Source organism: Flavobacterium sp. F52, assembly GCF_000278705.1.
In the GTDB taxonomy this organism is placed as follows: Bacteria; Bacteroidota; Bacteroidia; order Flavobacteriales; family Flavobacteriaceae; genus Flavobacterium; species Flavobacterium anhuiense.
Window position 1 is genome coordinate 172,629 of record NZ_AKZQ01000025.1, and the last position, 57,671, is coordinate 230,299.

52 protein-coding genes and 1 tRNA gene (2 of these 53 cut by a window edge) are annotated in these 57,671 nt (G+C 32.9%); 12 read left to right on the forward strand and 41 right to left on the reverse strand.

The window, feature by feature from the left end; all coding sequences use genetic code 11:
- Positions 1-345: the 3' portion of an aldo/keto reductase gene (locus tag FF52_RS10385; RefSeq protein WP_157498573.1), read on the forward strand. The gene continues 915 nt to the left of window position 1, outside the view; only the last 345 of its 1,260 coding nucleotides appear in the window; its start codon lies off the left edge, out of view; the stop codon is at positions 343-345.
- A gap of 195 nt (positions 346-540) precedes the next feature.
- On the opposite strand, the gene FF52_RS10390 is transcribed toward FF52_RS10385, so the two are convergent.
- From FF52_RS10390 to FF52_RS10440, 11 genes are all read right to left on the reverse strand, one after another.
- Positions 541-1,113 carry a hypothetical protein gene (locus tag FF52_RS10390; protein ID WP_008465242.1) on the reverse strand — a complete coding sequence of 191 codons (573 nt, stop codon included), beginning with the start codon at positions 1,111-1,113 and terminating at the stop codon, positions 541-543.
- An 18-nt stretch (positions 1,114-1,131) separates the two neighbouring features.
- Positions 1,132-2,151 (reverse strand): relaxase/mobilization nuclease domain-containing protein, encoded by a 1,020-nt coding sequence (locus FF52_RS10395; protein WP_008465243.1) that lies wholly within the window; start codon positions 2,149-2,151, stop codon positions 1,132-1,134.
- Complete coding sequence (locus FF52_RS10400; protein WP_008465244.1) at positions 2,148-2,528, reverse strand: plasmid mobilization protein; 381 nt, start codon at positions 2,526-2,528, stop codon at positions 2,148-2,150. The genes FF52_RS10395 and FF52_RS10400 overlap by 4 nt, the downstream gene beginning before the upstream one ends.
- A 123-nt stretch (positions 2,529-2,651) precedes the next feature.
- Entirely contained in the window at positions 2,652-3,584 is a 933-nt protein-coding gene (locus tag FF52_RS10405; RefSeq protein WP_008465245.1) for a toprim domain-containing protein, read from the reverse strand.
- A 267-nt stretch (positions 3,585-3,851) separates the two neighbouring features.
- The gene (locus FF52_RS10410) at positions 3,852-5,084 is read right to left on the reverse strand and encodes a primase-helicase family protein (protein WP_008465247.1); all 1,233 of its coding nucleotides are present in this window, start codon (positions 5,082-5,084) and stop codon (positions 3,852-3,854) included.
- A gap of 93 nt (positions 5,085-5,177) precedes the next feature.
- Positions 5,178-5,513, reverse strand: a complete 336-nt coding sequence (locus tag FF52_RS10415; RefSeq protein WP_008465248.1) for a helix-turn-helix domain-containing protein — start codon at positions 5,511-5,513, stop codon at positions 5,178-5,180.
- A 178-nt stretch (positions 5,514-5,691) separates the two neighbouring features.
- Complete coding sequence (locus FF52_RS10420) at positions 5,692-6,492, reverse strand: hypothetical protein (protein ID WP_157498575.1); 801 nt, start codon at positions 6,490-6,492, stop codon at positions 5,692-5,694.
- Between the two features lie 150 nt (positions 6,493-6,642).
- A tRNA-Ile gene (locus tag FF52_RS10425) sits at positions 6,643-6,716 on the reverse strand.
- A gap of 146 nt (positions 6,717-6,862) precedes the next feature.
- Positions 6,863-7,267: a methylmalonyl-CoA epimerase gene (gene mce, locus FF52_RS10430; RefSeq protein ID WP_008465250.1), complete on the reverse strand. Its 405-nt coding sequence runs from the start codon at positions 7,265-7,267 to the stop codon at positions 6,863-6,865.
- A 5-nt stretch (positions 7,268-7,272) separates the two neighbouring features.
- Positions 7,273-9,639 carry a hypothetical protein gene (locus FF52_RS10435; protein ID WP_008465251.1) on the reverse strand — a complete coding sequence of 789 codons (2,367 nt, stop codon included), beginning with the start codon at positions 9,637-9,639 and terminating at the stop codon, positions 7,273-7,275.
- Positions 9,599-10,507: a hypothetical protein gene (locus FF52_RS10440; RefSeq protein WP_008465252.1), complete on the reverse strand. Its 909-nt coding sequence runs from the start codon at positions 10,505-10,507 to the stop codon at positions 9,599-9,601. Before FF52_RS10440 ends, FF52_RS10435 begins: the two co-directional genes overlap by 41 nt.
- 268 nt (positions 10,508-10,775) lie before the next feature.
- On the opposite strand from FF52_RS10440, the gene FF52_RS10445 reads away from it, so the two are divergent.
- Positions 10,776-12,464, forward strand: coding sequence for an Ig-like domain-containing protein (locus FF52_RS10445; RefSeq protein WP_008465253.1), 1,689 nt, complete (start codon positions 10,776-10,778; stop codon positions 12,462-12,464).
- Here FF52_RS10445 and FF52_RS10450 read toward each other — a convergent pair.
- The 5 genes from FF52_RS10450 to FF52_RS10470 all read right to left on the reverse strand — a co-directional run bounded on the left by FF52_RS10450 (position 12,461) and on the right by FF52_RS10470 (position 17,766).
- On the reverse strand, positions 12,461-13,228 hold the full coding sequence (locus FF52_RS10450) for a nitrilase family protein (protein ID WP_008465254.1): 768 nt from the start codon (positions 13,226-13,228) through the stop codon (positions 12,461-12,463). The two genes, FF52_RS10445 and FF52_RS10450, sit on opposite strands and share 4 nt — an antisense overlap.
- A gap of 36 nt (positions 13,229-13,264) precedes the next feature.
- On the reverse strand, positions 13,265-14,041 hold the full coding sequence (locus tag FF52_RS10455) for a DeoR/GlpR family DNA-binding transcription regulator (protein ID WP_008465256.1): 777 nt from the start codon (positions 14,039-14,041) through the stop codon (positions 13,265-13,267).
- 204 nt (positions 14,042-14,245) lie between these two features.
- Positions 14,246-14,992: a succinate dehydrogenase/fumarate reductase iron-sulfur subunit gene (locus FF52_RS10460; protein ID WP_008465258.1), complete on the reverse strand. Its 747-nt coding sequence runs from the start codon at positions 14,990-14,992 to the stop codon at positions 14,246-14,248.
- Between the two features lie 95 nt (positions 14,993-15,087).
- Positions 15,088-17,088, reverse strand: coding sequence for a fumarate reductase/succinate dehydrogenase flavoprotein subunit (locus tag FF52_RS10465; protein WP_008465260.1), 2,001 nt, complete (start codon positions 17,086-17,088; stop codon positions 15,088-15,090).
- A gap of 12 nt (positions 17,089-17,100) precedes the next feature.
- Complete coding sequence (locus tag FF52_RS10470) at positions 17,101-17,766, reverse strand: succinate dehydrogenase cytochrome b subunit (RefSeq protein ID WP_008465261.1); 666 nt, start codon at positions 17,764-17,766, stop codon at positions 17,101-17,103.
- Positions 17,767-18,123: 357 nt separating this feature from the next.
- Between FF52_RS10470 and FF52_RS10475 the strand changes: the two genes are divergently transcribed.
- Positions 18,124-19,485, forward strand: a complete 1,362-nt coding sequence (locus tag FF52_RS10475; protein ID WP_008465262.1) for a hydroxymethylglutaryl-CoA synthase family protein — start codon at positions 18,124-18,126, stop codon at positions 19,483-19,485.
- 193 nt (positions 19,486-19,678) lie between these two features.
- Here the strand turns inward: FF52_RS10475 and FF52_RS10480 are convergent, their stop codons facing one another.
- The 3 genes from FF52_RS10480 to FF52_RS10490 are packed head-to-tail and all read right to left on the reverse strand — an operon-like array spanning position 19,679 to position 21,892.
- Positions 19,679-20,116: a GNAT family N-acetyltransferase gene (locus FF52_RS10480; RefSeq protein WP_008465263.1), complete on the reverse strand. Its 438-nt coding sequence runs from the start codon at positions 20,114-20,116 to the stop codon at positions 19,679-19,681.
- 4 nt (positions 20,117-20,120) lie between these two features.
- Entirely contained in the window at positions 20,121-20,498 is a 378-nt protein-coding gene (locus FF52_RS10485; RefSeq protein WP_008465264.1) for a nuclear transport factor 2 family protein, read from the reverse strand.
- Between the two features lie 11 nt (positions 20,499-20,509).
- Positions 20,510-21,892: a polymer-forming cytoskeletal protein gene (locus FF52_RS10490; RefSeq protein ID WP_008465265.1), complete on the reverse strand. Its 1,383-nt coding sequence runs from the start codon at positions 21,890-21,892 to the stop codon at positions 20,510-20,512.
- A 144-nt stretch (positions 21,893-22,036) separates the two neighbouring features.
- Between FF52_RS10490 and FF52_RS10495 the strand changes: the two genes are divergently transcribed.
- The gene (locus tag FF52_RS10495) at positions 22,037-22,453 is read left to right on the forward strand and encodes a helix-turn-helix domain-containing protein (RefSeq protein WP_008465266.1); all 417 of its coding nucleotides are present in this window, start codon (positions 22,037-22,039) and stop codon (positions 22,451-22,453) included.
- Positions 22,454-22,572: 119 nt separating this feature from the next.
- Here FF52_RS10495 and FF52_RS23635 read toward each other — a convergent pair whose 3' ends face one another.
- From FF52_RS23635 to FF52_RS10505, 3 genes are read right to left on the reverse strand one after another with little or no spacing between them, the layout of a single operon-like run.
- Entirely contained in the window at positions 22,573-22,743 is a 171-nt protein-coding gene (locus FF52_RS23635) for a hypothetical protein (RefSeq protein WP_157498577.1), read from the reverse strand.
- Positions 22,744-22,776: 33 nt separating this feature from the next.
- Positions 22,777-23,388 (reverse strand): HNH endonuclease, encoded by a 612-nt coding sequence (locus tag FF52_RS10500; protein ID WP_008465267.1) that lies wholly within the window; start codon positions 23,386-23,388, stop codon positions 22,777-22,779.
- Positions 23,388-24,551: an AAA family ATPase gene (locus tag FF52_RS10505; RefSeq protein ID WP_157498579.1), complete on the reverse strand. Its 1,164-nt coding sequence runs from the start codon at positions 24,549-24,551 to the stop codon at positions 23,388-23,390. The genes FF52_RS10500 and FF52_RS10505 overlap by 1 nt, the downstream gene beginning before the upstream one ends.
- A gap of 265 nt (positions 24,552-24,816) precedes the next feature.
- On the opposite strand from FF52_RS10505, the gene FF52_RS10510 reads away from it, so the two are divergent.
- The gene (locus tag FF52_RS10510; RefSeq protein ID WP_008465270.1) at positions 24,817-26,109 is read left to right on the forward strand and encodes an aminopeptidase P family protein; all 1,293 of its coding nucleotides are present in this window, start codon (positions 24,817-24,819) and stop codon (positions 26,107-26,109) included.
- A gap of 55 nt (positions 26,110-26,164) precedes the next feature.
- Here FF52_RS10510 and FF52_RS10515 read toward each other — a convergent pair whose 3' ends face one another.
- Together FF52_RS10515 and FF52_RS10520 are read right to left on the reverse strand one after the other, a co-directional pair.
- Positions 26,165-26,683, reverse strand: a complete 519-nt coding sequence (locus tag FF52_RS10515; protein WP_008465272.1) for a ferritin — start codon at positions 26,681-26,683, stop codon at positions 26,165-26,167.
- A gap of 89 nt (positions 26,684-26,772) precedes the next feature.
- Positions 26,773-27,129, reverse strand: coding sequence for a hypothetical protein (locus tag FF52_RS10520; protein ID WP_008465274.1), 357 nt, complete (start codon positions 27,127-27,129; stop codon positions 26,773-26,775).
- 177 nt (positions 27,130-27,306) lie between these two features.
- On the opposite strand from FF52_RS10520, the gene FF52_RS10525 reads away from it, so the two are divergent.
- Both FF52_RS10525 and FF52_RS10530 read left to right on the forward strand, forming a co-directional pair.
- A complete protein-coding gene (locus FF52_RS10525) occupies positions 27,307-28,110 on the forward strand; it encodes a TIGR00266 family protein (RefSeq protein ID WP_008465276.1) in 804 nt (267 codons plus the stop codon).
- 165 nt (positions 28,111-28,275) lie between these two features.
- A complete protein-coding gene (locus FF52_RS10530) occupies positions 28,276-29,052 on the forward strand; it encodes an alpha/beta fold hydrolase (protein WP_008465278.1) in 777 nt (258 codons plus the stop codon).
- An 84-nt stretch (positions 29,053-29,136) separates the two neighbouring features.
- On the opposite strand, the gene FF52_RS10535 is transcribed toward FF52_RS10530, so the two are convergent.
- Together FF52_RS10535 and FF52_RS10540 are read right to left on the reverse strand one after the other, a co-directional pair.
- A complete protein-coding gene (locus FF52_RS10535; protein WP_008465280.1) occupies positions 29,137-29,511 on the reverse strand; it encodes a hypothetical protein in 375 nt (124 codons plus the stop codon).
- Positions 29,512-29,536: 25 nt separating this feature from the next.
- Complete coding sequence (locus tag FF52_RS10540; protein ID WP_008465282.1) at positions 29,537-29,857, reverse strand: hypothetical protein; 321 nt, start codon at positions 29,855-29,857, stop codon at positions 29,537-29,539.
- Between the two features lie 289 nt (positions 29,858-30,146).
- On the opposite strand from FF52_RS10540, the gene FF52_RS23640 reads away from it, so the two are divergent.
- Positions 30,147-30,290 carry a hypothetical protein gene (locus tag FF52_RS23640; protein ID WP_157498581.1) on the forward strand — a complete coding sequence of 48 codons (144 nt, stop codon included), beginning with the start codon at positions 30,147-30,149 and terminating at the stop codon, positions 30,288-30,290.
- A gap of 161 nt (positions 30,291-30,451) precedes the next feature.
- Here FF52_RS23640 and FF52_RS10545 read toward each other — a convergent pair whose 3' ends face one another.
- From FF52_RS10545 to FF52_RS10570, 6 genes are all read right to left on the reverse strand, one after another.
- Complete coding sequence (locus tag FF52_RS10545) at positions 30,452-33,214, reverse strand: PD-(D/E)XK nuclease family protein (protein ID WP_035691361.1); 2,763 nt, start codon at positions 33,212-33,214, stop codon at positions 30,452-30,454.
- A 64-nt stretch (positions 33,215-33,278) separates the two neighbouring features.
- Positions 33,279-34,742, reverse strand: coding sequence for an OmpA family protein (locus FF52_RS10550; RefSeq protein WP_008465285.1), 1,464 nt, complete (start codon positions 34,740-34,742; stop codon positions 33,279-33,281).
- Positions 34,743-34,855: 113 nt separating this feature from the next.
- On the reverse strand, positions 34,856-36,049 hold the full coding sequence (gene kbl / locus FF52_RS10555; RefSeq protein ID WP_008465287.1) for a glycine C-acetyltransferase: 1,194 nt from the start codon (positions 36,047-36,049) through the stop codon (positions 34,856-34,858).
- A gap of 82 nt (positions 36,050-36,131) precedes the next feature.
- Positions 36,132-39,290, reverse strand: coding sequence for a UvrD-helicase domain-containing protein (locus tag FF52_RS10560; RefSeq protein WP_008465289.1), 3,159 nt, complete (start codon positions 39,288-39,290; stop codon positions 36,132-36,134).
- Positions 39,291-39,432: 142 nt separating this feature from the next.
- Positions 39,433-40,029, reverse strand: a complete 597-nt coding sequence (locus FF52_RS10565; protein ID WP_008465291.1) for a lipoprotein signal peptidase — start codon at positions 40,027-40,029, stop codon at positions 39,433-39,435.
- A gap of 119 nt (positions 40,030-40,148) precedes the next feature.
- A complete protein-coding gene (locus tag FF52_RS10570) occupies positions 40,149-40,364 on the reverse strand; it encodes a hypothetical protein (RefSeq protein ID WP_008465293.1) in 216 nt (71 codons plus the stop codon).
- A 181-nt stretch (positions 40,365-40,545) separates the two neighbouring features.
- Here FF52_RS10570 and FF52_RS10575 point away from each other — a divergent pair, with 181 nt between their 5' ends.
- Positions 40,546-40,902, forward strand: a complete 357-nt coding sequence (locus FF52_RS10575) for a roadblock/LC7 domain-containing protein (protein WP_008465295.1) — start codon at positions 40,546-40,548, stop codon at positions 40,900-40,902.
- Positions 40,903-40,938: 36 nt separating this feature from the next.
- Positions 40,939-41,319 (forward strand): hypothetical protein, encoded by a 381-nt coding sequence (locus tag FF52_RS10580; protein WP_008465296.1) that lies wholly within the window; start codon positions 40,939-40,941, stop codon positions 41,317-41,319.
- Positions 41,320-41,579: 260 nt separating this feature from the next.
- Here FF52_RS10580 and FF52_RS10585 read toward each other — a convergent pair whose 3' ends face one another.
- The 7 genes from FF52_RS10585 to gdhA form a co-directional block, all read right to left on the reverse strand.
- Positions 41,580-41,960 carry a TraR/DksA family transcriptional regulator gene (locus tag FF52_RS10585; RefSeq protein ID WP_008465297.1) on the reverse strand — a complete coding sequence of 127 codons (381 nt, stop codon included), beginning with the start codon at positions 41,958-41,960 and terminating at the stop codon, positions 41,580-41,582.
- A gap of 6 nt (positions 41,961-41,966) precedes the next feature.
- A complete protein-coding gene (gene ileS, locus FF52_RS10590) occupies positions 41,967-45,368 on the reverse strand; it encodes an isoleucine--tRNA ligase (RefSeq protein ID WP_008465299.1) in 3,402 nt (1,133 codons plus the stop codon).
- 203 nt (positions 45,369-45,571) lie between these two features.
- Entirely contained in the window at positions 45,572-47,491 is a 1,920-nt protein-coding gene (locus tag FF52_RS10595; RefSeq protein ID WP_035691365.1) for a hypothetical protein, read from the reverse strand.
- 48 nt (positions 47,492-47,539) lie between these two features.
- Positions 47,540-49,438 carry a PQQ-binding-like beta-propeller repeat protein gene (locus tag FF52_RS10600; RefSeq protein WP_008465302.1) on the reverse strand — a complete coding sequence of 633 codons (1,899 nt, stop codon included), beginning with the start codon at positions 49,436-49,438 and terminating at the stop codon, positions 47,540-47,542.
- Between the two features lie 116 nt (positions 49,439-49,554).
- Positions 49,555-50,268 (reverse strand): DNA repair protein RecO, encoded by a 714-nt coding sequence (gene recO, locus FF52_RS10605; RefSeq protein ID WP_008465305.1) that lies wholly within the window; start codon positions 50,266-50,268, stop codon positions 49,555-49,557.
- Positions 50,269-50,354: 86 nt separating this feature from the next.
- Positions 50,355-52,637 carry a T9SS type A sorting domain-containing protein gene (locus tag FF52_RS10610; protein WP_008465307.1) on the reverse strand — a complete coding sequence of 761 codons (2,283 nt, stop codon included), beginning with the start codon at positions 52,635-52,637 and terminating at the stop codon, positions 50,355-50,357.
- Positions 52,638-52,764: 127 nt separating this feature from the next.
- Positions 52,765-54,108: an NADP-specific glutamate dehydrogenase gene (gdhA, locus tag FF52_RS10615; protein ID WP_008465309.1), complete on the reverse strand. Its 1,344-nt coding sequence runs from the start codon at positions 54,106-54,108 to the stop codon at positions 52,765-52,767.
- Between the two features lie 327 nt (positions 54,109-54,435).
- Between gdhA and FF52_RS10620 the strand changes: the two genes are divergently transcribed.
- Positions 54,436-55,227 carry a THC0290_0291 family protein gene (locus tag FF52_RS10620; protein ID WP_008465311.1) on the forward strand — a complete coding sequence of 264 codons (792 nt, stop codon included), beginning with the start codon at positions 54,436-54,438 and terminating at the stop codon, positions 55,225-55,227.
- Between the two features lie 91 nt (positions 55,228-55,318).
- Here FF52_RS10620 and FF52_RS10625 read toward each other — a convergent pair whose 3' ends face one another.
- A complete protein-coding gene (locus FF52_RS10625) occupies positions 55,319-56,461 on the reverse strand; it encodes a cystathionine gamma-synthase (RefSeq protein WP_008465312.1) in 1,143 nt (380 codons plus the stop codon).
- 104 nt (positions 56,462-56,565) lie between these two features.
- Here FF52_RS10625 and FF52_RS10630 point away from each other — a divergent pair, with 104 nt between their 5' ends.
- On the forward strand, positions 56,566-57,309 hold the full coding sequence (locus FF52_RS10630; RefSeq protein WP_008465315.1) for a DUF3298 and DUF4163 domain-containing protein: 744 nt from the start codon (positions 56,566-56,568) through the stop codon (positions 57,307-57,309).
- 138 nt (positions 57,310-57,447) lie between these two features.
- On the opposite strand, the gene FF52_RS10635 is transcribed toward FF52_RS10630, so the two are convergent.
- Positions 57,448-57,671, reverse strand: partial view of an ATP-binding protein gene (locus FF52_RS10635; RefSeq protein WP_008465317.1) — the 3' end only. 922 nt of this gene lie beyond the right edge of the window; the window shows 224 of its 1,146 coding nt (coding positions 923-1,146); its start codon lies off the right edge, out of view; it ends in the stop codon at positions 57,448-57,450.

A 57,671-nucleotide genomic window follows, 5' to 3' on the forward strand; every position in this document is an offset into this window, starting at 1 on the left:
TTTATTGACAATAGAAAAATTATTGCAAATTCTGAAGCAATTGATAAAGCCATAAATAACTATTTAATACCGTTTCTTTCTCAGATTGAATTAAACAATTATGAAACAATAAATATGTTACGAGAATTGCGCAATTATTGGGTACTTTTTTCCAAAGAATTTAACAATAAAAGGCTTGAAAGTTTACAGCAAGAATTAGTTCACAAAGGAATTTTAGATTCCAATGATAAAAGAGAGTTTCCAGTTTTAGCGTGCAATTTTTATCTTAAAAACGGAATTGATCATGTCTTAATGGGGCTACGGAATAAAAAATACATCGATGAGATTACAGAAATTTTACAATAGCAATGTACAATTCTTATATGCTATAAAATAAATTGTAAAAACTACTCTATTTATTGGAGCTAATTATGTAAAATTAAAGTTACTTAAGGCGAAATAAATAAACTTAGAAATCATCATCTGTAATCATTAAATATTGAATTTCAATTCTTTAATCTTACAAAAAACTTCCTTTTTTTCTTAAATGTAAAGATTTGTCTAATCACCATTAGCTATATTTTTCACAGAATTTATATATGCTTTTTCCATTAGCATTTTGGTTTCTTTATCACTACTATTATACATATACTCCCAAGATTTTTTTATCCTATCATTTTGAATTTGTTTGATTTCAATTTCTTTGTTATTATCGTTATAATGTATTGCCCATTTATAAAGGTTGCTTATTACAACCATAATCGAAAGCCACAAAAACCACCGCCCAAAAACAATTTTATAAAACAGTTTTGCATCCTGTTCCGGAAATAACAAAATCTGGAATTTCCTGACGGTACTTTTTGGCTGTCTGCCGATCATATATTTTATGTCTAGAAAACCTTTCTGAAGGACAGCCTCAATTTGCTTAATATCCAATTGTTCTGAAACATTTTTTTCTATTATATGTTCCTTTTTAAACATATCGATTTTATTCTCTACATTCTTAACTTCAGTAATAAGCGCCTCAATATGCTGATTGTTTGCTTTCTGTTCCAGTGTAAATTCCTCCAGTACTAATTGTAATGTCTCTCTTTCTACATAACCTTTTTTGTCTGTATTTGAATTTGTTTCCATATTTTTTATCTTTTAACATCATCTCCTTAATGCTGATTTCTTCTTTTTCTTTTGAGAAATTCTCCGTAATTCAGGATCGATATAATGCGGCTCATATTCAGAACCCATTAATTGTCCTATAGCTCCTAAAACCTCTTTAACAACTGTTTCTCCTGGTCTGTCTAAACTATAGCTTTGCTTTCCTTTGTTTTGTTTTTCAGTGTTAAAAGAATTAGATATTGACTGACTATCTCTATCATAATTTTTATCTTCACCAGCATTTTTCATGGCATACTGTTGTTTCTGATGCAATATCTTTTCAATTTCCATCAATGAAAAACCAACTTCGCTTCCTTTTATTTTTACTTTTTTATCATCTATAAAAGAAATCCCCCTTCCCTTAAGAACTTTATAACCCAACTCCCACATATGTCTTTCAAATGCTAAATAGGAACTGGCATACTTTAATGTCTGTTGAATATCTTCTTTAAGTTTTTCTTTTCTAATGTCATGGCGAGGCAATAACCTGTCTTTAGGAGAAAGGAATGCTCTTGGACTTAATACTTCTTGAAGACCGTATTTCTTTTCAAGCCGTCGACAAAGTTCAGCCATCCGTTTATAGCTATTACTATCATTGGCAACCTTACCATCAAAGCCAACGCGATTGGATGCAATATGAATATGTTGCTCTTTCGTATCCTTATGTAACACACAAATGTATTGGTTGTCTGCTATACCGAACTCATTAGCGCATTCTCTCCCAATCTCTCGTAATTGTTCTTTGGTCAATATCTCTTCTGGAGCTAGACGTAAAGTGAGGTGCAACATTGGTTTTTCAACACGACTGCTTAATTTTCTGACATCCTTAAACTGCTGTGTAAGCTCGTACTTGTTACCGAAGCATTTATTGTATTCCAATACTTCTGCACGCTCTTTATGCTGCAAATTGTCTTGCATTGCAAGTGCAAGCTTTTTCTCGTCGGACAATTCTCTTTTATCTTCCAGACAGTAGCTAATGCAATGGTAAAAAGAGCTGCCTATGCTTACATGACCTATCATGACATAAAATTTTTAATTTGTACTGCAAGATCTTTAACCTGACCTGACTGTACTTTTAATTCTGCCCGTTCAAGCGGACTTAATTCATCATTGCTATTTCTCTTTTTAGCTATCTGGTTTAAGTTGGCTGCCATGTGATTGAGCACTCCTGTAAAGCTTAGAATTTCTTTTGGAAGGGCTTTATTCCTGTAATCAATCTTTGCAGTAAGTCCAATTTCCCGAAGGTATTCGGAAACGGTAAGATTTACTTTTTTAGCTTTGGATTCAATTATTTTACGCTCGTAGAGCGTACATTTAATTGCCATCAATTGGTCTCTTTTTACTTCCTTTTTGGGTCTTCCACCTCCATTTTTTTTAGTTTCATTCTGTTCTTCCATAGTCTCTTATCATTTATTTTTTGAATGCGGATGCATGAAAAAAATTCCTCTCAACGAATGCGACAGCATAAGGGGAGCCAGCGTTTTGGTTTTACCAAAACATAGCTGGCTACCACTCGGACGTCATATAGATCTCCTAAAACTATGACCTCGTTTAACTTGCTGTTCCCGGTTTAACCATTCGTTTAAATCTTTCTTTTGCTCATATAAAAAACTTTGATCGGTATATTTTGCAGAATCTCTTTGCAGTGCTTCGCTAGTAAATTTTATACCTCCCGTATCTCTGTCTAAATAGAGATCGACTCTCTCATGTTTTTCCATCAACTGTAGAGACTTGTTAAAAAAGGATAGAGAATTTAGTATCAGGAAATTTGTTTGTAGTTTAACCGATTTTTGATTCATCATTTTATAAGAGAGGTAGTCAAAAAAGCCTTCAAAAACGACTACTGATTTTGCTTGGGCATTTATGAAAGTAATATCTTTTGGTGAGCTGCTGCCTTTAAAATTTTCATTACGCAATTCATATCCTCCTGAAATATTCTGAAATCCAATAGCAGTATGCTTTCGATTATTTAACCAAAAATCAACCTCTTTACAATGTTGTCTTGCGATCTCTTGCGAAATGCTTCGGTTGTGTAAATAAGCCATCAGGAATTTATTTTCTAATGTGCGAACATCAACAATAACAATTTTATCACGGAGATTATCTTTCTTCTCATTTGCAATTCTTTGATTTGAAGACTGTCGATTCTCATTATTAAGTGATAAACTTGCCTCAGAGAATGTACTACTGCCATTTAAAAGCTGTAAAAATTCAGAAACTGTACATCTAAAATATTCGATCCCAAAATCAACTACATTTCCTCCCTTCCCTAATCCATGGTCATACCATAAATTTAATTTTTGATTCACTTTAAAAGAGGGTGTCTTTTCATTTCGGAGCGGCGATAGATACCAATAATCCTGATTTTTTATTTGTGATGGCTCATGTCCCACTGTTTCAAGATAATTGACTAAATCAATTTGATTTGCAATTTTACAATTGAACTTTTCCATAATTATTTTTTTAAGTAAATCTTCTATTTGATTGGCACAATTCTGTTCATTTGCTATTGAAAAAAGAATTTTTATTTTGCTTTTTCACGAAACTTTGATGCAAATACTGTCTAATGCATTGATTATAGTAAGATTACTCTGAATCAATGGATGCATCATTGCATCACTTTATTTTTCCCCTGCATCAGTTTTGCATCAAAAAGAGTCTTTATTAGCTTGATGCAAGGTTTGATGCAGATATATTTGACTCAATTACAACACTTTATCTTAGTCTTGCATCAAAGCATCAAATATTTTATAAAACAAAATCTTTTTGATGGTATAGAAACGTCCTCTTCGATCTACTTTTACATATTCACCATGCGACAATAATTCAATTCCACAATAAGACTTCGTATTATCTTCGGGTGTAAAACCCCATCGTTTCAGAATATTTCTTATTTCATTAGCAGAAATATCCATTCTGTTATTTTGCTTTCTCAGTAGAATAAAAAGATCATTAGGAGCTAATTTCAACTCATCCTCTTCCATTTTCTCAAAACATTCATGAATCAATTCAAGCATCAGAATTTCTTCTTTATTTCGATTTACAAGTTTTAACAAAGAGGCAGTCATAATCTGTTCCGGTTTAAACCACATTCTCGTTTTTTGATGAGAAAAATAATTTCTCATTTGGAGGAACTTTAAGAAATACGGAATTTCTTTGTTCAGTTTTTTAAGAAAGAAAACATCTTCTGTATTTATAGTACGAATTTTACGAATCCAAAAACGGATTTCTTCTTCGTCTATTTGGATAAAATTATCTTCATTATTAGAACAAAGAATAAATTTCGCAAAGAATTCAATTTCTTGTCGATCCTTGCCTTTTGCTTCCATTTTATCTTTGTCAGTTGTAGAAAGATACTTTAATCTTTCTGTAATCTCCTTTCTATCAAAAAAGACTTCATCAATAGCCACAAGAAGCATACTCGCCCAATCAGAATTAAACTGCGAGCCAAATGAATCTCCTTTTATGTAAGTCATATTCATTCCAAAAATTGCTTTCAGCCACTTTATGAAGGAGCTTTTTCCTGTCGATCGTTCTTTGCTTACTAAGCAAAGAATCGGTAATGTTTGCGTAGGTTTTTCATATAAAAGTTTTATGTAGTCTAAGCCTAATTGCGCTTGGTCGCCAAAAATATGTTGAATAAATTGCAATGAATTAGGAATCAATTTTTCTAGTTCATCTATCGGAAAATCCTTGACGATGGGTTGGTTAGGTAGTTCATGATAGGTATTATAGAAATCATCTACAATTTGCTCGTAACCAAAATGATTAGGAATACAGCAAAATCCATCTAATTTAAGTATGCTATTCAAAAATGATTTTCCATGATCTGAAATGATTGTTTCACGATTCCACCGAACCATTACTTTTACTTTATCGCCAGATATTAAAGGTTTATCAATAATTTTGAAATAGGCAGTTCCTACTCTGATATAAGGAATATCTAAGTCCATAAGATTCAAATTATAATCCTTACAATTTTGTCATAAGAATTTGATTAAAAAATAAAAGATTTTTATGCGCTAATTTTATGGAAGTTGAACGATTTATTTTTTCCAAAAAGTAGCATTGGTGTTCTCAAGATCTTCAGTAGTGCTAATGATCTCTCCGTTTAAATAATCAAGAAGATCTGCTTTTCTAAAATAGATTTTCTTTTGACCTTTTTTCTTGGAATATCTAATCTTTCGTTGGTGGGTAAGCTGATAAATGTATTTGACCTCTATAGATAAAAACTCGGCAGCTTCTTCAGAAGAATAAACATCTTTACTATTTAAAGATAGTTTCATTAATGCCTTTTTAATAAAGGCATCTTGTTTCTTTGCTAGTTCCATTACGATCAATTCCAATCGATCAATTTTGGAAGTAAAATTACTTGCATCCATGTATCTAATTTTTAAATTATGAAACAAGTTTACGCAGGTTTGGTTATGTAAAAAATCGTGTAAAAACAATTTACATATTTAAAATAACTAATAATAATAAATTCTCAAACGGAACAAATCACTTTAGCTTATTATATCTTTAAAAAATATATTTGAGTAATCAAATTTTACATAGCGATCAAGGCAATTTTTCAAAAAATCTTGTAAAATCGTTAATGTGTAAAATTTTATCTCCCTCATTTATTGCAATATAATTATTTAAGAAATCAATGATTTTGGTATTTGTTTTATCTTTAATCTGAGAATTCCAATTTTTTTGAATATTGAAAAGTGATGTCAATATTTCAATTATGTTCTGTTTAGAATTTCTTTTATTATCTGTTTTTATTAAAATAGATTTCTCTTTTATACCAATCCCATTGCATAACTTATAAAGATTTTCAATTGAAGAGTCATCCCTAAAAACATTAACGTGCTTCTCTATTATCACATCAAACTCTCTTCGATGAATCTGTCTAATAATATCTCCATACGTTAGATTTACTGCATCTTTAAAATTCACACCATTGAGGATAATTGCAGAAACGATTTTATTTTTTTCAAAAACAACTTCTCTTTGTTTAAATATTTCTGTAGGGTTCTGAAAACAATCTTTTAATATTTCAAAAATACTTCTTGGAGTTTTTATCTCAAACATATAAAGTAATGCAGCTTGACTAAAAAGAAGCAAAAAGAGAACCAATATAACCCTATAGGTTTGTTCTGCAATTACAGATTCTTTTCCTAGAAATATTCCTATAAAAAATGATACAGCACAAATCAATGATAAAATTACCAGCCTACTCCTATTAGTTCCAGCGTAGTAACAAAATTCTTCTTCGGAGTATAAATTTACCAGCAGAGGTTTAACAATGAAAAATAATCTGCAAAGCAGATAAATAGGAACGATAATTTTTGCAAAAATTATGATAAATGACAAGATGTAGATATAAATGGTCATATTATAAATCATTAACTTATATAAAAGTAAACAAAACTAATTGATTATAAAACAACTAATGCTCGTCAAATGCTCGTCAGAAGAAAACAAAAAAACCTTTACATTTCTGTAAAGGCTTGATTTTGCTAGTGGTCCCACCTGGGCTCGAACCAGGGACCACCTGATTATGAGTCAGGTGCTCTAACCAGCTGAGCTATAGGACCGGTTTAGAGGATGCAATATTACTACTATTTTTCATTCACTCCAAATATTTTAAGACATCATTTGAATTTTATTTTAAATCTTTTTTTGAATCTCAAAAACGAAATTGATTTTCAACATCTTATTTAAAAATTAAAATGACATTTTTTTATTTAATTTCTTGGCAAAGCTCCACCAAAACTCCATTTGTATTCTTTGGATGCAAAAAAACAACCAATTTATTATCGGCTCCTTTCTTCGGAACTTCGTTAATCAAGACAAAACCTTCATTTTTTAAACGAGTAATTTCCGCTTCTATATCATCAACATCAAAAGCAATGTGATGAATTCCTTCTCCTTTTTTCTCCAGAAATTTAGCAATCGGACTTTCAGGATTTGTTGCCACCAAAAGTTCAATCTTATTATTTCCAGTTTGAAAAAAAGAAGTTAATACGCCTTCGCTTTCTACTGCTTCCATTTTATAAGACGGAACACCAAGCATTTTTTCGAACAAAATATTGGCATCGTCCATATTCTTAACTGCAATCCCGATATGCTCTATTTTATTTACCATTTCTCTTATCTTGATTGATTTATATAAGTATTAAAATAACCACATTCTGCAATTACATCCTGATAATATTTGGTATCAGAATAGTCTTTTCTTAAAGCTTTGAATGAGTTCCAGGCAATAAAATTAACTTTATCATCTTGAATTTCCCAATAGCTGTTTACGTTATTGTATTTTTTATTGTAATATTCATTTCTTTCACATTTTGAAATCAGATACAAACATTTTGCTTTTTGTTCTTTGTTTGATGCTGCTTCAAAAGCTTTTTGATAATACATTTTTGAAACCGAATTATTCGTAATCATTTCTTTCATTGTATTTCTAAATGAATATGGACTAGAACCATAACCTACAATTTTGTTTTCATAAAAAGTTCTTCCGTTTCCAAAATGAGAAATATTATAAAACGCATTTCCTAGCAAAAGACTATTCGTGTAAACATCTTCTTTCTGCTCCAATTTATCCTGCATTTCTTTTATTGTAGTCAAGAAATCCATGAAAGTATATTTTCTTTTCTGATACGCCGCGTGATCGCAATCATGACAGTCTTTTATACTTCCGTTAAACGGATTTCCTAAGAATTTATAATATTGAACCGAATCGGTTTGTTTCATAAACTCGATTGCTTCTGGAATTTTGTTTTTGAATGTCGCCTGAACTGCTTGAAAATTATTTATATCTTTTAGTTTCAAACTATAAATTCCTGCTCCAATATTTTCTATTTCAGTTTTATTTGGTTTTGCCAAAAATGTTTTAATTCCCAATAATTTCTTCTCATCATCATAAAACGAATTTCCATCATTCCAATAACCATAACGAGATTCACCAAAAATTTCAGCCATAACCAAATTGCCGCTTTCTTTATAAAGATTTGACAAATAACTTCTGCTCCATGATGAAGCATTCTGATAACGAAATTCTTGTCCTTTATAATTTTTAGGAAGTTCATAATACAGCCAATTCAAATCAGCTAGAATTGTTTTTTCGTTTTTATCAGTCAGCTTATCTATTTTGCTCAAATTATTTACAAAACGCAATAATCGAATTTGATATTTAGCCAATTCTGTTTTTGGAAGTGTTTTTTCTGCTTTATTATAACTCTTATCCGCATTGGCATAATCGCCTTTTAACGTTTGAAGATATCCAATCGCAAGATCCCATAAATATGGTTTTTCGGTATTTCCAGCAGCAGAAATTTTTGCAATTAAATCAACTGCACTATTGTCAACTTTTGCTTTGTTTTCATTTTTATTCTCTGCAACAGTCTGCGGTGTTGGCGGCTTGCTATAATCTCCGCTGCTCACCTGAAATGAATTGTTTATTTTTTGCTCTAGCGAATTTACCAATCTCGTTCCTAGATAATTTAAATGTTCACTTTTCGGATCTAACTCGTAGATTTTTTCAATCGCCTGTTTTTCATCTTTATAATATCCGTGAATTGCCCAAAGCGCTGCTTTTTCTTTATTGTTTTTTGCCATGGCTAAAGCCTTAGTCCAATCAGATTCATTTTTTGGTTTGAAACTATAGGCCGTAACCACTCTTAATTCTGGACATTTGTCAAAAACCTGAGCATATAAATAATTTGAAGTCGCGTATTTTTTCTGCTTATAATTTATTCCGGCAACATACGCCAAAGCACGATAATATAAAGTATTCTTGGCAACAGAACTTTCGGTTTTGTTAAAAAAGTCAATTGCTTTTTGTTTGTCATTACTATAAAAACGCGCCTTCATAGTGAGGAACCAATATCTGTTTTTTAAAAACGGATCAGACAAAGTATTGTATACATTTTCGATTGATTGAATCATTTTGGCATCATTGAAAGTTTTTGCCACAACAGGATCATAACTCCAATAATCTTCGCCAATTGAAACGGTTTCTATTTTTTGAGCCAAATACAAAAATTCAACAAAGTTTTTTACTTTCTCATCTTTCAAATTCAGCTTTTTGCCCCATTTTTGAGAGCTTTTGTTTTCTTTTTTTGTTTTATAAAAAACGTGCAGATCCGTTATTTCTTCTTTGTTTTTAATCGTATTTTTTTCATCAGAATAATATCTCGGCTTTTCATCTCCAATTAAAAAATAATTGACTGTTGTTGTATCGACTTTTCCTTTAAGATAATCTGCCCAATCTGATTTTATATTTTTATTGAAACGCGAATTATGCTGGGTATCAAAACCAATTCCGTAGAAAATTCCACCTGATAAAAACAGAGGCGAGTATGATTTGTCGGCAAAAGTTTCTGGAGTAAAGTTTGAATTATAAGCACCAAAATAATCCCAATCTCCATCTGCACAGGCATAAATTATTCCACAGGCAAAAAGGAATGCGGCACTAAAACCAAGAAACAACTTGCTTAAAAATATTCTTTTCATAATTATTTAAATTGAATTCGTCTAAATCGTAAAATATAATTTCGTTTGGCTTTTCGATAAGATTGTCTTGCAAATCTTCTGCCATTTCTTTTAAATCTTCTGCTTTAATTTCTTCTATTTTCAAAAGATCATTTTCTTCATAAAAAATACCATTTTTATAATTGGAATGTTTTACCCTAAAAAAAATCGGACTTGTTTTTTCAAAATTGGAATCTTTCTCTAATGTTGAAATGCTCATTTTAGAACGAAGTCCAATCACTTTATTGTCTCTAATATGAACTCCCCAAGAATAAATCGGGAATGCAAAATCAAGATGCAGCGGATATTTCTTCAAACTTTTCAGATATCGCTCTGCCACTTTCTGATCGTAAATAGAATTTAGCGAATCTGGCGCAATCGAACCCATATTGTAATACATCAGAACTCCAGAATCTACATTTGGGATTTTTGTTTTTTTGAAGTATTTCACCTGATGCAGTCGAATGGTCGCTGAAAGTTTCTTTTTTGAAAGTTTTTTAAAAACCTCGATAAACTTCAAATACTTCTCTTTGCTATTCAGTGTCCAATCGCAGTCAATTTGAATTTCCCGACAATCAATTTTGTTTTTGGAATTGATTTGTTCTATAAAATCAAAAGTTTTTTGAGCCAGATTTTCTACATCGAGACTGGTTTGCAGCATGACTTTATTTTGAATAAAAACTACTGGAACAATTGCATATTCTTTTGGATTTTCTTCAAATCGGATTGGGCTAATGGGAATAGGAAAATTGGTTTCTGGATGGAGTCCGATGTCAAAATACCTCACATACAGTTTTTGAACATTATTTTCATTCAAAACTTCTTTTTCTGTATTTGAAAATTTGAACATCGTTTTCCAGTAATAAAAAGAGATTACAGGTTTTTCATTTTTAGTGCATGAAAACATTAAAAAGAGAAACAAAACTGGAAAAAATCGCTTGAACAAAACTTAGAAAATTACATTTTAGTTCAAAAGTAAGAAATTATATCATTTTAAAATGTTCGAAAGACCATATTTTTAAAAGATTCGCAAAATTCCAAATCCTAATAAATGGCTAAAAAATTTCAATTAAAGCAAATATAATCGTTATTTTGTGCAATCAAATTGAAAAACCGTTATGTTGAAAAACACTCTTAAATACATTGCTTTTATAATTTTAATATCAATGATAAGCTGCGCCAAAAGAGGCAGCATTACCGGCGGTTTAAAAGATACGTTACCCCCTGTTTTAACATCTAGCTTTCCAAAAAATTTCACAACTGATTTTAAAGGAAATACGATCACTTTAAATTTTGACGAATATGTCAAACTTAAAAACACCAATAAACAGCTGATCATTTCTCCCCCTTTAAAAAATGAGCCGTTAATTACGCCTACCAACGTCAGCAAATTTATAAAAATAGAACTTCGAGATACTTTGTTGCCCAATACCACTTATAGCTTAAATTTTGGACAGGCAATTCAGGATAATAACGAGGGGAATGCTTTAAATCAGTTTAAATACATTTTCTCAACAGGATCACATATTGATTCGCTTAAATTGAACGGAAGAATTAAAGATGCTTACGGAAAATATGTTGACAATTTTGTTTCTGTAATGCTATACGAAGTAAATGACAAATTTAAAGATTCTACGATTTACAAAGAATTTCCACGCTATATTACCAACACTTTGGATAGTATGCGTACTTTTCAATTTGAAAATTTGAAAGAGGGAAAATATCTTCTGGTTGCTTTAAAAGATAAAGGATCAAACAATAAATTTAATCCGAAAGATGACAAAATCGGTTTTTTAAAAAACTACATCACAGTTCCGACGGATACTGTTTATGAGTTAGAATTGTTTAAAGAAACGCTTCCTCTAAAAGCTTTCAAACCTATTCAAGCTTCTGGAAACCGCTTGTATCTTCCGTATGAAGGGAAACAGAATTTCAAGAATTTAAAACCAAAAATTACCCTAAAAAATGGTAACGAGGTTTTGGAAACTATTGTCACACAATTTCCTAAAAAAGATTCGCTTCAAGTCTGGTACAAACCTGTTAAAGCCGATTCGTTATCTATGGAAGTTGAAAAAGGAGACTATAAGAAAAGATTTTCTTTTAAAATTAAAGCTTTAAAAAAAGACACTTTAAATATTAAAGCGATACAAAATGGCCAGCTTAATTTTAGAGAGCGTTTTACATTGGAAAGTGAAACTCCTTTGGTAAAATTTGATAAATCTAAAATCACATTGGTTAATAAAGATTCTGCTGCTGTACCTTATACCACAGAATACGACGAGTTTGACCAGAAACTGTATATTGATTTCAAAAAAGAACCTTTGGATAAGTATAATTTCACTTTCCTTCCAGGTGCTTTGACCGATTTCTACGAAAAAACAAACGATACTTTATCGTATAAACTCGCTACTAAAGAATATGCTGATTACGGAAATATTATATTGAACCTGAAAAATGTAAAACGTTTTCCTATTATTGTTGAACTGACCAATAAAAAAGGAGACGTTGTTTTGGCCGAAGGATATTCTGAAGGCGCAACTACATTAGAATTCAATTTATTGCAACCAGATGTTTTCACGGTTCGTATTATTTATGATGACAATAAAAACAAACAATACGATACCGGTAGCTTCTTAGAAAAAAGGTATCCCGAAGAAGTTTTTTACAATCAGGAAGAATTTGATGTCCGCGCCAATTGGGATCGGAACGAAACTATTGACCTGAGCATTCCGTTTAATCCAGAAGTTGAGAAAAAACAGGACGATAAAAAGAGAAAAGACGCAGAAAAGAAACGGAAAGCTTTTTAAAGCTTGATATCAAACTGATCTCTATCGCTTAAAAAATCTAACTTTTTACGCGTTTCATACATGGTGTTTTTGTCTAATTCTACGACAAAGACACCATTTTTTTCTTGTGGCTCTAAAATATAATTCCCTAAGAAATCTATCGCTTGTGAATGACCAATGTGTTCAAAATTATGAGCATCCTTCCCTATCCTGTTTACCCCAATTACATAGGAAAGATTTTCTATTGCCCGGGCCTTTATCAAAGCATCCCAAGCATTAGTGCGCACTTTTGGCCAATTGGCCACATACAGAATCAGGTCGTAGTTTTCTGCATTTCGCACAAAAACAGGAAATCTCAAATCATAACAAACCTGAAGGCATATTTTCCAGTCTAAATACTCTACAATTACTTTTCGGTTTCCACGCGTATACACTTTGTCTTCGCCTGCAAGAGAAAAGGAATGCCTTTTATCGTAATATTGAATTTCGCCTGACGGAAAAACAAAAATCATACGATTATAATACTTTCCATTTTCGGCAATAACTACACTTCCTGTAATTGCTGTATTTTTTTGTTTTGCTTTAAACTTCATCCATCCAATCGTTTCACCTTGCATGGTTTCAGCAACCTCAGAAGCATTCATGGTAAATCCGGTCGAAAACATTTCAGGAAGTACAATCAAATTTACTTCCGAATCAATTTCATTAATTTTTGAATCGAAATTTTCACGGTTTTTACTGGCATTCTGCCAAAAAAGATCGGTTTGGATTAAAGCTATTTTCATTTTTATAACTGTATGAAAGTCAAAAGCACTTTGAAATTAGATCACAATAAGACTTGGAACAGCACTTTTATAAGGTTGTAATTTTTCGTGAGTTGGTTCTACTTCCGTAATTACATAATTTATTTCAGATAAATTGGCAATTTTCATTTTAAGAACGGTGTTTAATTTCTCCGTAATAGTTAAAACTGCTGTTTTTCTAGAAGCATTAATCATAGCTTTTTTTACCTGAACCGTTTCCCAATCAGAATCAGAATAACCGCCATCTACATCAAGAGCATTTGTTCCTAAGACCAAAAGATCAGCCTTTATGCTAGCTAATTGATGAAAAGCTTCACCACTAACACACATTTGGCTGTAAGAAGAAATACTACCGCCAATCATGATGGTTTTGATATTTGGTTTATCCAGAAGTTGAACAGCCGTTAAAGCAGTAATTGTAAAAACAGTTAGATTAAGATCGTTTGGAATTAATCGGATGAATTCACGAATAGTGGTTCCTCCATCAACAATTAAAACCATTCCGTCATGAAGAAGATCGACTGCTTTTTGCGCAATAACTTGTTTAGCTTCCACAGCATAAGTCTGATTCAACGAAGAATAGTGATACCCTTTGGTCATTGCACCGCCCTTTACTTTGATTATGAGTGAGTCGGCGTCAAGTTCGTTTATATCGCGACGAACAGTATCTTCAGAAACACCTAGTTTAGCCGAAAGAGTTTCAAAACTCACACGCGTATGCAGGTTAATCTCTTTTAGAATATGATTTTTACGTTCTTCTTTACTGTAATTTAAAACTTCATTTTCAGTGCTCATGCCGATTGTATTTTTTGTACTTACAAAAGTAAGAATTTAATGTAGCTCACGAAGCAGTTAAATTCGAAAAAAGTACTTCACAAGCTCGTTTTTGATGGCTTAGAGAGAATTAATGATAAAACAGTAAAATAGCTCTTCATAACTCAAACAAACAAAAAAACGCTTCCGATATCGGAAGCGTTTTTAATATAGTAATCGGTTTAATTAACCTTTCAAGCTTGCTGCTAAATACTCACGGTTCATACGTGCGATATTTTCAAGTGAAATTCCTTTTGGACATTCGATTTCACAAGCTCCCGTATTCGTACAGTTACCGAAACCTTCTAAATCCATTTGGTGAACCATGTTTAACACACGGTCTGTTGCTTCAACTTTACCTTGTGGCAATAATGCATATTGAGAAACTTTTGCAGAAACGAATAACATTGCTGAAGAGTTTTTACAAGTTGCAACACAAGCTCCACAACCAATACAAGCTGCAGCATCAAATGACTTATCTGCATCTGCTTTTGGAACTGGAATAGTATTCGCATCAATTGTGTTTCCTGAAGTGTTTACAGAAATAAATCCTCCAGCGTGCTGAATTCTGTCAAAAGAACTTCTATCAACCACTAAATCTTTAATTACTGGGAAAGCTTTTGCTCTAAATGGCTCGATAAAAATTGTATCACCATCTTTAAACATACGCATATGCAACTGGCAAGTTGTAACACCTCTATCTGGTCCGTGTGCTTCACCGTTGATGAATAAAGAACACATTCCGCAGATTCCCTCGCGGCAATCGTGGTCAAATGCTACAGGCTCTTCTCCTTTATTGATTAAACCTTCGTTAAGAACGTCTAACATTTCAAGGAAAGACATGTCAGGTTCGATTCCATCGATAGGATATTCTACAATCCCTCCTTTATCTTGAGCGTTTTTTTGACGCCATATTTTTAATGTAAGTTTCATACCTTTTTCGTTTGAAAGTCATAAAGTCGAAAGTCGAAAGTCGCTTGGCACATTTTGCCTTTTGACTTTAAGACTTTGGGCTTTCGACCAAATTCTTATTTATAACTTCTTTGAACTAATTTAATGTTTTCGTAATTAAGAGGTTCTTTGTGTAACACTGCATCACTTGGTTTTCCTTTGTATTCCCAAGCTGCAACGTATGCAAAGTTTTCGTCGTCACGAAGCGCTTCCCCTTCTTCTGTCTGATACTCCTCACGGAAGTGACCTCCACAAGATTCGTTACGGTGTAAAGCATCTTTCGCGAACAATTCTCCTAATTCTAAGAAATCGGCAACACGAGTCGCTTTTTCTAATTCCTGATTGAATTCATAAGCGCCGCCTGGAACTTTTACATCTCTATAAAACTCTTCACGTAAAGCAGCAATTTCTTCGATAGCTTCAGTCAAACCTTTAGCGTTACGAGCCATACCTACTTTATTCCACATAATTTTTCCTAATTTTTTGTGGAAATAATCTACAGAATGTTTACCGTTATTGTTGATGAATTTATTGATTTGATCTACAACTGCTTTTTCAGCTTCAACGAATTCTGGCAGGTCTGTAGAAATTGGTCCCATTTTAATATCTGGAGCTAAATAATCTCCAATAGTATATGGCAATACGAAATATCCATCAGCTAGACCTTGCATTAAAGCAGAAGCTCCAAGTCTGTTTGCTCCGTGATCAGAGAAGTTAGATTCTCCAATTGAGAAACATCCAGGAATTGTAGTCATTAAGTTATAATCAACCCAAGTTCCACCCATTGTGTAGTGAACCGCTGGGTAAATCATCATAGGTGTTACATAAGGATCTTCGTCAACAATTTTCAAGTACATTTGGAATAAGTTTCCGTATTTACTTTTTACGATTGCAGTTCCTAATTTAGTAACTAAAGCAGCATCATTAGCATCTAAACCTTTTACGTAAGCTTCTTCAGTTCCGTAACGTTTGATCGCTGCTGCGAAATCTAAGTAAACTGCTTCTCCCGTTTTGTTAACTCCAAAACCAGCATCGCATCTTTCTTTAGCTGCACGAGATGCAACGTCACGAGGTACTAAGTTACCAAAAGCAGGGTATCTTCTTTCTAAGAAGTAATCTCTTTCGTCTTCAGATAAATCATTTGCTTTTTTTCTACCTTCACGGATAGCCTGAGCATCTTCCAATTTTTTAGGCACCCAAATACGACCATCATTACGTAAAGATTCAGACATCAAAGTCAATTTAGACTGATGATCTCCTGAAACCGGAATACATGTCGGGTGAATTTGTGTGTAACAAGGATTTGCGAAAAACGCTCCTTTTTTATGAATTTTCCAAGCTGCTGTTGCGTTACTTCCCATAGCATTTGTAGAAAGGAAAAATACGTTTCCGTATCCTCCTGAACCAATTACTACCGCGTGAGCAGAATGTCTTTCTATTTCTCCAGTGATTAAGTTACGAGCAATAATACCTCTCGCTTTTCCGTCAACAACAACCAAATCAAGCATTTCGTGACGGTTGTACATTTTAATTTTTCCACGACCAATCTGACGGTTCATTGCAGAATAAGCTCCTAACAATAATTGTTGTCCAGTTTGTCCTTGTGCATAAAATGTACGAGAAACCAAAGTTCCTCCAAAAGAACGGTTATCTAAAAGTCCGCCATATTCACGAGCCAACGGAACTCCTTGAGCCACACATTGATCGATAATATTAGCAGAAACTTCAGCTAAACGATAAACGTTTGCTTCACGTGCACGGTAGTCACCTCCCTTTACAGTATCATAGAACAATCTGTAAACTGAGTCACCGTCACCTTTATAGTTTTTTGCTGCGTTGATACCTCCTTGTGCAGCAATAGAGTGCGCACGACGTGGAGAATCTTGGAAGCAGAATGCTTTTACGTTATATCCTAACTCTGCTAGAGTAGCCGCAGCCGAACCTCCAGCCAAACCTGTACCTACTACGATAATATCAAGATTACGTTTGTTGGCAGGGTTTACTAAATTAATATGATCTTTATAATTTGTCCATTTGTCCGCTATAGGACCATTTGGAATTTTTGAATCTAATGCCATTATAATTTTATATTAATTATTGAAATGATGAAATAAAGCGATAATTACGAAAAGAGCTGGAACTACAACTGCAAACCAGTAACCTACTTTCGCTAAAAATCTAGAGTATTTATTGTACATCCCCACTGATTGAAGAGAAGATGCAAACCCGTGCCATAAGTGGAATCCTAAAAGGATAAATGACACACAGTACAATGCCGTACGGATTGGGTCATGAAATTTGTGAACTAACTCACCATAATACCTTGTAGCATCTGGCGCTGTACCTGCAATATATTTGTAGGTAACTTCAGGAAACCAGAAATCATAAAAGTGCAATCCTAAGAAAGCCAAAATAACCAATCCAGAAATAATCATATTTCTAGAACTCCAAGAAGCGTTTGCAGCTCCGTTGTATTTAGCGTATGCGATTGGTCGTGCCGCGCTGTTTTGAGCCGTAAGAATAAATCCCATTACAAAGTGGAAAATTACCCCAAATGCCAAAATTGGCTGCATTACATACTGAATCAGCGGATTGTATCCCATAAAGTGAGAAGCTTCGTTAAAAACGTCTTCACTAATAATAGAGATAAAATTTAAGGAAACATGCAGCGCTAAAAACGTGATTAAGAATATTCCCGAAAGAGCCATAGCTACTTTCTTTAAAATGGAAGCATTCAATAGTGCAGATTGTGCCATAAGTGTTAAGTAGTTTGTTTTAAAAAATTAGACAAAAATAATTCAATTACAAAAGAACTACAACCATTTCGCTGTTATTTATAATGATTTTAAAATAGCTCAATTCTACGTACTTTTACGTACAAAACCAAAGCTTCTAAAAAATAATTCACTATAGAAAACTTCAAAACATTGCTTTTTAAGCCTTAGGAGAAAAATTTACAGACTAAGTAGATCACCAAAAATTTATCATATTGTTATTTTATTCAAAGTTTTGATTTATTTTCTTTAAAAGTGTTCTTTGTCTGAAATTTTGTCTAAGTAAAAAATTGTCATTCCGCAACATAGTTTTACCTTTAGCGCCTCAAAAAATTAATAATGAAAACAGGAATTGATGCTATTTCGTTTGATGTAGCAAACATACATTTACCCATAAAAACTTTGGCAATTGCCAGAAATATTGAACCAGAAAAATTAGAAAAAGGTCTTGGATTACTAAAAATGACTTTTCCAGACGTTCATCAGGACGCGGTTGTTTTTGGAGCTAATGCGTTAACCAAACTTATCATTGATAATAAAATCAATCTAAACGAAATAAGCCGAATCTATGTTGGTACCGAAAGCGGTGTTGACAGTTCTAAACCAATTGCTTCTTATTTAATTAGTTTAATGGAGCAGAAATTTGGAGAAGATTCATTAGCAGAATGCGATGTAGTTGACTTCACTTTCGCTTGTATCGGCGGTGTTGACGCGATGCAGAACTGTCTAGATTTCGTTAAATTAAATCCAAATAAAAAAGCAATTGTAGTCACTTCTGATTTTGCAAAATACGATTTAAATTCTGGCGGAGAATATACTCAAGGTGCTGGAGCTGTTGCCATGTTAATTACTGCAAACCCAAAAATCATTGCTTTTGACGACAATTGGGCAACAAGTACAAAAGGTGTTTTCGATTTCTTTAAACCATACAGAACCATTTCTAAAGAAGAAATTACAAAAAACACCAATAACGATTCTTGGTTTGACAATTTAGAAGCTGAAATTGAAATCCATAAAGATCAGCCGGTTTTTGACGGACAATATTCGAACCAATGTTATATGGATCGTACGCGAAATGCTTACTTTTCATTCAAAAAATTAAAAAATGCAACCGAAACTTTATACAATACTTGGCATAGTATTGTGATGCATTTACCGTATTCTTTCCAAGGGCGACGAATGCTTTCTGAAATTTACGCTTTAGACAGTGCCGAAAAAATTATTGCTGATGATATTGCGCCTGCAGATTATCAGACAAAAATTAAAGAAGTGGCAAAATCTGACGATTACAAAAATTTTGTAACAGAGAAATTACAACCTGCTGAATTGGCTTCTTCTTTAATTGGTAATCTTTACACCGGTTCTATTTTCATGGGATTGTTATCGACTTTGGCTCATTTCTATGACACAAATAAAGAAGTTGCTGGAGCTAAATTCGGTTTCTTAGCTTACGGAAGCGGATCGAAATCGAAAGTTTTTGAAGGAACAATTCAATCAGAATGGAAATCGGCTTTAGTAAATGTAAAACTTTTTGAAAATTTAGCTGAAAGCGTAGAAATTGATTTCAACACTTACGAAAGTCTTCATAAAAAAGAACAGAAACAAAGCGTGAGAACTCCAAAAAATGAATGGGTTTTAGACCGAATTGAAAAAGAAATTCCTGTTTTAATTGGGGCGAGATATTACAAATGGGTGGATTAAATTTTTAAATTCCAAACAAAAAAACCGAAGCATAAGCTTCGGTTTTTTTGTTTTATTTACACATAGTTTGTCATTTCGACGAAGGAGAAATCTTCACGAGAAGCTCCGTTAAGATTAGCTCCAATCTTTGTCGAGTTACTTGCGAAGATTTCTCCTTCGTCGAAATGACAAACTAGACTGATAATTCTTTATCTTATTTATAAATCGTAAACTTATTATGACTCAAAGTAAAACCCAAATTCTCATAAATCGCCACGTTTTCTACTCGTTTTTTATTTGTGGTTACTTCAATGCTTTTTAAATTATTCTGTTCAGCAAAACTTAAAATCTCATTTATTAATAATCTTCCAAAACCTTGACCACGATATTTTTGACGAATAAAAAACTCCTGAATTTCACCAACCAATCCGCAATGATGCAAAAGATTTTGTGTGTGAAAACTAATAAATCCTAAACCTTCTGTTTCGTTTTCGGCAATGAGATATAGGTTTCGTGGGTTTGAAATATTTTCATTGAATATCATTTTGAAAACTTCAAAATCTAAAACTTCGTTTTCGAGTTCGCAGATTGCTTTGTAAACGAAGTCTAAGTCTTGATTTTCTACTTTTCTAATGTTTACTTTTAGACTCATAACTTTAACTCATATCAGTCAACTTGACAATCTTACCATCCAAAAACTGAAAAATCGATTTTCCTCTCATTTTTAATTCCTGACCGGCTTTTAATCCGTTTGGAAAATCTATTGCTAGCACGGCATAATAATCAATGTCAATTATTGCTGTAATTTCATCATGAATGAATGATGTAACAATTTGCTTTCTGGTCGAGAAATATTCTTTGGCTTTTTCGGCTTGAGCTGTAAATTCTTTTATTCCGCTCAAAGTCAAGTTGATTTCACCGTTTTGAATATTTTCAAAAACAATAGATTCGTCAAAATCAGCAATCATTTTATCAATATTAAATTGATTATAAGCTTCTATATAATTTTGTATTATTCTTTCTCTTTCAATCATACTATAAAGATTTATAAATATTCATTAAATCCTAGACGTTCAAATTTCTGTTTATACTTTTGAATATACTTATTCCATTCCTTATGATTTTTATAAACAGAAAAAGCATAATCAACTGTTTCTTTGCTGAAATGATTCCCAAAAATATTATCCAGATATTCTATTCCTGAATCGATTACTTGTTTTAAAACCTGTAGTTTATTAATTCCAGTTGCTTTGCAGGCTTTATCGAGCCACAATCCTTTTCCAATTTTCACATATTCTACAAGAAGATTTTCTGTTATAAATGGAGAAAGAACATCGTTAATATCGGGTTCATGTCTTCCGTTTTTAAAAACTAACAAAATCAATTCCTCCGAATAATATTCTGACGGAATTAATCTTAACATTGTACCACTTTCTGCTGCTCTAAAACAAAGTTCTTTTGTAATAAATTCATCAGGAATTACCTGAATCGCAAAACCATCTTTAGTGACTAATTTTTCACAAAGTTCAGAAGTTATGAAATCCTGATCAATAAAAGGCAAAGCATGAAAAGTGATATTTAATGCCAGATTGCAAAGTTCTTCGTTTTTAAACTGCTTCGGAACGAGTTTAAGATCTCTGTAATTTTCCAAAACGCGATCGCGCCAATATTCGTAAGTTTTAGTTGGCGGATTGCTTTGTTTTAAAACCAATTCCCCTCTTGCCAAATCTCGTTCTAATTCTTCAAAAGTTTCAATTAACGGATTATCGAGTAATTTTCGGAGTTCGTTTGAGATAATTTCTTCGTCGGTTTCATCGTCATATTCGCATTCATTTTTAGGATCAATTTCATCTCTATCATTATAATAAAACAAGTCTATTTTCTTTTCTCTAAATACTGTATTATGATCAGTTACGATAAAAACTGGAGAATTTATAGAACCCGAACAATTGAAACTTCCGTGATTATAATACGTCATCACGACTTCTTTTGCTGTAACATTTCCTTTTACTTCAACATTCGCTCCGCCAAGCAAAAGACTTTGACAATTTACGCTTCCGCTAATGAAAACATACAGACCATAATCGCCTTCGGCATTAATAATTGAACCACTTACAGAGAAATCTCCGTTTATAAAAATGCCTTCAATTCTTATTTCTTCAATATTTTTAGTCGAAAAGTTTAACAAATTGGCCAGCCATTTTTTCTCTTTATCCTCATAAAGGTCTAAATAAAAACTTCCTTCAAAATTGACATTTTCTTCTGCCGTTAGAAAAAAATCTTCGTCTTCCCATTCGTCAAAATAATCAAACTTTTCATCTTCAGTTAAAAAAGGATATTTGTTCTTGATCTCGGCTATAGTAATTAATTTGAAATTGGAAGTCTGCATTTTATTGGTATTAATCGAAGTTGGTTTTTTGAATATCAAGATTACACAATTCTAAATTCAAAACCAATTCGATAGTCAGAAAAATTGTATTTTTACTTTTTGAAATGTTTTTAGAAATATACTACAGAACCTTGTTTTGTACCGAAACTAAAAACCTAAAAGAATTTTAAATATCTTTGAATCATGAGCACAGCAACAAAACCAAGACACATCGGTCGAAACATTAGCCGAATTAGAGAACTGAGAGATATGAAGCAGGAAGCGCTTGCTATTGCACTTGGTGTTAGTCAGCAATCTATTTCTAATCTCGAAGGAAGTGAAAACGTTGATGATGAAAAATTAAACAGAGTTGCAGAAGCTTTGGGAGTTACACCTGAAGCAATAAAAAACTTTTCTGAAGATGCTGTTTTTAATATTATTGGGAATACTTTCGAAATAGAAAACAATACTGGTTCTTCAGTAATAAGTCATGGTTGCACTTTTAATCCGATTGATAAGCTTATTGAATCGTACGAGGAGAATAAAAAACTTTACCAACAGTTAATTCAAGCTGAAAAAGAGAAAGTGGCGCTTTTAGAAAAGTTACTTGATAAGAAATAGAAATTTATTTTTATAAAAAGAAAAAACCGAAGTTTTCAAATTGAAAGCTTCGGTTTTTTTTCGCAGTGAAATTCTTAATTACAGTTTCTCCTTATCAAAGACAAACCAGAATCACTAATTTATTTAATAACATAAATTAATTTAGGAGCACCAGTATCATGTTCAGCAACAGCTAAATAAAAAGGTTTTTTCAAATTTAATTTTTCGAATACATTTTCTTTTTCAGCTCTTTTAAACAATTTATTCATTTCTATCAATGCTGTAGCTTCAAAGAGTTCATTATTGCACATTATTAGAAGATGTTTTTTAAATCTTTTTTATACTTATATCTTAACTAACAATTGATACAATCTTACTCTAATAGCTCCTCTAATTTTATCAGTCAGTCCTTTATTTCCTTTTATCCCTTGGGAATTATTTATTGTATCAACTTCCGTTTTCTCTAAATGAAAATATCCATATGTAAATAATCCTTTATCTTTCGTTTTAACTACATATTTATTAAATATTGAATCACCATCTCGAAAAGTTTTCAAAATTAAATGATCAGAATAAATATCTAAATTCGGATGAATTATCTTATAATGATTTGAATCATAATAATTATTTGCAATTGCAGGATTGATCAAAAAAGTTAAATCATCTTTTTTAATTAACATATTACATCTTTTACAAGCAACATTCAAATTTTGAATTTCAAATCTTTCCGATGCAAAATGAGCTTGAGGTAAAACATGTTCTATATCAATTACCATTCTAAATTCTCCTTGAAACAATTTTCCGCAATAACAACATTTTGACGTATCACCTGAGGTGTAAAAATCTTTAATTTTATCCTTTAATCTATTTAAAACAGGATTATACCATATCTTACCACCTTCATTTATTGCCGTTTCAATATCAACCAAATCTAATTCATCAAATACTAATTCCATTAATCAATATCATTTAATATTTCTCCTCCAAAATTAATAACATCTTCCAAAACTTTCTTTTGTTTATCATCATAAGAATTACTCTGTAACTCTAAAATTAACTCCACAAACTTTTCATAACTAATCTCTTTTGATGTAAGTTCATTCATTTTTTCAATCACAAACTCCGAAATATATCGATTTTGAGGTGTTGTTAAATCAAAATATTTTGAATAAATCTCTTCCAAATTAACATGATCATTATTCTGAATTTTCAAAGAGCCATTATCTGCTTTAAATATTTCTAATTTGGATTCCATTTGTTCAGCACCGCTAATTATTAATGGTGAATGTGTTGCTATTATTATTTGAGGAGTGTAATAATGAAACAAATCAAGAAGTCTTTCAACGTACTCTGTTTGCCATTTAGGATGCAAGCTGTTTTCAGGTTCATCTATCATGATTACACAATTATTTGTAATACTTGTAGAAATATAGACTATAGAACTTATTAAAGCTAGTTCTCCAGAACTTGCATGAAGCATTGGAATTATGGATCTTTGTCTGCTAAGAAAAACATCTAAACGACCAATAATTCTAACTTGTCTCAATAGATATTCAAAACTAAAAAGTTGAATTAAATCCGAATAATATAATTCTTCAAATGAATGCCTAAGATCACTTATCCAGAATATATCTCTCTTACTTTTTTCATTCTGAATACGAAGCAAAATTGAGATTATTTTCTTTCTATCATCATCCGTGAGATTTCCAATCTGAAATAAAAGTTTCTCAAAATTTGGATTTAAATTAACGATCTTAAAACCTATACGTTCATCAAAACCAACATACCCCAAAGCCAGCATTGTTGATCTTAATGTCTGCTGATCCTTTTTTGCTAAATTTTTAAATGAATTTATAATTGTTTTTTTTGCCAAATATTTTCCCGAAGATGCTTTTAAAACATTAAAATTCTTATTAGTAAAATTAAATTTATCATGTATTGTATTTGCAATTGCTATTACCTTTCTATTTGATGCCGAATATCTTCTTGCTAAGTTTGCTAAAAGTGTACTTTTACCGCTTCCATTTTCTCCGATGACGATTTTAATTGAGGTTTCATAAAAATCGTGCTCTGTTAATTGACTAGGAAAACTAAAGTAATCCCAAAAACCTGTTTGCATATTTGTTCCAAAATTAGATTTTAAACTATTTAACAATAGCTAAAATAGTTTTTTTACTAACAAGTTATTCACTTGCAAAAAAAACTTAATTTTCCTTCAAATGAGAATAGTTATGTATTAATCCTTTTTATGTGCCGTTAAAAAACTTCGTGCCTTAGCGCCTTCGCGGCAAAATCAACAAATAAGAAAACTTTAATAATCTGCTATACGCCACTAATTCAAAAATTAGTAATTTTGAAATTCGAAGTTCAAAAACGAAATAATTATGAAATATCATCAAATAAACAGCGCTCTTTTTGTAAAAAACCGCAGAAAGTTCATGGCTGAAATGAAACCTAATTCTGTTGCAGTATTCAACTCAAACGACATTTATCCAGTTAGCGCCGACAGTACTTTGCCGTTTGCACAACACAGAGATATTTTTTACCTGAGCGGTGTAGATCAGGAAGAAAGCGTCTTGCTTTTGTTTCCAGATGCGCCTTACGAGCACCAAAGAGAAATGCTTTTCTTGAGAGAAACTAACGAGCATATTGCTGTTTGGGAAGGCGAAAAATTGACAAAAGAACGTGCTTTTCAGGTTTCTGGAATTAGAACCGTTTATTGGTTGCAAGATTTTCATAAAATTTTGAACGAAATGATGACCTACGCCGATACGATGTACATCAATACAAACGAACATTACCGCGCTACAGTTGAAACTGAAACTCGCGAAGCTCGTTTTGTAAAATGGTGGAAAGAGCGTTATCCAGCTCACAATGTTGCAAAAAGCAACCCAATTTTACAAAGATTGCGTTCTGTGAAAGAAAGCGAAGAAATCGATTTGATTCAACACGCTTGCGATATTACCGAAAAAGGTTTCCGCAGATTATTAGGATTCGTAAAACCAAATGTTACCGAATATGAAATTGAAGCCGAATTAGCTCACGAATTCATTCGTAACCGTTCTAAAGGTTTTGCTTACACCCCAATTATCGCTTCTGGAAACAATGCAAATGTTTTACACTATATTGAAAACAATCAGCAATGTAAAGACGGAGATTTGATTTTGTTGGACGTTGCTGCAGAATATGCCAATTATTCAAGCGATATGACCAGAACAATTCCAGTTTCTGGACGTTTTACAGATCGTCAGAAAGCAGTTTATAATGCTGTTTTGAGAGTAAAAAACGAAGCTACAAAAATGCTTACACCAGGAACGCTTTGGAAACAATATCATGTTGAAGTAGGTAAAATTATGACTTCTGAATTACTTGGTTTAGGCTTAATTGACAAAGCCGATGTTCAGAACGAAAATCCAGAATGGCCAGCTTACAAAAAATATTTCATGCACGGAACTTCTCACCATTTGGGACTTGACACGCACGATTACGGATTGCTTCACGAACCAATGAAAGCAAATATGGTTTTCACGGTTGAACCAGGAATTTATATTCCAGCAGAAAAATTCGGAATCCGTTTAGAAGATAACGTTGTCGTTCAGGAAAAAGGAGAACCATTCAACTTAATGAGAAATATTCCTATTGAAGTTGACGAGATTGAAAGCCTGATGAATTCATAAATAAAAAAAGCCCTTAATAAATTTATTAAGGGCTTTTTAATTTTATAAACGTTTATTATCCGATTTTTGAAATCTGAAGATCCAATTGGAATTTTCCGTCAGCTTCATTTCCGTTAATTAGATCAAAAAGCTCTAAAGCTCTTCTCGCGTTTTTCTCTTCTTCTCTTTGCTCAGCTACATACCACATCATAAAATCTTCTGTAGCATAATCGTTTTCAGCTCTACATTTTGCTATCACTTTATTGATTGCCTGAGTAACTGCGATTTCGTTTTGCAAAGCAATTTCAAATACTTCTCTAAAAGAAGCAAATTCCTGCTGCACTTCTGGAACAGATGGCGTAATGGCAATCCCTCCCATATCTGTAATATATTTGAAAATTTTCAGAAAGTGTTCTCTTTCTTCTTCGGCTTGTTTGTATAAATACGATGCTGTATTGGCAAAACCATTTCTATCCAACCATGCAGCCATAGCTAGATATTTGTTAGAAGCGTCACTTTCTATTTTTGCCTGTAAATTCAATATATTTTCTACACCTTCAACTAATGAAGTACGTGTTCTTAGTAAATCTTTCATAACCTTAAATTTTTATACGTGTAAATTTACAAAAATTAAAGGAGGCAATTGTAACTGCTTGAAAATTTGGATTTAATCTAAGTAAGAATCTAAATAAGTTCAACATTTGCTACGCTACAAAGCATAGAATGTAATGTGAGAGTAAATTTAGTTCCGTTTAACAAATCTCTTAATTGCACTATTTCGCAAATGGTAAGGTTTCTGGAAAAGTTTCTTTTGGTAGTTTCAATTAGCTGAGCATCCGACTGATCAGATAAGTCATAAAGCATATTAAGAATATCAACACTATTGACCTTTCTTTGAAAAATCAAAAAATCATGGATTTTATAACTTGACACGGTATCAATAAAATTGATAATTATACTATTGGTCAAATCACATTGATAACTATATCCTTTTTCGGTTTCAAATAATACTTTGGTGGTCAAATCACTAACTAATGCCATTCTGATAAATATAATAACGATGCAAAAATATAGAATTTCAAGCAATTAAACGCATAATTAAGACTAATTTAAAATAACAAATTGTTTTATGTTTTTAAAAACCACCTTACTACATAAAAAAATGTAACATTCTAGAGCATCATTCGACTAATTTCAAAAACAAATCACTTAGAAATTATGCAAGCACACGAAATAGATTACCAGATTTTTGGGGAAGAAATGCAATATGTGGAAATAGAATTAGATCCGCAGGAAATTGTAATTGCCGAAGCAGGCAGCTTTATGATGATGGAAAACAATATCCAAATGGAAACTATATTTGGAGACGGCTCCCAACAGCAAGGTTCAGGTTTGTTTGGCAAACTTTTAAGTGCTGGCAAAAGAGTTCTTACTGGCGAAAGTTTGTTTATGACAGCATTTTTAAATCAAGGCCACACTAAAAGTAAAGTATCATTTGCATCTCCATATCCTGGAAAAATTCTTCCAATTGATTTAACTGAATTTCAAGGTAAATTTATTTGCCAAAAAAGTTCTTTTTTATGCGCCGCCAAAGGTGTTTCTGTCGGAATTGAATTTTCGCAAAAACTAGGACGCGGCTTATTTGGCGGTGAAGGTTTTATCATGCAAAAAATAGAAGGCGACGGTATGGCATTTGTTCATTCTGGAGGAACAATGGCCAAAAAAGAACTGGCTCACGGCGAAGTTCTAAAAGTAGATACAGGATGCATTATTGGTTTTACCAAAGATGTAGATTATGATATTGAATTTATTGGCGGAATCAAGAATTCTATTTTTGGTGGTGAAGGATTATTCTATGCTACTTTAAAAGGTCCAGGAACAGTTTACATTCAGTCGTTGCCCTTCTCAAGATTGGCTGACCGAATTATTGCTTCGGCTCCTAGATCTGGCGGAAACAGTCGTGATGAAGGAAGTCTTCTTGGCGGACTTGGAAATCTTTTGGATGGTGATAACCGATTTTAATTAGATGGCTTTCAGAAATGGAAGCCATTTTTTATTAGTTCACAAACAGTACTTTATCATAAATAAATTTATTGCTGTTTTAAAGATTTCCCAATTAAATCAAGACATTTCGGTATTTTGTTTTGGCTTTCTTAACTTTGTGCTTCACAATAAAAAAACTTCATTTTGAAAACGCTTTTATATAAAAATACTACGATTTCCTACTCAGATTCAGGAAAAGGAAATGCAATTGTTTTACTGCACGGCTTTTTGGAGAACAAAAAAATGTGGAAAGAATATGTTGACTTTTTCTCAGAAAAATATCGTGTCATAACAATAGATTTATTAGGTCATGGCGAATCTGAACCGCTAGGTTATGTTCACGAAATGGAAGATAATGCCAATGTGGTAAATGAAGTTTTAAAAAACATAAAAATCGAAAAAGCTATAATTGTTGGACATTCAATGGGTGGTTATGTTGCTTTGGCTTTCGCCGAATTGTATCCAGATAAAATCCAGAAATTGGTTTTATTAAATTCAACTTCTAAAGAAGACAGCGAAGAGAGAAAGCTAAATAGAACTCGAGCAATAAAAGCCGTAAAACAAAATTATGCAAGTTTTGTAAGCTTAGCAATTGCAAATTTATTTAGCGAAAATAACAGAACACGATTGGCCGAAGAAATTGAAAAAGTAAAAACAGAAGCTTTAAAAACACCTTTACAAGGAATTATAGCTTCTCAGGAAGGTATGAAAATCAGAAAAGACAGAGAATGGATTTTAAAAGAGAATCGTTTTCCAGTTTTATTGATTTTAGGAAAAAAAGATCCTGTTTTAAATTACGAAGAGAATCTTTCTCAAATTGAAGATACAACTGCAGAATTAGCCTCTTTTGAAGATGGACACATGAGTCAAATAGAAAACAAAGAAGAGCTGAAAATTGCTTTGTCACATTTCTTTGAATAGAAGACTAAGCATTAAAGTCGAAAAAGGCCATTTCTAACCGAGGGTTGAAACAGCCTTTTTCTCATTCTTGGGGGCAAAATATCTTTATAACTTTGAAGTAATATCTTTTTTGTATTTAGATAAAGTCGCTCTTGTTAAACCAAGATTTGCTTTAGTAGAATCTACTGCTAAATAGATAAAATATCTTCCATCATCAGAAACATCAATAATATGAATCTGATCTGTAAGGGTAATTAAAATATCATTAATTTTTTGACTTAATCCTAAAGCTTTAAGTGCATTTAATTTAGCTTTTACAACTTCTAAGTTATAAGCCGAAGCTAATTCTGGATCGAAATCTGGTTTTACTGTTAACGAACAATAAGACATACCTGTTTCTACTTCTGTAACCGAAACAGCTATAAATCCGTTAATATTTTCTTTTAAATCGTTTTGAAAGTTTTGTAAAAAATCTGACATGTTTATTAAAATATTTGGTTTTAAATTAGTTGTTAAAAATAGAATCCATTCTTCTTAGCAATAGTCCCATTTTACTTAAATCTTTAGAAAGCAATGCAATACAATTATCATCCTGATTTTTGCTTGCTACAACAATTCCGTCGTTATTCTTGATCATAACCTGTTTAAGATCTCCATTGTTAACGTCCTCCGACATTTCAAGACACATCTTTAAAATCATTCCGATCATTGCAGCAACGTTACCGTCGTATTCTAAATTAACAGACTCATTTAAAATTCCATCAATATTAAAACTTAGTCCAGATTCTGCACCAGTCTCTTCTACTAGTGTTTGTAAATCAATCATATTTTTTTATTGTCATGTTTTTGGAAGCGTCAAAGATATTTTAATATTGGCAATTGTCCGATAAACACTTGTTAAAAAAAGATGCAGTATAACGTATTGAGTCACTTTTATTTATCACTTAATTATTCCTATTTTTTTTCAGAAAAAATGCAAAAAAAATTAACATAAAAAGTAAATAACATCAAAAACATAACATTTTACTCTATAAAACTTATTTATAAAATTAACATTTGCACTTTATTGCATTTCGCAGAAGTTTTTCTATAGCTTTGCAAAAAAATTTTATAAAATGAAAACTGTTGACGAATTACGCTTTGACTTAAATGTAAAACTGGAAAGATTTAGAAGGTTTCGTATTGAAAACGGACATATTAATACTACACCTTCTGAAGAAAAATCTAAAAAAGGTTTTTTCAAAAAAATATTCAGCTAAAAGCATCTATAAAATTGCCGAACTTCTAAGATGTATTTCTTAAAAAGTTCGGCTTTCTTATTGATTATCAAATCAAATTTTGTTTAGCCATAAATAAACAACATTCCTTCTAACGAATAATTTATTTAGAATGAGCTATTAAGATATAAACATTTGCCATACTAAATCTTCTCTTCAAAAGGAATATGTACGTCAAAAATCTCTGCTAGCAAATTAGCAATTTCTTCTAAGTACGAATTCAATATCTGTGAAGTAATTAAAACATTTAAATCTTTTTCTTCTTTAAACCCAAACGGCAAAAATCCAGATTTTAAATTTTTGAATGAAATAATTCCAACTTCTATTGGAAGATCTCCCGCCTCTTTCTCATACATGAAAGCATAAGCTAAAACCTGAATGATTTTATCATTTTTAAGCTCTTGTGTCAATCCTTCCCAAGTTTTGAGGACTACATTAGACTTTTCTACTTTTCCTGTCTTATAATCGATAATTCTAATTTTTCCATCTCGGCGTTCAATACGATCGACATTTCCTTTAATCAAAACAGGAAACGGCAGTTTTGGATGAACAAACTGACGCTCAAAAGTCTGCTCTAAAGCAATAATCTGAATCGCTTCATTATTTTTAACTGATTCTAATTCCATTTTCAGGAAATTGGAAACATTTCGTTTTGCCACTTCAAAAGCCAAAAGGTTTCTTCCTTTCTTGATTTCGCCTTCTTTGTAAACCAATTTAAATTGCTTAAGGACTTCATCATCCAATAATTTGAAACAATTGAGAAGGTCATTCTCAGAAATAAATTTCCCAATAAATGGTTCATAAAGCGCTTTCAATGTTTCATGAATAATCGTTCCTAAAGTATTCAGAGCTATATTTTCTTCAACCTCTTCTACTTCGCGAATTCTTAATATTTTTTGAAAATAAAACTCAATTGGATTTCGGATGTAACTTGTCAATGCAGAAGGAGAAAAGCCGTTAACAGCAATTTCCTTCAACCTCTCCATTACCAATTCAGATTTAGGGACAGAAATCGGTTCGTAAGCTGTATTTGGCAAATCTGGATTATAAATATCAAAAGTGATATTATGCTTTGATTTTTTTTCAACTTCCAATTGCGTAATAAAGCGGCTTCTTTCACCAGCGTCTAATCCGTCGTTTTCTGTATTATAAATCAAATAAATATTTTTTGCCCTTTGCAACAAATGATAGAAGTGATAGGTATAAATCGCGTCTTTTTCTTTGAATGTTGGCAGCCCTAACTCTCTTTTGACATCATATGGAATAAATGAATTTTGAGATTTTCCAGCAGGAAATTTTCCCTCATTCATAGAAGTTATGATTACGGTCTCGAAATCTAAGACACGGCTCTCTAAAACTCCCATAATCTGCAGGCCACGTAACGGTTCTCCTTCAAAAGACACTTCTGCCAGATCTATAATTTGTTTGTAAATAGAATGAAGAGTATCTATATTATCAATATGATGGTGTTTCGAATAATAATTTATAAGTTTATTAATCACTTTAAAAACACCGTAAACAAATGCTTTTGCAATTTTTTCTTCTTCATTATCATTACTAAAATGATCTTTAATTGCAATTAATAAAGCTGAAATATTCTTTAGAACAGCTACAGAACCATTTTCCCATTTTTCAAACAAATAATTAAAGAAAATTGATGGTTCAGGATGAAGCTCTAAAATTTTATGATGAGTTATAAAAGTATAGTTATTCTCTTTAATAATTCTTACCAACCTTTGTGCATTAGCATACGGTTCAACCAAAGGATGGGTTAAAATATCGAGCACATCTTTGTAATAAAAAACATAGCTCCCGCCTTTTCGAGAAAGCGCATTGGTATGCATTTTAAATAATTTAGCGACAAAAATCTGGGATGGATTATTCTTTCCTGAATATCCCATTGTAATATTTAATGCGCCAACAGATGCTGGAAGAGAATACAAAACGGGAACCAATAAATTTTCTTCACCAAGCACAACTGCAACTTTATCTAAAGAAGCATCAGGATTTTGATCGATTAAATTCTCAATAATGCTACCCGCTAATTTTGCTTGGCCAATTGTTTTTGGAGTTCCTATAATCTGAATGTTTTTTGACTGCGAAAAATCATCCACAATCCATTCAAAAACATTTGATTTATAATGTTTCCAGCTTTCTTTAAATCGTCTTAAAAAGAGGCCAGCATCATGGTATGGATCATTTAGAAAAGCTTGATCTGCATCCCAATAAATTTTTGCTTGGTCTAATGCTAATAAATGCTGTACGATCTTTTCTTCGGCAGCATTCAAAGCATTGAATCCCGCAAAAATAAAAGTCCGATTTCCAATAGTATTAGAAAAATGATTTAGATTATTTACAGCTTCTCTATAAATCAAACCTTGGTATCCAATTGATTTAAACAGCAAATGGTTATATAATGATTCGTAATAAACGGGAAGCAATTTCCAGAAATCAATATAATTTTCTAAAAGTTTTGTTTTTTGATCAACTTCAAGCCCCCATCTCTTTATATCTTCAATATCTTTTAGATAAGACAATACATGCGAAGGTTCTAAAAGATATCTATCAATTTCATTAAAGTCTTGCAAAAGTGTTTTGGCCCAATTTGCAAATAACTCAAACGATTGCTGATGTTTCTTTTCTGTAATTGACAAATAAACTTCATAAAATTCAAATAAAAGCTCAATCGAATCTACAGAACGAATTGACGCAACATCCTGAACAAAATCTTCTATACTAGTAATCTGCGGTGCAATTATAGTCTTAGACGTTTCATTTTTAAGCGCTTCAATCAAGAAAACCTTTGCTCTTTTATTTGGAAGAATTATTGTTATCTCAGAAAGTTTCCCAACATAATCGTGAATTACAACAGATGCAATTTTTTGAAGAAAAGAATCATTTATCATAGTATAAAAATAAAAAAAGCCATTCAATTAAGAATGGCTTTTCATGTTTATTTAGAAACTAAAATTATAGTTTACCTTGGTATTTAGAACCAACGTGTCTAATTTCAGTTCTTCTGTTTTGTGCTTTACCTGCAGCAGTTTTGTTACTTGCAACTGGTTGGCTAGAACCAAATCCTTTAGACTCTAAGTTTTCTGGATTAACACCTCTTTGGATTAAAGCGTCCATTACAGCTTTAGCTCTGTCCTCAGAAAGTTTTTGGTTAACTTTAGCAGAACCTGTACTATCTGTGTGTCCTTCGATAGAGAATTTCGCGTTTGGATAGTTTTTAAGGATTTCTTTAATAGCATCTAATCTAGCTTGAGTTTCTTTATCTCCAGTTTTGAAAGTAGCTTTTCCTGAGTTGAAGTATACCGCTCTAGCTTGAACTTTAAGATCTTCTAACGCCTCAGAAGTTACTTCTGGACATCCTCTGTTACTAGCAGGACCTGCAACTGTAGGACAGTCATCGTCTTTATCAGCAACACCATCTTTATCAGCATCTAAGAATGGGCAACCACCGTTTTCTTTAGGACCAGCAACTGTAGGACATTTATCGTCTTTATCAGCGATTCCGTCACCGTCAGTATCAGGACAACCTTTTAAAGCAGCTAAACCAGCAACATCTGGACAAGCGTCATCTTTATCAGCGATTCCGTCACCGTCAGTGTCAGGACATCCGTTTAATGCAGCTAAACCAAATACATCTGGACAAGCGTCAGAAGCATCAACGATTCCGTCACCGTCAGTATCAGGACATCCGTTGAATTGTTTTAAACCTGCAACATCTGGACAAGCATCATCTTTGTCATAGATTCCGTCTCCGTCAGTATCTTTACCTCCGAATTTGAAAACTAAACCTGCAGTGTGTTGGAAGTGAGATGGAGCATCTGGAACACCAGCTGCATCTTGTCTATCACCACTTACAGCCCATTTGTATCTTGTAGCAAGCTCAAGACCAATAGCATCAGTAAACCAGAAAGTTAAACCAGCACCTGGGTTAACAGTTCCGTAGCTGCTATCTCCGAAGAAAGTATAACCACCACCAACAGATAACGAAGGATCAATCACTTTAGATTTGATCAATTCTTGGAAGCTGTATTTAATAGTAGCATCAATTCCGTAGTACATTAAGTCACCAGGATTAGTTACAACATTACCTCTTCCATCATGTCCTGGAGCTGTTGGAGCGAAAGTAACATATTTATCAATTTTGTTTACAGATCCTTGTAAACCAACTGAGAAACCGCTACCAACATATCTAGACACACCAATGTAAGATAAAGAAGGAAGAATATTCCAGTTGTCTTTTACAGCGAAAGGCTGAGAGAAGTGTTGATCAAAAAACCCATGACCAGCTCCTGAACTTGTTCTAGTATCCACAGCATTAACCCCGAAAGAGATCGCCCATGGATTGTTACTGTCTTGCGCGTGAGAACTTAAACCCATCGCCATCAATACAGCAACTAAAAGTTTGTTAAGATGTTTCATACTTAATTTTTTTAATTACAATTTAGTTAATTACAAGCAAAAGTAACACCAAATTTTTTAAATACAAAATGAAATGTTAAAAAAAACCTACAAAAATTTAACCAAAGTGGTAATTATATAACTTTTAACATTTTACCGACAACTGTAAAGGCATTTATAGCTTTATCCAAGTGTTCTTTTTCATGCGCTGCAGACAATTGAACACGTATTCTCGCCTTATCTTTTGGAACTACAGGAAAGAAAAATCCAATAACGTAAATACCTTGTTTCAAAAGTTCGTTTGCCATTGTCTGAGATAATTTTGCATCATATAACATAACAGGAACAATTGCAGAATCTCCATCAATAATATCGAAACCTGCCTTTTTCATTCCCTCTTTAAAATAATTAGTATTCCATTCCAGTTTGTCACGAAGCGCTGTATCTTTCTCTAATAATTCAAACACTTTAATTGAAGCTCCAACAATTGCAGGTGCCAATGAATTTGAAAACAAGTAAGGTCTAGATCTCTGACGCAATAATTCTATAATTTCTTTTTTGGCAGTAGTATAACCTCCCATAGCTCCTCCTAAAGCTTTTCCAAGAGTCCCTGTAATAATATCAACTCTTCCCATTACTCCTTTTGCTTCAAGCGTTCCTTTTCCTGTCGCCCCTATAAAGCCAGCGGCATGACATTCGTCAACCATTACCATAGCGTCATATTTATCAGCTAAGTCGCAAATTTTATCCAATGGCGCCACTAATCCATCCATAGAAAAAACCCCGTCAGTTACAATTAGCTTGAAACGTGCTCCTGCTTCATTTGCTTTGATTAGCTGCTGCTCTAAATCATCCATATTATTATTTTCATAACGATAACGAGCCGCTTTACACAAGCGAACCCCGTCAATAATGGAAGCGTGATTTAAACTGTCTGAAATAATGGCATCGCCCTCTCCCAATAAAGGCTCAAACACACCACCATTAGCATCAAAAGCAGCCGCATATAATATAGTATCTTCTGTACCATAAAAATCAGCGATCTTTTTTTCTAATGTTTTATGAATATCCTGTGTTCCGCAAATGAAACGCACAGAAGACATTCCGAAACCGTGGGTATCCATTGCATCTTTAGCCGCTTGCACTACTTCTGGATGAGAAGAAAGTCCTAAATAATTATTCGCACAAAAATTCAATACTGTTTCTCCAGTCGAAATTGTGATCTCAGCACCTTGTGGAGAAGTAATAATTCTCTCCTTTTTGAAAATTCCATTTTCCTCAATTGTCTGCAACTCTTTTTGCAAATGCTCTTTTATTTTACCGTACATTTTTTATTTATTTAAAACGTTAAAAATTAACAACTTAACCAAAATAAAGCTTCGTTTTTTCTTTAACATCTGATTAATTTTTTCACAAATTTACTACCTCAATTTCTGCTCCAATATATACTAGAGCTTTTTTTAACACTGTGTATCCTAAATCTTCAATTGCGTCTTGATATTCCTTAATTTGCTGCTGATATTTAGCATTGGACGCCCCAGTTTTATAATCCAGCAAATAAGCCTCTTTGTTTTCCAAAAATACAATTCGATCAGGCTTTAAAATCCTTCCTTCTTTCTGAACAATTGTTTGCTCATTTAGTACAGTATGACTTCCATCAAAACATACATTTAGCTCTGGATGATTTACAATTTCTTTCAAAGTCTGCAGCACCTGATCAACTTGGTCATAAGTTATCAAACCATTTTCAAGGGATTTTGTAACTGCTAAATCAATATCAGATTTATCTTTAACAAAAGCCAAAATCTCATGCACAATGTTTCCATAGGAAATCGCTTCTTGTTGATGCGTACCCCACATTAGAGCTTCCCGTTGGGCAATTTTGATATTTTTTGGATTTAAAACATCTCTCACAATCGGAATGGATTTAACCGTATCAACCGTTGAAGAGGTTTTTGACAACCTTACTTTATTTCCAAATTCGTAACTCATTTTTTCTTCATCATAAACTCCTGCATGAATCAAAAATTTAATAAAAAAAGAAGCCATATTATTGGGATATTCACCATCACTTTTAGCTTTTAGCGATTGCGAAATCACATACAATTGTTCTTCTGCACGAGTTAAAGCAACATAGAGCACATTTATATTATCCAAAAGCTCTTCTTGCTTTTTTAAATTAAAAACTGCCGAAGCACTTTCTCCAAAACTTTCAACCGCACTGCTATTATCAACCAATGCTTTTGGAACCCCTAGATCTATTTCCTCTGTATCGAGCCACAATTTATCTTTTGGTTTTCGATTATAATCTTCATCTGCAAAAGGCATGATTACAACCGGAAATTCTAATCCTTTTGATTTATGGATGGTCATAATTCGAACTGCATTATTCCCTTCCGGCGACGGAATGCTAAACTTATGCGAATTTTTATCCCAGAAAACTAAAAAGTCTGCTACTCCGGCTTGGTTTCTAATATCTCTTTCCAAAACAATATCCAGAAAAAACTGCACATAAGCATTTCCTTCTGATGGAAGAATAAATTTAGAAATGATAATTTCTACCGCTTCATACAATGATTTTTTTCGAACGTCTTCAAAAGAAAAAGAAACATCAAACGCCAAAAGCCATTCTTCAAATTCTTTTTCAAATCTATAACTCATTCCCATCGCAATAAAATCATGAACAGGCATAAGCAAATCTGTAGTTGAAGCCAAAAAATGTAGAAAGTTAGCTTTTGATTCTAAATCCGAACTATTATTTAAATATCTAAGAAGATGAATTATCAAACGAACTTCTGAAGCATTCTGAATCATCAAAGTTTCTGAAGACAAAAGAGGAACTCCCTGTTCTGTCAAATAGTTAGCAATTGCAATTCCTTGATCTCTTTTTCTGGTCAGAATTACAATATCTTTATATTCAAAACCTTGCTTAACTACTTCTTTGATTGTATTTAAAGTGGCTAAAACATACAAATCTGATTTTTCAACCACATCTTCTTCATCAGCAAAATCATTTTTATCAATAATTGGAAGAAACGATATGTTTACATAACCGCCTTTTTTCGAATTGGTGTTTTGGAAACTATGATTCTCATAAAGATTTTTATAATCTTCATTTGAAAATTCGCTAGAAATCAATTTAAAAAAAGCATTATTAAATTCAATGACCTCACTATAGCTTCTATAATTTGTATCCAAGTGCTTAACTTGTTTTTCATGATGAAAAAAAGCAACATCTTCTTTACTCAACTCAATAAACTGCTCTGCTTTTCCTCCGCGCCAGCGATAAATAGATTGTTTCGGATCTCCAACAATCATAAGAGTCCCTTTATTTCCTAAATCATCCAAACCAGAAAGTGAATTATCTATCAGTGGAATTAAATTCTGCCATTGCATTTCTGATGTATCTTGAAATTCATCAATAAAGAAATTGCGGTAACGCTCACCCAAACGCTCGTAAATAAAAGGCGCGGGCTGATTCTGAATTTCACGATGAATAATCGCATTGAATTCTGAAATCGACAAGATATTTTGTTCTGACTGAATTTTTGCAAGTTCATTACTTACAGTATTTAGTAGAGAAAGTGGGGTAATATTTTTTAGAAAGGCTTTAAAAAAATCTCTTTTTTCGAAATTCTGATAAACTTCTTTCAATATTTGAAGTAATTCAGGAATAATATTTTCAATTAACGCTCGGTCTTTTGCCGTTTTGTTAATGGCAATATCATCAAACTCATGAAAAGTTTTATTTTTCGGATTAAACTTTCCTTCCTTAATACTTTGCAAATGGTTTGGAAAAGTTCCTCTTGAAAATGATTTCGGATCAATTCCGTTTTTATCAATCAATTCAATCGCTTTAATAGCAAGACCTTCATTGATTTCTTCCAACCCTTTGCAAAGCCCTTGCATTTTCTTTTTAATCTCGACAAACTCCCCGATTGTTTTGTTTTGAAAATGCAGAATCTCATTTCGATTATTTTCGTTTAAAACCAATCTTCCCGTGTCGAGAATTTCACGCGAGATATCCCAGCTTTTGTCATCATCGGTTTTTTCCATTGTAAAATCGATGAGCAATTTGGTCAAGGTTTCGTCTTCACCCGCTTGCGCAATAATGGCATCAACAGCTTCAACCAATAAATTTTCTGTATCCAAAGTGACTTCAAAAGTCATCGGAAGATTCAGGTCGTGCGCAAAAGCACGGATAACTTTATGGGTAAATTTATCAATGGTAGAAATATCAAAAGCAGCATAATTGTGAATCAAGTGCTTAATGATTTGCTGCGATTTGGTTTTAATCTTAATGATTGAAAGACCAGTATCACGCGACAAATCTTCCATTAGATCGGCCGCTTTTGGAGACGGATCATCTTTTGCGAATTCAGATAGATTTCCAACAATACGGCTTTTCATTTCATGAACCGCTTTGTTGGTAAAAGTAATGGCTAAGATATTTCTATATGCATCGTTTTTTGGAGAAGAAAGAATAATTTTCAAATATTCTTTTACCAAAGTGTATGTCTTTCCTGATCCCGCAGAAGCATCATAAATGGAAAAAGACGGACTTTGCATAGTTTTATTTTTTTGTATTGTAAAAATAATACAAAATATTCAACCCTCAATAATGAAAAATTCCAAATTCCAATATCTTTTTGTTGCGAATACTATAAATATTGGGATTTGGAATTTTGAAATTTTGGAATTTTTAAATTTATTAGTGTTTTGGAAAAGCTCTTCTATTGAAAACCAAAAGTATTCCTACACCTGTAGAAATTGCAATATCGGCTACATTAAAAATAGCATTAAAGAAGGCAAAATGTTTTCCGCCAAATATTGGAAGCCATTCCGGAAGATTCCCTTCCCAGATAGGAAAATAGAACATATCTACAACTAATCCATGAAACCAAGTTCCGTATGGAGCTGGAGAAAAAATTGTCGCAAGATTATGGGTACTGTCATCAAAAATAACTCCGTAAAAAACAGAATCGATAATATTTCCTGCCGCTCCCGCGAAGATTAATGCAATAGCAACTATTAAATAAGTGGAATGGCGTTTTTTTATCGAATCAGAAAGCCACCAGCCAATTCCGAAAACAGCAAAAATCCTGAATACAGTTAGAATTAACTTTCCATACTCACCTGGTATTTTTGTTCCCCAGGCCATTCCTTCATTTTCAATAAAATGGATTCTAAACCAGTCGGCAATCACAACCTCTTCGCCAAGAACGAAATTTGTTTTGACATAAATTTTAGAAAGCTGATCAACAATTAAAACTAGGAATATAAGGAAATACGCTTTTCGTAATGACATTTTATGATTTTTTGATGGGCAAAAATAACAATTAAATCAAAAAAAACGCTCCTAATGGAGCGTTAATTCTTTCGCAACAAACTAAACAAGTTTATATGCTAATCTAAACCTGATAAAGTTTACTTTTTCAAAGTAGCTTTTGCTGGCGTTTTTGGACTGTCGGAGAAAAAATCTGAAATGGATTTGAAGATTCCTTTGCTTTCTTTTCCGGCAGCCAACTTCTTAGCTTCACCCTTTTTTACATCTGCTTTAAATTTAACACGCAGTTTTTCAAATTCTTTCATTCTGCGCTCTACATCAGAGTTTACTTCTTTGAATTTCAATACTTTAGCCATAATGTAAGTTTTTCGTAGTAAATAATTTAAATTATTACTGATTTGGTATTACAATGATACATAATTTAATTTATATTTGTTAATAAAAATTAACACTTGTTTATCAAAACATGCAATTAATTTTATAAATCAAATACCAAATGAACTGAATTTAACATTCTTCCCAAAATCCTACAAAATCATGAATGAAATCACAACTACTCTAAACGACTTTCTTGTCAACACCAAATCTACTGCAGCATTAATTTTAAACGGAAAAGGAAAACTTATCACTTCCTTAAATCTTGATTATGGCGATAGCATTGCCGCAATGAGCGCTGCCATTTTATCTATGAGCGAAAAGTTTTTAATAGATTTAGAAAAAGGCTCTTTAAAACAATTATATCTAAAAAGTGCTGAAGGTGTTATTGTTGGAAATAAAATAAGCGGCTCTAACTTTATTGTAGCTTTTTCTAAAGAAGGAAGCAATTTAGCTCTATTAATGCGCTCTACAGAAGAAGTTTCTGCAGAATTAAGCAAAAATTCCCTATTGAAATAACCATAAATTCTATTAACAAATTAACCCTAATTAACTATGAACAATGATTTTTTAAACGTATTTTTAAGCGAAATGAAAAGCAACGTAAACGGCTTTATCGCTGTAGCAGTAACAGAAATTGAATCTGGATTAAGCTTTGGAAATTTAACAATCGACCCTAGTTTTGATCCGGAACTTGCAGCAGCTTATAACCTTGAAGTTGTAAAAGCAAAACTGAATGCAGTAAAAGCCTTAGGCTTAAACCAAGATATTGAAGACATTTTGATTACATTATCTAATCAAATTCATATTATCGATATTTCTCCGAACAAAAAATTCATGATCTATCTTGCAGCTGATGCTTCAAAAGCAAATTTAGGTATGACTAGAGCTATTTTAAGAAAGCATAAAGCTGATGTTGAAAAAAATCTGGCATAACAATTTTACTTTAAAAAAAACGCCTCTAACCAAGGCGTTTTTTTTTGGATCCCTTTCTAAAAAATCTTAAGTAGTTTTACCTATTTTATTCTTACAAAAAAAGTGTTTTTAAAATTTAATTTATTTTGATTAATTATAAATAATTTCCTTCAATAGATAATCCCTTTAGCAAAATAGTGGTTTAACAAACATTAAACAATACAAAAAAAACGCTCCTAAAAAGGAGCGTTTTTTCTATTTAAAGATATATTTCTTAAAATTTATCTCTGCAAGTTTTTAGCTTCGATACTCATTGTTGCATGAGGAACGATTTTAAGCCTTTCTTTGCTAATTAATTTACCTGTTACTTTGCAGATACCGTAAGTTTTATTTTCTACACGGAATAAAGCATTTTTTAAGTCACGAATGAATTTCTCTTGTCTGATAGCCAACTGAGAGTTCGCCTCTTTTGACATGGTCTCACTTCCTTCTTCAAAAGCTTTAAAAGTTGGAGAAGTATCGTCAGTTCCGTTATTCAAATCGTTCATATAGGCACTTTTGATCAAGTCAAGATCTTCTTGTGCTTTTTTAATTTTTGCTTGGATTATTTCTTTGAACTCTGCTAAATCTGCGTCTGAGTATCTAATAATTTCATCTATCATTTTCTACTATTTTGAAATTAATATAATGGTTCTAATGTCATCAAACTCAATTTCTGTGCCGTTTTCTAACGTGTCAGCAAAAACCAGTTCGTCTGTTAATGTTTCAGACTTAATATAGTCTTCATTTTTTGAAACCGCATTTTCCAAAATGCCGTCTCGTTTTATTTGAACTTTAATCTTATCCGTAACCTCAAATCCTGAATCTTTACGGATGTTTTGTATTCTATTAACTAATTCTCTAGCGATACCTTCATTTTTTAATTCTTCGGTAAGTGTAATGTCAAGCGCGACTGTTATTCCGTTTGAATTAGCAACTAACCATCCTTCGATATCTTGTGATGTAATTTCCACATCTTCTAATGATAAAGTTACACTATTTCCTGCAATAACAATATCTAGCGTTCCCTGCTTGTCCAGTTGGTTGATCTGTTCTGCCGAAAAACCTTGTATCTCCTTAGAAATCAAGCCCATGTCTTTCCCAAAACGTGGCCCAAGAGCTTTAAAATTAGGCTTAATTTGTTTTACTAAAATACCAGAAGCATCGTCTAAAAGTTCGATTTCTTTTACGTTTACCTCAGCTTTTACAAGGTCAGAAATCGCTTCGATTTCAGCACGCTGATTGTCGTCAAGTACTGGAATCATTACCTTTTGCAGAGGTTGACGAACTTTGATCATCTCTTTTTTACGTAGTGATAAAACTAAAGAAGAGATCGTTTGCGCCTTCTGCATTTTGCTTTCCAACGTTTTATTAACAAAGTTTTCGACAAATTTTGGAAATTCAGCCAAGTGAACACTAGCAAAATCCTCGGTTCCCGTAGATGCTGTCAAATCTCTATACAATTTATCCATAAAAAATGGAGCAACCGGAGCGCTCAATTTACTGATTGTAAGCAAGCAAGTATAAAGCGTTTGGTAAGCTGCAATTTTATCTTTTGCATATTCCCCTTTCCAGAAACGACGACGGCATAAACGAACGTACCAGTTACTTAAGTTTTCCTGAACGAAGTCAGAAATTGCTCTTGTCGCTTTTGTTGGCTCATAATCTTCGTAGCATTCGTCAACAAATTTGATTAACGAATGCAATTCAGAAATAATCCATTGATCGATTTCTGGTCTTTCGTTTAACGGAATTTCAGCTTCAGCATATTTAAATCCATCGATGTTAGCATATAACGAAAAGAAAGAATAAGTGTTGTATAAAGTTCCGAAGAATTTACGTTTAACCTCAGCAATTCCCTCAAGGTCAAACTTCAAGTTATCCCACGGATTTGCATTCATAATCATATACCAGCGTGTAGCATCTGGACCGTTTTCTGCAATGGTTTTAAATGGATCTATAGTATTTCCTTTACTCTTAGACATTTTAATTCCATTTTTATCCAAAACAAGACCGTTTGAAACTACATTTTTGTATGCAATTTTGTCAAAAACCAAAGTTCCGATAGCGTGTAAGGTATAAAACCATCCACGAGTTTGATCTACTCCTTCGGCAATGAAATTTGCTGGAAAATCTTTGTTCCCGTCAATTTTATCTTTGTTTTCAAAAGGATAGTGCCATTGTGCATAAGGCATTGCTCCAGAATCGAACCAAACGTCGATTAGATCACTTTCGCGCTTCATTGGTTTTCCAGAAGCAGAAACCAAAGTGATAGCATCAACAACATTTTTATGCAAATCGATTAAATCATAATTTGATTCAGACATATTTCCGATTTCAAATCCTTTAAACGGATTTTCCTTTTGGAAACCTGCTTCTATCGATTTTTCGATTGCGTTGTACAATTCTTCAACAGAACCGATAATAACTTCTTCAGTTTTATCTTCTGTTCTCCAAATTGGCAAAGGAATGCCCCAATATCTAGAACGAGATAAGTTCCAGTCGTTGGCATTTTTAAGCCAGTTTCCAAAACGTCCTTCACCAGTAGATTTAGGTTTCCAATTGATAGTTTCGTTCAGGTCGAACATTCTATCTTTTACATCGGTTACTTTGATGAACCATGAATCTAGAGGATAATACAATAACGGCTCATCTGTTCTCCAACTGTGTGGATAACTGTGCACGTATTTTTCAACTTTAAATGCTTTATTTTCTTCTTTAAGACGAATAGCGATTTCAACATCTACAGATTTCTCTGGAGCTTGTCCTGCATCGTAATATTCGTTTTTAACATATTTACCAGCCAAATCACCTACGTGAGAAGTGAATTTTCCTTGTAAATCAACTAAAGGCACTGCAGTTCCGTTTTCGTCTAAAACCAACATTGGTGGAACTTCTGGTTTCGCATCTTTGGCTACTTTAGCATCATCTGCTCCAAAAGTTGGTGCTGTATGCACAATTCCAGTTCCGTCTTCTGTTGTAACGAAATCTCCAGAAATTACTCTAAATGCATTTTCAGCATTTTGGTATGGCAACACATAAGGCAATAATTGCTCGTAACGGATTTCTACTAAATCTGCTCCTTTTGCTTCGGTTAAGATTTTGTATGGAAGTTTTTTATCACCGTTTTTAACATTGTCAAAATCAGCATCGTCTTCACTTAAGAAATATCCTTTTCCGAATTGTTTTCCAACTAAGTTTTTAGCCAAAATCACATTGATTGGCTCAAAAGTATATTGATTGAATGTTTTAACTAAAACATAATCGATTTTTGGCCCAACTGTCAAAGCTGTATTTGATGGAAGTGTCCAAGGCGTTGTCGTCCAAGCTAAAATGTGGATATCTCCAAAACCTCGCAAGAATGAAGGCAAAGTTTCCGGAAGCGTTTTAAACTGCGCTACAATTGTAGTATCAGTCACATCTCGATAAGCTCCAGGCTGGTTTACTTCGTGAGAAGACAAACCTGTCCCTGCTTTTGGAGAGTACGGCTGAATCGTGTATCCTTTATACAACAAACCTTTGTCGTAGATTTGTTTCAAAAGCCACCAAACAGACTCCATATATTTTGGTTTATAAGTCACATACGGATCTTCCATATCAACCCAATACCCCATTTTTTCGGTCAAATCATTCCATACGTCAGTATAACGCATAACGGTTTTTTTACACGCTTCGTTATATTCTTCGATCGAAATTGTTTTACCAATATCTTCTTTTGTAATTCCTAATTCTTTTTCGGTACCTAATTCAACAGGCAGACCGTGAGTATCCCATCCAGCTTTTCTTTTTACCTGAAAACCTTTTTGAGTTTTATATCTGCAAAAAATATCTTTAATCGCACGTGCCATTACGTGGTGAATACCAGGTAATCCGTTTGCTGAAGGCGGACCTTCAAAAAATACGAAAGGCTCAGCACCTTCTCGAGTGGTTACACTCTTTTCAAATATATTTTCTTTCTTCCAAAAATCAAGAACTTCAGACGCTACAGTTGGCAAGTCAAGTCCTTTGTATTCAGTAAATTTTGTACTCATTTTATCATTTTCTTAAACGAGGTGCGAAAGTAAGAAATTTTGAACTATTGACCGCCAATTTCCTTAAATTTCACAAACTTTTGTTGAGATAATAGATACAAAAACATAAGAATTGGTTACTTTCTGACATTATTCTCATTTTTCTGAGCATAATAAATCAAAAAACAACCAATTCTTAAAATAACTTCCAACAAGCTAAAGTCTTATTTAAATCCTCCGAAATAAACTTCTTTCATAAAAATTCTATTTCCAAAAACGGGATTTATTTCTACTTTTTCGCGTGTTTCCTGATAAAAAGTTTCGCCATTAAAATCTTCGATTTCATAATTGATCTTATGAGGAATTTTTCCAGAATTTAAAGCTGCTACAGGGCGATAATCTCCAAATAGTTTTCTTTCGAAAAAACTTTTATTGCCATTGTCAAATTCTGTTTTTTCTGTTGAAACTATATTAAAATTTTCTTTATCAATAAAAACATGATAATCAGTTTTGGGAATTGTTCTGTTTCCCGAACTCAATGTTTTTTCAAAATAATTTAAATGATAACACATTTTTCCCTCGTACATTTCTTCACCCAGAACTTCAAAATTATTCCATAAATCGAGTCTTAAGTCGGTTAGAAAGTTTACCAAATCAACATTTTTAGACAAATTGCTGTAATCGTATGATGTTAATTTTGCCCATTTGGCATTGAGTCCAGTTTCACGATCGTCATGACTCCAAGCTTCTGGTCCGTTTACGATTTCATAATAAGCTTCAGGCATTTTTTTCTTAAGAAGATAATGCGATGTTGTTGCCCATTTTTCTTCTGTCTGCGGAATATTTGTCCCTTCAATTGAAATCTTAGAAAATAGATATGCTTTTTCTACTTTTTTCAATGCTTGGCTTCCTCCCAAATTATCAACTACTTTAGCTAAAATATTTGCATTTAATTGATATGGTATAGAATCAAGCAAATTAAGTCTTTGCGTTTTAATCTTTTCCAGATAAGCTTCACGATTAGATTTTTCGATTTCCCATTCTGCATCTTGCTGCTGAATCTTTTCAAAAAATGCTAATCTTTTTTCTTCTTTCTCTTCCGCTATTTTAAGACCTAATTTTTGAAGATCTGCAAAACGTGTAGTGTGGCTTCTTATTTTTTTATCGACAAAAAAGCCATTATTCACTTTTTTAACTATCGAAGATCCTCTTGAATCCTGCTTATCATTCTCAATAAGCAAATTAGCATACAGTAACGCTTTTTCTTTATTTTCAAGCAAATAATAAGTTTCTGCTAAATTGTTTGTAACTATGAAACGAATAGTTTCGTTTGCAGGAGAAAGTGGATATTTTACCAATAGACTTTCCAAATATTGCAAATGAGGCGCCAAAGTTTTTTCGTCTAAACCTTTTTCAAGTGTTACTTTTTGCATCTGAGCTGTAATTTCATTTTCAAATGCCAGCAACTTCTCGTACTCAGGATGCGATTTTGAAGTTACAAATTCAAACTTTATTTTTTCTTCACCGATAGTGTATCTTAATTTATAATTAAGGTAGTTTTGTATTGCTTGAACAGAACTGTAAATTACTGTGTCTAATCCTAATTCCGCAACAGTGTAATTACCGTCTCTTTCTGCTTCTGCAATTTTTTTATTATTCATCTCAACGGCAGCCTTCAAATTGTCTTTTTGACTACCTACAGCGATTAAATAGGATTCCACTGTATTAAAATCTTTGGTCAACAGAAGCTTATCTGCGCATTTCGCCTCCATTTTTATTTTTACACTATAATTGGAAAATGCCTGAAACTTCCATCCGTTTTTCTTTTTATCAAAAATACTGTCAATTTTAGTGGCTTTATATTGCGGAAGTTCAATGGTTAAATAAATTCTTAGTTTTCCGTTCGCAGGATCTTTTATGAAGCCTTCTATATTAAAATAGTTTTTTTTCAATATCGGTTCTTCCTGTATTAACTGCTTATCCATTTGATAGAAAGTGGTCTGAGTTAATGCATTATCAAGAATAGGAAATTCTGGGTAGTTAATTACTGGTATGTAGAATTTCTTTTTTTTAGAGCTTATTTTTTCTTGCGCCTGAATTGAAGCAATTACAAGCAAAGCTATAAGGAGTAGTGTTTTTTTCATAGGCAAAAAAAAGCCATCAAAATCAAATCCTGATGGCCGTATCTTTTTTTATTTTTCTTTTCTATTGAAGATCTGAATTGACTTATCAGAAACATAAAAAATATTCTGAGTCGCAGGATCTACTTCGTAAATTGGCTTGTTGTTGTTGAAGATAATTTTATCAACTTCAACTCCATCAACTTTACTCACTTTTACAAGAATTTTTTCTCCAGAATCTGCTTTTGCAAAGATATAAGAGAAGTCTCTGTTTTGTTTCATTGCATTAAAACGAGAGTTAAATTTAGCCGCTACTACGCCAAGTGCCGCTGCCCCAGCCGCATAAGCTTTTGCTTGATCTTTATTCGTTTTATCTTCTTTCTTTAAAACTGAAGTTCTCATATTTCCATCAGAATCACGGTATGTCATTGTTACTTCAGAACCTTTAAATTCACTCACACCAGCTCCAACTCCTAAACCAATACTTCCAACAATAGCAGCACTTTTTATAAGACGTCTTGTTCCTTCTCCTGGCTGTGAATAAGTAAGGTGATATTTAACTGTACCATCCATATTAACTCCCATAACTTCAAGTGGACCTGAAAGCACAACACCCCAAGGAAACTGCTCGATACTGTTTAATTCTTTTTCTCTTTTGATATTTACTTTAGCAAAAGGCTCTGGCTTGTCGCTAATGCTAGGATCAAATTTGTACAATTTCTCGTCATTATATACTAAGTAAGAATTTGTAGTTTCATCGTAAGTAGGTAAAACTGGACGATTTTTATCAAAATTGATATTACGTTTCCAAAGTTTAACTCCGGTTTTATAATCTACCATGTTTCCGTAAGTTCCTGTAAGGTACATTACTTTTTCGCCAACTTTCCCTAGGTAGTAAATTGGATCTTCTTTATCATCAGAAATTTCGATGAATTTTTTCCAAAGTTTTTCTCCGTCTTTGTTAATCAACATCATTTCATTTTCTGCAACGTACAAGAAATCTTGATCGATTGGAATTACTCTTTTCAATCCATCTCCACGAGCGTCTTTTTTCCAAATTTTCTCTCCTGTGTTTAAGTCAAAAAAGTTAAATCCGCTGTAGTGCGCAACTAATATTTTTGTTCCCCAATCTTCAAGATAAACAACTCTCTTTGTTTTGATAGATTCTTTCCAGATACTTTTTCCAGTTTCTGTATTTAATACATTTAAATATTGTTTTGTAGAAAAAGTTCCTGTATTATTTACTACAACAATATTTTTATCATTTTGCGTTAAGAAAAATTTAGAATAATCTTCTTCACCTTTCCAGTTTAACTTTCCAGTAGCTCTGTCAAAAGAATACAATTTTCCGTACAATAAATAGTAAATTACAGATCCATGTACTTTTGCTACGTTTGTATTTACTGATTCTTTAAATGAAAAACTAAACAAAGACTTTGCCTTATCAACAGTTGTATTCCATTTTAATTCGCCAGTTGTCATATCCAATAATGCAATTGCCATATCTCCATCTTTTTTCAAAGTAAGCAGATACTCATTTGTTTCAGGAATAAAATCTGACTGTGTAACCCAGAAAGACTCTTTTGCAGAATTATAAACTACTTTACCTGTATCAGTATTGATAATAAGATATTTACTTTCAAGATAAGCTTCTACATATGGGCTTCCAGGCACATTAGTTAAAGTACTTTTATCCGCGAAAAGTTTTGTAAGATCGGTATCGCCTGCGATATCCAATACTGATCTACCTCCAAAATCTTCTTTAGTTAAAGTCCATACAACTTTTTTAGTTTCAGGATCAAGACCTTTAATAGATGCGCCTTCTTTAAAGACAACAATTCCAGTAACTCCATTCTGCACCAAATCTTGGACAGCATTTTCTGTTGTAACTATTTCATCATATTTTCTTTGGGCAATTGATGAAACCGCTACCGACAGAAGCAAAATAATCGAAAATGTAATTTTCTTCATGGTAGATTTTTTTTAAATTATTGGTTTTAGATATTTATGAGAAATTGCTTTTACTAAAAAATGGGATTTTTTTAGTAAAAATTAACTGAGCAAATATATAAAAATAGGAATGCTATTTATGAAAAAATTTCTTTCAAAATATCTAGCGATTTTGGACGCTTAAAACCCTCTAAATGAGAAGAATAAAAATCAATTAACACCTTTAGCAAAATTTGTCTCTCAATTACATTGAAGATTTTTTGGCTATTATCAAACTTTAGTTCGATAAGTTTTTTTAACAAAGTGGTTTCGTGCTCCGAAAGAGCGGTAGAATTGTGGAAAACCGTAAAAACACCCTCATTCATTTCAAAAAAAGGAAGGTCAATATCTGAAAGATCAGGATAAAATCCGAGGTATTTTGTAATTTCTAAAAGAAGAATTAAGTGAAAGTTAGAAATTTCGTCATGATGATCCAGCCAAGTCAATGCCGTTTCTAAAAACAAGAAAAGCTGTTCGTTTTTTTCTTCTTCCTGAATAGAATAATGGAGCATTTCTGAAAGAAACATTACCATGGTACTTTTTACAATATCGGTATGAATGCTCTGAAACGGAACGGCAGTTTTTATTTCTTTAAAATTTTCAAGTGTTCCTTTATTTTTATGAACGGCTTCAATTTCTAAAATCGAAAAAGGCTGAAAATACGCAATCTTCTGACTGGCTTTTCGGCTCGAAAATGCATCGCGCACAAAATAAGATTTTAGTCCGCTGGAAAGCGTAAAGCATTTTACAATCAAGCTTTTTTCTTGAAATTTTAAAGATGAAATTACTATGGCTTTGGTTTTGACGAGCATTTTTAATTTTAGATTGTAGATTTTAGATTTTAGATTTCTATCCAAAACTAAAAACTGTGACTGTTGCAGAAAACTGCGACTGAATACTAACGAATTATCATTACTTTTTTGACTTTCGTTTCTCCTCCGTCTTCTGCCGAAATAAAAACCATATAAACGCCAGAGGCAACTTTATATTTGCCAAAAGCAGTGGTGTCCCACTCGATTGTTCCGCCTTCCGAAGTTGTTTCGTAAACTAAATTGCCTGCAATATCAGTAATTTTGATATTTGCTTTATCAATTAATCCAGCAACTTTTACTGTTCCATTATAATTTGGACGAACTGGGTTTGGATAAACATATACATTACTCAAATCATCGTTTGCATCTGTTGCTATTCCGTTAAACGAGACTAATCCTTTATTGGTTGCTATAAAAACTTCTCCGGTTTTAGCATTTATCTTGATATCATTTACATAATTGCTCGGCAGCGGAGAATTGTTTATAGTAAAATGATATTTGGTTTCCTGTCCATTTGGCGAAACCATAAAAACTCCAGAATCTGCAGTTCCAATCCATTTATTGTTTGCTCCGTCAACTGCTATTGAAGTAATAAACTGTTCATACAATAATTCCTGCGCCAAATCGTCTTCGGTAATAATGATAGGATTTGCTTTTAATTGATTTTCCGACTGAAAACTGGAGACATTAGACAAAACTCTCAGCCCTTTTGTTGTTCCAATCCAAAGTTGATTTTTTGTGTCTAATGCTAATGTTCTCACATCGGCTATAGGTAGATTGCCAGCATCAACACCAAAAGTCATTTTTTTGAACGTATTAGTGCTTTCATTAAACCCAACGACGCCACTTTTTAGGGTTCCAATCCACTTTACATTATTTCGGTCTATGGCTATACTCGAATAGTTTTCTTCTTCGGCATTGTCTATAATTGAAGTCATGGCATAACTTCCCCATTGTCCATTTGTTTTTAAAACTTTCAGTCCATTTTTAATTCGGCTGTTTGTTACCCAAAGATTTGCAGATTTATCAAATGCTGTTGCATTAATACGAACATCAATATAATTTGGTCCTTCTGTAGTTATAGTTTCTAAACCGCTATTTTTTTCGTTGTATAAAAAATTAGGAACATCGTTTTCAACTTTTACCAGACCAGAAAAGAATGAACTCGCATAAACTTGTTTTTCATTATTTGGATTAACAAGAACTCTTGTAATTGATTTTGCGTCATAAACTTCAGAATACGGGATGTTCAGCCAACCAGAAGCATTATACCTGCTAATTCCGTAATTATCTAAAGGATAAGGATTATACGAAACATCATAGTCGCCGTAAACTGTCCACAAAACACTAGAACCTGCATCTATAGCAAAAATATTATTTCGAACTGGTCCAGCTGGCGTATTATTCTCAAAAGCGGCTACATTATTAAGAGAAGAAGCAAATAGACCTTTTTCTTTTGTTCCAATAAAAATCTGATTTCCAACAGCCGTTGCACAGCTAAAATTTAAAGTATTGTCTAAGACCTGAGAATTTGAAATTTGTCTATTCAACACCATTTGATTATTGTACACATAAACCGTATTGGCAGTTGTAACAAATAAATTATGATTTTTTGCTCTCGTATCGACTGCTGGCTGAGGCAATTGTAAAAACCCGACAAATGTATTTGAATTGAATCTATGAATATATCCAGAATCATTTATTGCGATGAGTTCAGTATCCAAAGTTTCTACGCTAGACCAGTTGCCTCCATTTACAAGCGACCACTGATTGTAATCTATAAGATTAGCACTTGTCTTATCTGCTTTTCTAATGCCACTTGAGGTTGCTGCGAAAATAAATCCGTTAAACAAAGTAGTTTGTTTTACGCTTATTTCAGCTCCGTTGTCACCAATAAAATAAGTATCGCCAAATTGCGAAGTTTTCAAATTGAATTGCACAATCCCAAAATCACAAGAAACATAAACCAATCCATTATCTTCCATAAAGTGATTGATCTTTTTTGTATTTGCGGGCAGTTGTTTGTTAATGATATCAACTACTTTGAGAATACTTCCGTCAATATCATTAATCAAAATCATCAAACCATTTTCGTAGCCGATCAATGTTTTTTTGAATATCTCGCTGTAATAAACCGCAGAAATGGTCTGACCTGAGAGTCCATCAACGGTAGTTGTGGTTTTAAGAATATTTGTTGCTGTATTTTTTGAAAACAATGCATTTTCTGAGGCCGCAAATACGCTTGTAGCCGACTCCGAAATATCTTTTATTTCATTAAACGAAAAATATCCCTGCCAAGACAGTTTGCCCTGCGCTCCGCAAAACTGAATGAGAAGTAAAAAGAAACTGCAGAAAAATACTTTTTTCATCATTTAATGTATTCAATTAAGGCAAATATACTACAAACGAGATTTTATTTAATTTTTAGCACAAATAAAATACCCTCGATATCTTATCCAGACAATCGAGGGTATTTCTTATAGTAGTAAGTAAATCTTAAACAACACCTTGTGCAAGCATCGCATCGGCAACTTTTACAAATCCGGCAATGTTGGCTCCTTTTACGTAGTTCACATATCCGTCTTCTTCAGCACCGTATTTTTTACATTGGTTATGAATTCCAATCATGATTTCTTTCAATCTCAAGTCTACTTCTTCACTTGTCCAGTTTAGACGAATTGAGTTTTGAGTCATTTCTAATCCAGAAGCGGCAACACCACCAGCGTTTGCAGCTTTTCCTGGAGCGAACAACACTTTATTGTCTAAGAAAAGTTTAATAGCATCTAATGTAGAAGGCATATTTGCAGCTTCAGTTACACATAAAACGCCATTGTCGATTAACTTTTGAGCATCTTCCCCATTCAATTCGTTTTGAGTAGCACATGGAATTGCGATATCGACTTTTACTTCCCAAGGACTTTTTCCTTTATGGAAAACAGCATTTGGATATTTCTCTAAATATCTTTCTGCTTTATTATCGCCAGTAGCTCTCATTTCAAGCATATGATCGATTTTTTCTCCAGAAATTCCTTCTTCATCATAAATGTATCCGTCAGGTCCAGAAATCGTAACTACTTTACCTCCTAATTCATTTACTTTTAAAGCTACTCCCCAAGCTACGTTTCCGAATCCTGAAATAGCTACTCTTTTACCTTTAATCTCGTGTCCGATAGTACGAAGCATTTGATCTGTAAAATAAACTACTCCATATCCTGTAGCTTCTGGTCTGATTAATGAACCTCCGTAAGCTAAACCTTTTCCAGTTAAAACTCCTGTAAATTCATTTCTAATTCTTTTATATTGTCCGAACAAATAACCAATTTCTCTTGCTCCAACACCAATATCTCCAGCTGGAACGTCAAGATCTGGACCAATATGACGGCATAACTCTGTCATGAATGACTGGCAGAAACGCATAATTTCTCCATCAGATTTTCCTTCTGGATCAAAATCAGAACCTCCTTTACCTCCACCCATTGGAAGAGTTGTCAAACTGTTCTTGAAAACTTGTTCGAAAGCAAGGAATTTTAAAACTGATAAATTTACTGTATGGTGAAATCTGATTCCTCCTTTATAAGGCCCAATTGCAGAGTTCATTTGAATTCTGAAACCTCTATTGACAATAATTTCTCCTTTATCGTCTACCCATGGAACTCTAAATATTATTGATCTTTCCGGTTCAGCGATTCTTAAAAGGATATTCTTTCCATCATATTTTTTACGCTCAGATATAAACGGAATTACTGTTTCAGCAAATTCTCTAACAGCTTGAAGAAATTCTGGCTCGTTTGGATTTTTTGACTCAATAAGAGCCATAAACTCATTTATTTTTTGTTCCATCTTTGAAATAAATTTTCAGATAATTTAGATTTAATTTTCACTCTTATAAAAATAAGAAACTATGTTTAAGAAAACGTTTTCGTTTTAACTGACAAAGATATAGCAAATAATGATTCGATGTTACATTTTTCACTTTTTTGAATCGATTTGTGTTTTTTGCAAACATTCCAAAAAAAACACATTTTTCATGTAGGTGTTTACATGCAAATCACCTTTCAAAAGTTAGTAAATTAAGTATTTTGTTACTTATTTTTCAATACAGCAATTTAATATTTTGAATCGATTAGGTTTTTTATATATTTGCCGTGATTTGTAAGCCCCTAAAAAATGCCTAAACACCTATTTATCACATTATTTGCCTTCTTCGGCATTTCAACTGCTGTATCAGCACAAGGATTAGCCCAAGAGATCGGAATCTATGCAGGACCAGTAACTTTACAGTCCGATTTTGGAGAAAGAAACAACTTTGATAATAATGTCGGAAACACAGGTTTTGGCATTGGAGTCATGCACTTTATAAACTTTTCTGCCAATAACAATAGAGAAAATTATTTTACAGAACATTTCAAAGTAAGATCTGATCTGTCTTACAGCAGAACTACCCTAAAACACCATGGACAATGGGTGGAACACAAACCTAACGGATTATTTGCAACTCAATTAAGAAACATGCACGCAAGTTCAAGCATAGTAAGTTTGGGCACACAGCTAGAATTTTCTCCTTTTATGAAAATTCACGATTTCGAAAACTCAGTTGGTAGCTTCAGTCCGTATGGAGCTTTTGGGGTTCAAGTGAGCTATTATTCAGCTAAAGTTGGATCTCGTTTAGGCGATATCAAACTTCCTGCTAATACTCCAGGAAAATACTTAACCCCATCTGACGGACGTGCACATGGTTTTTCTACTGAAACTGGCGTAGCTTTAGCTGCTACAGCAGCTGCCGGAGTCCACTATAAACTGACTGACATGAGTGATTTGATGTTTGAAACTCGTTTCCATATGTACAGCTCAGACTGGATCGACGGATTGAACCCTAATAAAGATATTTACAAAGAAAACAAATCTAACGACTGGCAGGTTTGGTTTAACTTTGGATACATCTATTATTTGGAATTCTAAAAAAAATCAAATCCCAAAATATAAAAATCCCAAATTCCAAAGTAATCAAAATTGGAATTTGGGATTTTAGTTTTTATTGGAATTTCTTTTTTTAAGAAAGTGCTTGTTCCAAATCGGCGATTAAATCTTCTGCATCTTCAATACCAACGCTTAATCGAACCAAATCATCAGTAATACCAACTTCTGCTCTTTTATCTGCAGGAATCGATGCGTGCGTCATTAATGCTGGGTGATTTGCCAATGATTCTACTCCACCTAAAGATTCAGCAAGAGTAAATACTTTTAGTTTCTCTAAAAACGCGATAGAATCTTCTTTTTTACCCGATTTAAAATCGAATGACACCATTCCTCCAAAAGCTTTCATTTGTTTTTTAGCAATTTCGTGAAAAGGATGATTCTTTAAACCTGGATAATAAACCGTTTTAATTTTAGGGTGATTGCTTAAATACTCAACCACTTTTTCTCCATTTTCACAATGTCTTTGAACTCTTAAAGCTAAAGTTTTAATTCCTCTTAAAACCAAAAAGCTATCCATTGGTCCAAGAGTTGCTCCAGTTGCAAACTGCTGGAAATGCAATTGATCTCCAAGCGCTACGTCTTTTACAATTAAAGCACCGGCAATTACATCAGAATGTCCGCCTAAATATTTTGTTGCAGAATGCATTACAATATCTGCGCCTAAATCTAAAGGTTTTTGTAAATATGGAGTCGCAAAAGTATTATCTACAGCAAGAAGAATTTTTTTCTCTTGAGTAATTTTAGCTATTTCCTGAATATCTGCCAATTTCATTAGCGGATTGGTTGGCGTTTCTACCCAGATCAGTTTCGTATTTTCGTTGATTAAACTTTTCAATTTTTCGATATTCGTCATATCAACAAAATGAAATTTAATACCTGAATCTTTGTAAACACGAGAAAACATTCTGTATGTTCCTCCGTATAAATCATCCATTGCAATGATTTCGTCTCCAGCTTTAAAAGATCTTAAAACGCAATCTGTCGCGGCAAGACCAGACGAAAATGCCAATCCGCGGGTTCCGTTTTCAATACTTGCCAAAGCGTCTTCTAGAGCAGTACGAGTCGGATTTGAAGCTCTACTATATTCGTAATCTGCCAAAGGTTTTCCTGGGCTTGTTTGCACAAATGTTGAAGTCTGATACACTGGCGGCATTACTGCACCTGTACTTGGATCGTGATGCTGTCCTCCGTGTATTACTTTTGTATTGAATTTCATATAGTTATAAATTTAAATTCCTTAATTCTTTTACAAATTTACCGCTTAATTTATTTTATCGCGACACAACTTCTTACCTTTGTAGATAATTAACACTTTTTGATATGAAAAATTACTTATTTATAATCTTTTTGTGTTTGATTTTTACAAGTTGCAAAAAAGAGCTTTCATTTGAAAATGAAACGTTTGAAGAGAAATCTACTGTCCCGTGCTCAAATGACTGCCCGAAAATCACGATAGAAGTTCCAATTGCTAAAAATATTAAAGTAACATCAGACAGCATTAATAAAAAAGTCTTTGCTGTTATAAAAGAGATTGTATTTTTCGAAGAAGATTCCGTCAAAGTCGATGATTACAAATCGTTGGCAAAATCGTTTATTGCATCATATGAAGAAATGCACCAGAAATTCCCAAATGACACTTTTGGCTGGGAAGCAAAAATTATTGGAAATGTCGAATTTGAATCCGATCAGGTATTAAACCTTAAAATTGATCACTATACTTTTACTGGAGGCGCTCACGGATATCAAGGCTATCGATCATTATTGTTTGATAAAAAAACTGGAAAGGCAATTTTCAACAAACAATTATTTAAAAACGAAAATGAGTTTAAAGCTTTTGCCGAAAAAACTTTTAGAGCAAAATATAAAATTCCAGAAAAAGCCAATATTAATGCTACTGGTTTGATGTTTGAAAATGATAAATTTCAACTGCCTCAAAATATCTTTTATACCTCTGCAGGTTTACTTTTATATTACAACTCGTACGAAGCTGCATCTTACGCAGATGGTCCAAAAGAACTTTTATTCCCATATGAAGAAGTAAAAAAATATTTGAAATATCATTGATTAAGGAGCTAAGTTACTAAGGTTTTATGCCGTTTGTCTAACACAATCTTTGCCGACATACTGGATATAGTGCACCGCAGTGCGTTTCTACAGAAAAAAACTTAGAACCTTAGCGTCTCAGCAACTTAGAACCTTTTTCTACTGAACATCATATTTCATTTTGCGTAAAACCCGTAAAGATTCCTTAAACGAAGTATAAACCTGTTTATAAGGTTTCAAAAGTAATTTGGCGTCTATCAATTTTTGTCTGGCATCTTCGAAACCATTCAAATAGCAAATCATAAAAGTGGAAGGCAAATTCTCCAGATCTTTCATTTCACGATCAGATAATGATATCTCTTTCTCCAGTTTTCTTAGCAGAG

Excerpts from the sequence above, each read along its gene's own strand:
- FF52_RS10390 (WP_008465242.1), bottom strand. The coding sequence starts at position 1,113 with ATGGAAACAAATTCAAATACAGACAAAAAAGGTTATGTAGAAAGAGAG.
- FF52_RS10395 (WP_008465243.1), bottom strand. The coding sequence starts at position 2,151 with ATGATAGGTCATGTAAGCATAGGCAGCTCTTTTTACCATTGCATTAGC.
- FF52_RS10400 (WP_008465244.1), bottom strand. The coding sequence starts at position 2,528 with ATGGAAGAACAGAATGAAACTAAAAAAAATGGAGGTGGAAGACCCAAA.
- FF52_RS10405 (WP_008465245.1), bottom strand. The coding sequence starts at position 3,584 with ATGGAAAAGTTCAATTGTAAAATTGCAAATCAAATTGATTTAGTCAAT.
- FF52_RS10410 (WP_008465247.1), bottom strand. The coding sequence starts at position 5,084 with ATGGACTTAGATATTCCTTATATCAGAGTAGGAACTGCCTATTTCAAA.
- FF52_RS10415 (WP_008465248.1), bottom strand. The coding sequence starts at position 5,513 with ATGGATGCAAGTAATTTTACTTCCAAAATTGATCGATTGGAATTGATC.
- mce (WP_008465250.1), bottom strand. The coding sequence starts at position 7,267 with ATGGTAAATAAAATAGAGCATATCGGGATTGCAGTTAAGAATATGGAC.
- FF52_RS10435 (WP_008465251.1), bottom strand. The coding sequence starts at position 9,639 with ATGAAAAGAATATTTTTAAGCAAGTTGTTTCTTGGTTTTAGTGCCGCA.
- FF52_RS10440 (WP_008465252.1), bottom strand. The coding sequence starts at position 10,507 with ATGTTCAAATTTTCAAATACAGAAAAAGAAGTTTTGAATGAAAATAAT.
- FF52_RS10445 (WP_008465253.1), top strand. The coding sequence starts at position 10,776 with ATGTTGAAAAACACTCTTAAATACATTGCTTTTATAATTTTAATATCA.
- FF52_RS10450 (WP_008465254.1), bottom strand. The coding sequence starts at position 13,228 with ATGAAAATAGCTTTAATCCAAACCGATCTTTTTTGGCAGAATGCCAGT.
- FF52_RS10455 (WP_008465256.1), bottom strand. The coding sequence starts at position 14,041 with ATGAGCACTGAAAATGAAGTTTTAAATTACAGTAAAGAAGAACGTAAA.
- FF52_RS10460 (WP_008465258.1), bottom strand. The coding sequence starts at position 14,992 with ATGAAACTTACATTAAAAATATGGCGTCAAAAAAACGCTCAAGATAAA.
- FF52_RS10465 (WP_008465260.1), bottom strand. The coding sequence starts at position 17,088 with ATGGCATTAGATTCAAAAATTCCAAATGGTCCTATAGCGGACAAATGG.
- FF52_RS10470 (WP_008465261.1), bottom strand. The coding sequence starts at position 17,766 with ATGGCACAATCTGCACTATTGAATGCTTCCATTTTAAAGAAAGTAGCT.
- FF52_RS10475 (WP_008465262.1), top strand. The coding sequence starts at position 18,124 with ATGAAAACAGGAATTGATGCTATTTCGTTTGATGTAGCAAACATACAT.
- FF52_RS10480 (WP_008465263.1), bottom strand. The coding sequence starts at position 20,116 with ATGAGTCTAAAAGTAAACATTAGAAAAGTAGAAAATCAAGACTTAGAC.
- FF52_RS10485 (WP_008465264.1), bottom strand. The coding sequence starts at position 20,498 with ATGATTGAAAGAGAAAGAATAATACAAAATTATATAGAAGCTTATAAT.
- FF52_RS10495 (WP_008465266.1), top strand. The coding sequence starts at position 22,037 with ATGAGCACAGCAACAAAACCAAGACACATCGGTCGAAACATTAGCCGA.
- FF52_RS23635 (WP_157498577.1), bottom strand. The coding sequence starts at position 22,743 with ATGTGCAATAATGAACTCTTTGAAGCTACAGCATTGATAGAAATGAAT.
- FF52_RS10500 (WP_008465267.1), bottom strand. The coding sequence starts at position 23,388 with ATGGAATTAGTATTTGATGAATTAGATTTGGTTGATATTGAAACGGCA.
- FF52_RS10505 (WP_157498579.1), bottom strand. The coding sequence starts at position 24,551 with ATGCAAACAGGTTTTTGGGATTACTTTAGTTTTCCTAGTCAATTAACA.
- FF52_RS10510 (WP_008465270.1), top strand. The coding sequence starts at position 24,817 with ATGAAATATCATCAAATAAACAGCGCTCTTTTTGTAAAAAACCGCAGA.
- FF52_RS10515 (WP_008465272.1), bottom strand. The coding sequence starts at position 26,683 with ATGAAAGATTTACTAAGAACACGTACTTCATTAGTTGAAGGTGTAGAA.
- FF52_RS10520 (WP_008465274.1), bottom strand. The coding sequence starts at position 27,129 with ATGGCATTAGTTAGTGATTTGACCACCAAAGTATTATTTGAAACCGAA.
- FF52_RS10525 (WP_008465276.1), top strand. The coding sequence starts at position 27,307 with ATGCAAGCACACGAAATAGATTACCAGATTTTTGGGGAAGAAATGCAA.
- FF52_RS10535 (WP_008465280.1), bottom strand. The coding sequence starts at position 29,511 with ATGTCAGATTTTTTACAAAACTTTCAAAACGATTTAAAAGAAAATATT.
- FF52_RS10540 (WP_008465282.1), bottom strand. The coding sequence starts at position 29,857 with ATGATTGATTTACAAACACTAGTAGAAGAGACTGGTGCAGAATCTGGA.
- FF52_RS23640 (WP_157498581.1), top strand. The coding sequence starts at position 30,147 with ATGAAAACTGTTGACGAATTACGCTTTGACTTAAATGTAAAACTGGAA.
- FF52_RS10545 (WP_035691361.1), bottom strand. The coding sequence starts at position 33,214 with ATGATAAATGATTCTTTTCTTCAAAAAATTGCATCTGTTGTAATTCAC.
- FF52_RS10550 (WP_008465285.1), bottom strand. The coding sequence starts at position 34,742 with ATGAAACATCTTAACAAACTTTTAGTTGCTGTATTGATGGCGATGGGT.
- kbl (WP_008465287.1), bottom strand. The coding sequence starts at position 36,049 with ATGTACGGTAAAATAAAAGAGCATTTGCAAAAAGAGTTGCAGACAATT.
- FF52_RS10560 (WP_008465289.1), bottom strand. The coding sequence starts at position 39,290 with ATGCAAAGTCCGTCTTTTTCCATTTATGATGCTTCTGCGGGATCAGGA.
- FF52_RS10565 (WP_008465291.1), bottom strand. The coding sequence starts at position 40,029 with ATGTCATTACGAAAAGCGTATTTCCTTATATTCCTAGTTTTAATTGTT.
- FF52_RS10570 (WP_008465293.1), bottom strand. The coding sequence starts at position 40,364 with ATGGCTAAAGTATTGAAATTCAAAGAAGTAAACTCTGATGTAGAGCGC.
- FF52_RS10575 (WP_008465295.1), top strand. The coding sequence starts at position 40,546 with ATGAATGAAATCACAACTACTCTAAACGACTTTCTTGTCAACACCAAA.
- FF52_RS10580 (WP_008465296.1), top strand. The coding sequence starts at position 40,939 with ATGAACAATGATTTTTTAAACGTATTTTTAAGCGAAATGAAAAGCAAC.
- FF52_RS10585 (WP_008465297.1), bottom strand. The coding sequence starts at position 41,960 with ATGATAGATGAAATTATTAGATACTCAGACGCAGATTTAGCAGAGTTC.
- ileS (WP_008465299.1), bottom strand. The coding sequence starts at position 45,368 with ATGAGTACAAAATTTACTGAATACAAAGGACTTGACTTGCCAACTGTA.
- FF52_RS10595 (WP_035691365.1), bottom strand. The coding sequence starts at position 47,491 with ATGAAAAAAACACTACTCCTTATAGCTTTGCTTGTAATTGCTTCAATT.
- FF52_RS10600 (WP_008465302.1), bottom strand. The coding sequence starts at position 49,438 with ATGAAGAAAATTACATTTTCGATTATTTTGCTTCTGTCGGTAGCGGTT.
- recO (WP_008465305.1), bottom strand. The coding sequence starts at position 50,268 with ATGCTCGTCAAAACCAAAGCCATAGTAATTTCATCTTTAAAATTTCAA.
- FF52_RS10610 (WP_008465307.1), bottom strand. The coding sequence starts at position 52,637 with ATGAAAAAAGTATTTTTCTGCAGTTTCTTTTTACTTCTCATTCAGTTT.
- gdhA (WP_008465309.1), bottom strand. The coding sequence starts at position 54,108 with ATGGAACAAAAAATAAATGAGTTTATGGCTCTTATTGAGTCAAAAAAT.
- FF52_RS10620 (WP_008465311.1), top strand. The coding sequence starts at position 54,436 with ATGCCTAAACACCTATTTATCACATTATTTGCCTTCTTCGGCATTTCA.
- FF52_RS10625 (WP_008465312.1), bottom strand. The coding sequence starts at position 56,461 with ATGAAATTCAATACAAAAGTAATACACGGAGGACAGCATCACGATCCA.
- FF52_RS10630 (WP_008465315.1), top strand. The coding sequence starts at position 56,566 with ATGAAAAATTACTTATTTATAATCTTTTTGTGTTTGATTTTTACAAGT.